The following is a 57,671-nucleotide window of genomic DNA, read 5'->3' as shown; positions in this document are numbered from 1 at the left end:
GCTTTTTTGTTTTTTTTATTAGGAAAATGATATGTATACAATTGGGTTGGTGTGGGGCGAGGAGTTCGTTTTGCGTCTCGTCAAGATAACTCCGGGTTGTTCAAGTCGATTCGGGGTTACAGATGTTATAGAGAGTGTTGGGGATAAAGGTATAAGGTATAAGGTATAAGGTATAAGGTATAAGGTATAAGGTATAAGGTATAAGGTATAAGGTATCAGTTACAACTGTGTTAACTTTTTCTTCACGATATATTACTTGCTGTAGTATCCTGTACAGATAATTTGTAGGAATTGTTCAGTTCATTGAGATAAAGCCTATCTAGACTCCGCGGGTTCATATTACTTTATTGTTACTTTCATTTTTCATCCTTAGAGCTAAACGTTAAACAATTGTAAGTTCCCTTTCCTCCCTTGCAATTTCCTTTCCACGATCTCACTTCTAAACATCGTTTTTATCTCCTTTTTCAGTCGGAAGCTTTTACTTGAAAACTTTCAAACGATAAGAAATAAAACATTACTATGAATTAGTTTGGTAAAATTCAAGTAATAAATCTAGCAGAAAATTCGTAGGGTTATTAATGAAACCCGTCTTTAATCACCCATGGGACTTATCTGAGGAAGAAGCCATAGAGCTACAAAATACTTTGGCAAAAAGATCATACAAAATGACCAATTTAGGAATTAATTATTTTGTAGGAATTGACGTTACGTACAGTCAGCGTAATGATACCCTCGTCGCAGCGTTGTTATTATGGAAGATTGTTCTCTGATAATCGTTGAAACGGTTGTGGTAGAGGATATCATACATTTTCCGATATTCCCGTTTATTTTCCGCCTGTAGTGAAAGAATGTAGGAAATTAACCATTACTTCAGATTTAATGGTATGTGATGGACAAGGACATGCACATTCTAGGCGTGCTTTGAATAGAATTAGGATAGAAACTACGTACTAAATACTCGTGAGAATATGTATCTATTTGTGATTATAAATGGATTGGTCTATGGTTCTACTTAGCCTTTTATTTTGCAAAAAATCTCGCTTGTCCTCAATTACTGTCTCAAAAGGCAAAGATGTCAATTCAAAAATTCCATTTAATTTTAAACCATCTCGAGCACTTTTTTTGATACTATCTTGTGTTATCTCATTCGATTCTTTATATCCCAGGACAATCGCATATCCGATAACCTTTAACTGCTGAAGTCCTTCGTTTATATTCATATTAAATATATAATCAAGATCTTCATCAGTTATATATTCTATATCTAAATTTTATGAAACTTAATATAGAATCGGTTTTATATCACTAGTTCTCATTTCATCATTCTTTTCAGGTTTCACCTAATATTTTAGCCCTTAGTCACTAATTATCAATTGTCTATCCCCTTAACTTGTCGCTCTTCATTAATATCCTTTGCTAATAACAAACCCCTTTCGATCTGTCACGTCGTCTAACTGGTATGGAAGACGAGCTTATCGTTCTTCTTGCTCTAGTAACTTATTGATTAGATAATCTGCTAAAAAAGTGCACCTGTCAGTCCTGACTATTTCAGTGTATCTACTTGTTTAAACACTAGCTATTTGTAATTACCTCTACTCTGCTTGAGCTAGTAATTAAGCCCCTTTTTTTGCTTCCTATACCCTCTTTCTGCCATTATTTCTTTTTCCTTTTGGATATGACAAAAAAGCTCATTCCTAACTCATGGCTTGAGTTGGAATAAGCTTTTGGAGGTTACATAGCATTTGTTTCATTGTGTATCGCTGAGTTTGTTGGTCTTATTGTAGAATCTAAATGTTAGATCTCCTAGTATCCCCTATTCATCTTCAACATTCACAACTTCCAAATTAATACCACTAACGATATTATGAATTGCCTGACAAAAATTATCTCCCAAACGGATAAGAAAATCATCGTTTCCACCATAAAAAGTTCCTGATGAAGAAATATACCAGGTCATATCCATAAGTGAAATTTCTCCAACTATAACAAATGGCTCGTTACAATATCTTTCATATCTTCTTGATACTTCTCGGAATATTGAGCTTGCTGCATCAATTGGATTAATAGTCAAGGTTATATAGCTATCTGATCTTTTAGGATTTTTAAATTGGATTATCAAACCACCATATTCTTTTAGAAATTCAGCTGCATTCTTAAAAACGTAATATTCTTCTTCATTCAAAAAATCCAAGTATTGACTAATGTCCACTTCTCGTCCCTTAAACCAGCCTGCTTTCTGAAGTAACTCTCGCACCTTATCTTCCATGATTCCGCTCCTTGTTATTTAATAACCGTAACTAATTTACTGTACATCGAATCACAGTTCAAACACATTTCTTTAAATTCACCAGATTTAATGTTGATCGTATACATATTCAGATCAGTAATTTTGTTTCCATTGAATAGAGCGTGGTTAATGGCATTGAACTCTCCGCAGTTATCTAATGGATAGTTCGTTTCAGAAACCCCTTTACGATCAATAATCTTTTGTAAATCTGTATGTGTTTCATTTAATCTAGTCGGGTTATTTTTTGATCCACTTATTCCATAAAACATCTCGCCTGTCTTTTTATCTACTGCAACGCTCAAAACTTTTGCGTCAATCTTTCCACCAGTTGTCTTCCTAATTGTTCCATTAAGGATACCATCTCTCAAACTAGAGGCATACTGTTTTGCAGCATCATCTACATTTTTTAGATTTAAGACTTGTGCACTAGCTTTTGAATTTGGATTAGGTTCGGGTTTACCCGTCCCCTCAGCCTTGCCCTTCTTACACTGCCCAGTCCCAAGCCCTGCCAACCCCAGCGGATCAATAAACCCTACTGGATCGCCATTCACATAGGCAAATCGGTTAAAGGTCTGCCCTTCAGTCACGTCCCCGGGTAAAATATCTCGGTTCAGGAACCGCTTCAGTCCGGGGTGATAGTATCTCGCCCTCATGTAATACAAGCCATTCGGGTCGGTCATGACACCGTCTCTACCATTATAACAAAACGGTTGGGAGGTTGTACCATCGTGTTGTTCTAATTCGCCATACACGCCATAGCTATAGCGGTCGGTGATGCGTCCGCTCCAATCACTCAGCATTGTGGTGCTACCGCGCATATCCATATGATAGGACAGATAATTCCCTTGCGCATCCTCTCGACCGATCAAGCCCTGCCCATACACATAATAAGCTTTCGGACTGCCATCTTCCCCTAGCTCCATCAGAACACGGCTAAATACTTCCTCTTGATCGACTACATAGCGTGTCGTCTTTCCCTTCCACGTCATCGAGGTACGTACAAACTCGGCATCATAGGTGTAGTGTGCTTGACCTGTACGCACTAAGCGATTGCGGGCATCATATGTATAGGTATGGGTTTGCTCATTCTCTGTCCATGTGAGTAGATTGCCGTCTGCATCCATCTCTACTGGCTGTTCATTTACATGGGAAAGTCGGTTGTCCTTTCCATACCCCATAGCCTTCTTGGATACGGCCTCTACCGTCCCGATTCCTGTGACGTTTCCACCTTTATCGTAGCTGTACCAGACGCGACCGCCGGGCCATTCACCGCTTACCAGTCGTTTTAAAGCGTCATAGGTGTACTGCTTTTCCTCTTCCTGTACAATCTGGCCTAGCTCATTGTACACGTAGCGATATTTCTGGAGCATGACGCCTTGGCGGTTCTGATCCCACAGACGCACCATTTGTCCAGCGATGTCATAGCTACGTTGCTCGATAGTTCCATTTGGTCGAACGGTCTTGATTAATCGCCCATTTTCGTCGTAGGTGTAGGTTGTACGACGTCCTGCCCAGTCTTTTACCTCCGTGAGCTGTCCGGCTACATCGTAGGTATACTGCACAACCTTTCCATCTGGATAGATAAGATGCGTTAGCTGGCTATTTTCATCATAACGGTATCGGATGGTATTTCCGTAGCTATCTGTACAAGCAGTGACACGTCCTAACAGGTCATACTCCCGATGCTTCGCGCCTGCTCCTTCTTCCTGTATCGTAACGAGATTGCCGTCTGTATCGTATTCTCTACGAACGGTGCTAACCTCATCCTTTTGCTCGATAAGCTGACCTGCGGCATCGTAGCGATAGTTGGTTTCCTGTCCTTTAGCATTGGTACGCTTGTGCATCCAGCCTCGTTCATCGTAGGCAAAATGAGTAGCTTCCCCGCTGGCGTTTTGTTCCACCACCACTAGCCCACTTTGATCGTATTGAAGCGTCGTTTCGTTTTCATTGGCATCGGTATAGCTGATGAGACGACCTTCCTTGTCATATTGCTGACGATAGATCGCGGCATCGCTTTCCATAACCTCGGTTAGACGAGCAACAGCATCATAGGCGTAGGTTGTGGTTTGTCCGAGGGCATTTGTCTTTTTCGTGCATTGGTATATTTTATTAAAGCCGTACAGCGTTGTATGACCTAAGGCATCTGTAGCGGAAACGAGATTGCCTCCTGCATCATAGCTGACGTCCTGTACCTTATTCCCCAGTGCATCCCAGATTTGAATGAGTCGTCCATTTTCATCATAGGAGGCTTTCTCGGTTCGGCCTAATGGATCTGTAATAGAAATAATGCGCCCCATTTGATCCCGCTCATAGTGAATTTCTGCTTCATTTGGCTGGATGACAGTAATCAATTGGCCCTCAGCATCATACTGATAGGTGGTTGTCTGTCCTAGCGGGTCCGTTACGCTTTCCATTGGTCCTAGCACATGATAGCGATAGCGGGTGGTTGCTCCTGAAGGCATCGTTTCTTCTATTCGTTGATCAAAGGCATCATAGGCAAAGGAATACTTGCGTCCGAGCGGGTCGATTACTTGTACGATGTTATCGTTAGCATCATAGGTGCGTCGTACTTTTCCACCCCGTCCATCTTGGAACGAAGCAATACGACCAACCTCGTCGTAGCCTACCTGTATAACACGGCCTTCTCCGTCACAAACTGCGGTGAGTAAGCCTTTGTCATCGTATTGATAACGGCTTGTCACACCATTCAAATCCGTATAGCTTACGCGTTGTCCGTGCTCGTTGAAGCCAATCTCTGAGCGACTTTCGTCAGGACGAGCAATCCTTACCAGACGTCCACGCTCATCATACGTGTAGCTTGTGATGCCACCCTCTGCATTGGTTTCGGACAGTAGCAAATCATCCTCGCTGTATACATAGCTGGTTGGATTCCCTAGTGGATCGACTACCTGAATCAGATTGCCGCGTGGATCGTACTCATAAGTAGTCGTCTCATTTCCTACTGTTTCGGCAATCATTTGGCCTCGGTCATTATATTCATACGTAAAGCGACTGCCGTCTCTTTCTTGTTTTTCGACTAGTAGCATCCGTTCGTCGTGAATCATGACCTCCGTTGCACCCAGACGATCTGTGAAAGTTGTAATCGTTGACCCAGGTATGCTTTCTGTGTCATAGGTGAACGTAGAGGCTAGTCCTAAGGCATTGGTCTGCGCAATAACTCGCCCCTCATAGTCATAGGTGTTGCGATATTGCAAAATTCCATCCACAGTAAGCGACTCGATCTGTCCTTGCTCGGTATACGTTAACTCGCTGATGGTTCCATTCGGATCGACGAATTGACTGAGGCGACGCGATTCATTGTAATCAAATTGCACACTGCGTGAAGCATCGTAGACACTGTATAATAGCCCTTCTTGTCCATATGTTAAGGATAGAGATCGACCAGTAATAGCGTCTGTCATTTTAACAAGGCGATTTGAGGAATCATGAACAAAGGTTAACGCTTGTCCCAAGGCATTCGTTTGTTTACTTACTTGTCCATTGCGTTTAAAGTAGTAGGTTTCTCGCGTATTTCGGTTGAACAGCTCAAAACCATTCTCGAACTGACGAAGCTCATAAAACATCATGTCGACATCTGCTGAACGGAATACTAGATTCTCTGCTCCCGTCTGCTTAAACACATTTCTTCTGCCTGTGTTCCACCAGATGGTAATCTCACCTTGGTCTATAAGCTCCATGTCGGCATGCATTTCATAATTATGCGTCCAGGCTTTACCAAGTACGCCCTGCTGAAGAAGCATTGAATTGTAGTGTAGCTCGAATACCCATGTCTCAGCCCCGTACAGCTTCAGAGTAGGATGAATAATAAATTGCGAGCCAGAGCCGGCATGGATCGGATCGTCTACACAGCTTTTTTCATTTGCTTTTTTCGGATTCTTTTGTTTGGCCTTTTCTGCATTTTTTGCCTTTTGAGCGGCTTTTTTGCGTTCTTTCTTCGATTGCTTTTTCTTACCTTTGTGTCGGTTCCTTTTTCCACCCATTAAGCCCGCAACAGTGGCAATCTCACTGCCCGCCACTTCTTCTAGTACTTGGTATCCTGCTTCTGTTGCGACTTCTTTTGAAATTGCCTTTCCAACCTTGCCAACCCGACTGTTTGCAATTGCCTTGAGCTTCATACTGCTTTTGATTTTCTGAACCGCTTCCAGTTGATTGACAGTGCTCTTTAGCTTACGCGAGGCGGTGTATACTTTTCCAACTACTGCATCTGCTATCTTTGTCGTTACTTTGGCTACATCGGCCACTTTATCGGCTACCTTGGCTACTGTTTTTCCCATTTTTAACGCCTTCGCGGCTTTCATTCCGAGCTTAGCACCGGTCGCGGCAGCTCCAGCAAAAGGAACGCATGCCGCTAACGAAAGAGCCGCTCCTGCATAATCTCCGCGAGCTACCGAGATGCCCGCATTAGCAACATCGGCAACGATTCCAACTACCGGAATCATCCCCACCACATCAAGTGCTAACTGCACACCATCCAGTAAGCTTCCCCAGAAGCCCTTTTCTTCCTCCGGTGGCGGTGGTGGCGGTGCTGGGTCCTCAGGCTCTGGTTCCGGTTCTAGGTCAGCCACTGAGACAGGCGATTTAATTAAGCCATCTACCTGTAGCACCGTTCCCTGAATATCCGTCTCTCCATCCAGCACAATACTGCTTTCCTTACACAGCAGATAAATGGCTTCCTGCGCTTTAATCTCGAATTTGGTATCTGTCTCAATCTCCAAATCCTTTTCCGCGGAAAACATAATCACCTTATCGCTGTGAATCTCGATGCCGTCTTCTACATCCAGCTTAATAAACATCTTGCCTTCTTTCGTGTCCTTGGCAGTGAGCACAAAATCAGAGCCGCCTAGCTTCATCTCCTTGCCAAAGTTGGTCCCCCAATACTTCACGCTTGGATCGCCCATCTTCGGAGAATCCTGCCCTGTTTTGCGAACAGAGCTCATCGCTACCGCTCCATCCTCCTGGCTGGTTGCGAAATAAACCTGGATAGCGTCTCCCTCCTGCGGCATGCAGTGAAAGCCGTCAGCTCCTTCTGTTGAATAGACGGAGGAATACGGAAACCACCAGGCCTTGCCCTTGTCTTGGGTTTGATCGATATCGAGATGCACCTTGACGGTATCTCTGCGAATCTCAATAATCCTTCCTTCGAGTGAGACACCTGTTAGCTGTTCATTTCGAATCAGATTCTGCAAAACGCCTTCCTCTTGGCAAAGGGTATAGGTATAGAGCAAGCCGCCTTCGATAAAGCGCGCTATAGATGCCGCTACGGTCAGCTCCTTCTCCTGAAATAACACCTTATCCCCTAATGCAAAATACTGTCCGCTTTCTGCCGTATAGTGAGTGAACGCTGTCTCGTCTAGCTTGCTACCATGTCCCGTGGTGGCTTCCGTGTACCTGTCTAGTGATCTTGCTACACCGTATTGATAGTCTTGTAGCTGTCCTAATTTTCCATCTGGCACTCCAAGTGAGAACTTCGGCGTTTTAGAGCTTGTTTCTGGTAATAAAACCGCACCAAAACGAGACGCCATTCGCTTAATGAACGCCCAATCTGTCTCCTTATATTGCAGCGTAAAGCCTTCTAATGTAGCATTGTTTGTAGCGTAATCGAGATAGTCTGATCCTGGATAATCCTTTAAAATGAAATCTAGTAGAGCTGTGTACGTCATGTTTTTATCTTGAAAGGATCTGGTCTTCTCTTTTATATCGAGCTGGCTCGTCAGCGAGATGCCCTCTAGCTCGATATAGTAGATGCCACGAACAGCTCGAACTCCGATATTTTCTACGAGTCCTGTAAATAGATTCCTGACCACTCGTCCATCCTCTACCTCGTTGACCTCGATGATATCGCTACTTGTGGCCATGGCGATGTAGCTATCCTTCTTCTCTTCCGGAATGATTCCGGTCAGATATAGCTTGGCGTGGTCGTTTGCTTCTTTGACTAGCTGTAAATCCTGCAGCGTTTGTATATCGTAGGGAGATACTACTTGAATATTTCCATATCCCGCTACTTTAGCTGTCGTTTTCACACACAATCCCCCCTCCCGATGGGTGGTATGGTCTCTTCTAGATTTAGTCCAATTCCTGTCCGTCATCGATGATGTTTATTTGCCCGCCACAATGTAGACACATGTTGGTACAATCGTTGAGTAGAACGGGCGCACCTTCGATCAGCTTGTCCTCCTTGCCCCCAATCCACGGCATCGTTACGATCGGCATGCATGGCATACGCTTTAAATAACCGCCATTTGCTTCCGTCGCAGCTGCTACCTCTGGATTGGCTAGATTACCGCATCTGCCAAAGGGCATAATGTTTACATTTGGCATAAAATCATTAATGTTCATTTGCGCCTTGTCTTTAATAAATACCCCGTGGCTTAGGGGAGTTTTCAAGCGACTTTTTTGAGTGCCAAATGTGCAGGTAAGGATGGCTCCTGCTACCACATAGCTTTTCTTGGCTCCTTCTCCACCTTCTATTTCCACGTCTTCTATGGCCATTTACATCTCATCCTCCCTATGAGCCTCCAGCTCAACTTTTTGAAGCTGGATACCTGTAAAATCCCGGCGCAGAATACTTTCCGCCAGCCCTACATTCACTACAAGATGTTCTTCACGAATCCCATCTATCTGAAAAAATGTTCGTCTGCCAATCTTGTTCTGATCTACTATGAGGCGTTTTATTGTATTGTCCTGATTAAACTCAGCCCTATCTGATAAGCAGTTGACACGTGGGGGCACAAACACCCAGTATAAATCCTGCCTCATCTGCTCCCGATCTGCGAGTACAACAGCCTTGCACAGCATTTTGGGCACATATTTGACCACTAGCTGTTTTAGGTGATCAGATAGCAACGGAATAGGACGTTGAATAAAGTCTACGTAAGTGACATGCTCTCTTCGCTGAATGGGAACCTGTAAGACCAATTCATCTAAAAGATGCATCTTCTCCTCGGTTCGCATCTCTTTGGTTATCAGCTCGGTAAGTCCCGTAGGCTCCACAGCGTCTAGTAGGCGATTATCTTGAGACAGGATAAAATAGCTCATGTAGATATGCCTCCTCCCTCTCTGCCTCTATCCATAAAACAGCGGCTTGTTGTCGCTCATCTAAGTTGAGCTTGTCTCGATCTTTTACCGAAAAGGAGGCCCCATCTATATCTGCTCCAGTAAAATCAGCAGATGCTATGCTAGCCCCAACAAACACCGCTTCACGTAAATGAGCATCTGTGAAGTTGGCGTTCGTCAAATCGGCTCCAGCAAAATTCACGCCCGCAAGATTCGCTTTACGAAATTGAGCTTCTGCTAATTGGGCATCGATGAAGCTAGCCTTTGACAAGTTGGATTCAGCAAAGGAAATTTCCCAAAAGCCTGGCATTTCCCAACTATCTGGCTCCAGCAATCCTTTAGAAGCTTGGATTCCTCCAAAGTCTGCCCCCGACAGATCGCTATGGTCAAAATTAGCTCCAAATAGCAGGCTGTAAGAGAAATCTGCCCTGACTAGTCGCGAATGATTCCACCTTGTGCCTAGGAGTACACAACCATTCAACCGAGCGTCGGATAGATCACTATGCTCAAAACGTGAATAGCGAAAATCCAGCTCGGAATATTCTCCCCTAGACAAATCCAACCGGTCGAAAACCTCATAGGCATATTCTTGTTCACTGCCTTCATCGATCCACTCCCTGACCGATTGGGCATCCCGTACTCGCCGATCTATTTTATACACGACCTCGCTAACATCCATATATTCTCCAACGCGTATTTCAACAACATCCTCTGTGGATAACGCTGCAAATTCCGGAGATTGAATCGCTGTAGGCAAGGCATATCTAGCCAATTGAATGACGTACTGATGAAAATGAACCGCTTCTCTTAAGACTATTTGCTCCACATCAGGAAGCGTAATAGCGCCCATATATGCCTTTCTACCGCTGTCGATCTCGTCCTTCATTTGGTTTAAATACCGTAATGCCCAGCTAGCATCATATTCTGTTTGGCAAGGATTCCGATCGAAAAACCAGGAGCTATCGGTCGCCTCCACTACATAAATCGCCCGCCCTACTGCCAATTCAGTTCGCAACAACGAAAAGGTAAGATGCCCAAGTAACGGTTTGTTTTTTCGAATCTGCTCGCGGCCTAACTGGTTGCAAATCCGTTGAAAATCGTTTGTCCAGTTTGTAGCTAATGTATTTTTATGTGTCTGAAAATCCTTCTCTAGACGCATCAATGCTAGCACTCGTGCAGGCTTTACTACATGGGTCATAAAATGCGGCATCGCTTCTGTCCTGTCCATTCTCCCCCTCCTCTTTTCATTTCATAAAAGCTAGGGCCACTAGTTTGTCTTAGTCTCATTACCCATGATCATGGTATTGCCATCCATCTTGATATTGCTTTCCTTGCAGGTTATGTTGATCTCTTCCTTAGCCGAGATAATCACCTTTTTCTCGGAGTCCATCATGATGTCTTCCTGAGAGATGATCTTGATTTTTTTCTTACTCATGATCTGAATACCATCCTGATCATTTAACTTGATAAAAATCTCACCGTCCTTAGCAGTGATTACGATTTCGCTAGGGCTCATCATGAGCTCCTTGCCATTAGGTGTACGGAAATATTTAATATCCGGATTGCCTAGCTTATTATGCTGTGCCTCTCCCGCATCCTGACGAACAGAGCTGCTAGCGACCCCATCGCTTTCTTTATTGCTGGGAAAATAGACGCGTACATGGTCATGAAGCTCTGGCATACAATACCAGCCACTGTTTCCTTCTGCGGTATAAACGGAGGAATAGGGGAACCAATGCGCTTCGCCTTTATTCTGGCTTTCGTCGATCGAGAGGTGCACCTTCACCGTGTCCTTGGCAACCTCAATGACCTTTCCTTGCACAGAGGCACCGACGATTTTCGTGTTAAACAGCTTGTTTTGGCTCATTCCTTTTTTGGTGCAAAGCGTGTAAACATGCTTTAATAATCCCTTTTTCATCTCGGTATAGGCTTGGGCAACAAACAGCGTTTTGCCTAGGAACTGTACCCCATGTCCTACCTCCAGCACTCTGTCCGATTCCACTTCATAATAGATAAAATCATTCTCCTCAATACCTGGGATATGATTCTCTGAGGAATGACGGAAAGCAGACATGCGTTTTTTAACACTATAGTGAAAATCCTCCAATTTTCCCTTCGAACCACCCTCTGGCATTCCGAAATAAAACTTAGGCTTATCAAAAATCGAAGCGGGAGCAAGACCTGCGTTAAATCGAGAAGCCATTCGCTTGAGGAATTGCCAATCCGTCTCGTCATATTGCATGGTAAATTCTCCGAGCTTACCGCCTTTAGATACACTGTCCATCACGTCAAGTCCAGGGTAGTCGGCAGCAATCTGCTTGATCAGAGCAGAGTAAGTCATATTTTTATTCTGAAAGGAACGTTTTTTACGTTTTATATCCAGCTTGTAGGAATGCGAGACCGCTTCGACTTGCATATAATAGATGCCCCGCACTGCTTTGATTTCAATATGCAGTACGAGTCCGTTAAAAATAGGCGTACTTCCGCCCTTTTCGTCAATCTGGCTGATCGTTATCGGCGTATCAGCCTGCGTCATTTCCACGTAGCTATCCTTTAGCTCCTCTGGCACAATACCTGTTAAGGTAACTTTGGCATGCTCGTTGATGGTTTTGATCATGACTAGTTCTTGCAGATTGACTAATTGATAAGGGGAAACCTGAAGATTGTGATAAGCAATTACCGTTGAACTCACTCTTCCTCTCCTCCTCTGTGGTCACTATGGATAACTACCGCTTCCATCATGCCTCGGGCTACAAGCCGCCAGTCGTCCATCTCATCCTCTGTGCAGTTGAACGTACATAGCAAAGCCCTGCCAGCTAGCTCAGTAAAAAACATAAAATTATAAAGATTAACATTGTAGGCTGGGGTCAAGAATTCACAGTAGCCGATCGGCTTTCCATTCACTTCCACTACATCATCTCCGTGCCATTGAAGAAGCTTTTGTGTCTTCCGCAACAAATGCACCATCGCAGCTGTAAACTCTTTCATTTCAGCATCAGTCAATCTGGTTTGGGTGTGGTTAATCGCTACATTAATGGAACCGGTGCTATTGGTAAAAATCAGGGTAGGTCTGCGTTCTGAAGGGTATTTTAATGCCACCGCCTCAGGCGACATTGGGGTAAATGCTTTCGGCATCGGGATGCGTAGTTTATCCTCTAATAAACTCCGCTCTGCAAAAGAAATCATCTCACCGTCAATCTTGACTAACGATTTTTGCAGATCGTATGCCCATTTGGGATCGAGTTCCTGCGCCTTTTTTGACTGTGTATCTGGTCCTGATTCGTCCTTTTTCTCATCCTGCTCCTGTAACATCGCAATAATCTTCTCGTCCATATGCTCCATAACAGTCACCTTCCTTTCTTTGTCCCTGCATGCTTCGGTATGCCTTTCTACCTGTTAGTCGCTTTTTTGTCAGTCCACAATCATTCGCTGAAAACCACCCTGACGCAAATCGGCTCTTGCTTTGCCTCCCCCTCTCCCTTCATCTAAAATGCGCCCTAAATATTTATGAATCTGTTCATTGCTATACTCCCTATATCCCGTTCCCAATCGGTTAGCGAGATAGGTAAGAATGACCTCGCGATTGACTGTTCCTTCGTTAAGGCATAATAGAGCAAAGCTACTATCAAACGCTGTCAGATTCGTTCCTTGAACTAGCTCTCTAGCAAAATAGCGCATGATGCTTGGAGCAAGCGTGCTTTGCGACTCACTTGCATAGGGAACATGAATGGTGATAAACGTGTTGTATTCCGTAGCCAAATCAATAAAGCTCTGATATTGCGAGCGTAGCTTGGCCCCTTCCTTTAGCTTAAAACGCCCTAACTCTAGTTCGTTCTGACCAAGCTCCACCTGCTCATCCAGTACAATTTCAGAATTGTTGATCGTAAAATCACTGTCTGTCATCTGTTCATGAAATCTGATTTTGACCACAGTTTCTCGATTGGTGGCGTGATACATAAGCTCATGCTCTTCCTTTAATACATACAAACGCCCAGAATGCTTCACGATTCCGGGTGTAATCGTGATACTTTGCTCTCCAATACGTATGTCTGATCCAGTAATGATCCCGTCTGAATACTCTTTGTATTGAATATCGAGAAAATCGCGAGGATAATCCCGAAGATTGGCAAGCATGTCCGTTTTTAAAATGCGTCCTTTATTAAAATTAGGATACAGATGGGTAAACAAGTGATGACCTCCTATATGCATGCCGTGGTTGCTGCTTCAAGCTGTCTGACAGGGACAAGAGATTGCGTCTTGTCCGATTCCTCATTCACTTACTTTAGGCCATCAAAGAAATCCAGCTCAGACAGGTCGTTTTCAAACGCAAAGAACTGTTTCTTACCGAGATAAAGCTGTTCATTTTGCCTTGCAACGGGAACTACGTAAAAGCCCCAGCTCTTTTCGTCTGTAAAAACAAAGAATTTCACTTCCCCATTCACGATCGAATCTGTATCGTCCTGCGGGATTTTCCCAGGATAAATGCTGGCGATCTGCTCGTAGATCATCTGTTTATAACTCTCAGGCTGATTGATAAACACGTAATGATGCCGCGGATTGCCTTTCGCATCCTTTAAATAGAATTGAATCTCCCTAACAGCAATCGGACGTGAAATGAAGCCTTGTACCTGATTGGCTCGCTCTAAGCTGTTGATTAATGTTTTTTCATGCTGATTATGGGTAAATGCACGTACCGAATAAGGAATGATTGGAGCATGGTTGGTTATGCTCGCCTCAATGAATCCTGATTTTTTAGCACTCAAATAACGAAGAGAGCCTCTTAAGCATGCCAGCTTAAGATCAGATACCCTGCCCGTTTCCTCTACTTTTTGTTTAAATTCAATACTGCGTCCCGGCACAAATTCTTTTAGAGCTTCACGGAACACATCGATACGGCAGGATTGGCCTGTTAATTTAATAATGGAGAAATCCTGTAAACGACCATCCTGATAGTATTCATCCAAAAACTTACGCACAATCTCGTAAATGTCTGCGCGAATGAGCTGACTAATTTCCCTGATGGTAAATACCACGTTAGGGAATTCGTACTCCTCGCGAAACGCTCCCTGATGAAGTGTGGACAAAAACCATCGATCCATTTTGGTGATTTTTAAATCATTGTCTGAATCCTCGCTGCTATTCGGCTGGAATCTATTTCGGAGGATACCAGTTTTGCGGAAGAACTCTTTTTTCATGTTTTCAGCGAGTTCCCATAGGAAGTAAAAGTTGTTGCGCACGCGGTGGTATTCTTCACGTGAGCGATTTTCGTAGAGCCTACATTGTGTCGGAATGATTCGATCTGCCTCTCGATAGCTAGCCTCAAAAGTTTCGTAGACAGCTCCTACACCATATTCGTCCACATAGCGATATAAATCGGTAGCAGGGATAGGAATCAGCTCATCAATATCTGTATTTGTTCGCCTTTTTGTATAGTAATTGGCAAAAGCAATCTTCATAAATTGCATAATGCGATAGGTGATGTTATTGCCGCCAAAGTTGGTGTCACCATTCTCATAGGTCGTATGTATATCAATCTTGTAGGAGATATGTCCATCTAAAATGGAAAACCGGCAGGAGGACAGATCAGTCGTACCTCCTCCACAATCAATGACCAATGCTTTATATTCCTCGCCATCCAGAAATCGATTCTTCTCAATCTGATCAGCTATCGTATTGTACAGTACCGCCATGCCCTCATCCAATGCATCCTTTTCTTCAATCTGGTACTGAGGTAAAATCTCGTGAAACATTTCAATAAATTGCGTTTTTAATTTAACGGGGCTTGAAATATGCAAGTGAGTGAAGCGGCATTTGAACTGATGCTCCGCCATCTCCACAATATAGGTCAGGAAACCGCGTAGGATGTCGCTCCGTTTGACATAAGCAGTGTTGCCTTCCATATCCACTATTTCTTCTGTCTTTGTGTAAGCATTTACCCATCGTTTTAGACCTTGGAATTGAGAGGATTGACTGCTAAAGCCATTCTTTTTGCGATGAGAAAGCGCTTCATAACCGAAATGATACTGGATATTCTCTTGATCTCGGCAGTCTGCTACGCTCACGATGGTTGGCACAACCGCGACCCAATCAGTCGTCTGCTCTGTTTCATCAGGAAATTTTACATAATTAATCTCATTCAGACGGATTCGTCCATTTAACAAATCATGACTTGGCGGGGTGGAAATATACCCCCTATCCAGATAGGCTCCAGCAGTTGTGTTAGATGTCCCGAAATCAATCGCCAGCACAGCATTCGTTTCCTCTACCTCGCAAATTTCCAAGTCGGTCACAGGAACCTTACAATAGTGCAGATTGGCTGGCAACAAAGGACCATCCTGATAGTAGGCTCTATACAGATATTCCGAATCCTGCTTTCTAAAAAACAGCAGGCTGTAATTTTGATTAGCCGTTCTCCGTAGCTCAGCATTGCGATCCATTGCTAAGTAAAAAAGCCCTGGTTGCGACTCGTCCTTTTTCAGATGCAGAATTCCACACAATTCCATGCTGTCATTAATCAGTAGCACATTAGACTCCTGAAAGCCGATCGCTTCTATTAAATATTGATCTAGCTTGTCTACCTTGAGTCCACGATACAAAGCGATTTTGGCTGGAACCTTGATGCTTACCTGATCAGATAAAGCGGTTTTTAAATAAGTATGGATCGCCTCCTCAATCCGCTGAAAGCCCCCCTTGTGAAAGCTCCGAATCAATAGGCTATCCGCTGCTCCACGGAATTTTAGGATGGTATCAATTAAAGCCTCCCGATCGAGCTTACTGGCAATCCCTTCTACTAATCGCTCCGTATAACAAATGTTACGCAACTGGAAGGTGGTCATGTCCTCCAGCTCTTCTCGTGAAAATCTGATCAGTAAGCGACTTCTATCTCGCCCTTTGTCCGTATGCAATCTATACGAATATCCGTTCATTGTTTTCTGTCCTCCTTGCTTGTCGGTCAGTAAAGAGCGATGTAGTCCACTTGCATCGTTTCTTCCACTTCCATAATGCCAAAATGATAGCTCCAGTATAGTTCCGTGGAAAAACGAACTGGCAAAAACAAATCCTTAATCAATTCAATCTTAGCTCGGGCGATCGGTGTTTCAGCTTGACCGATATAAAACAGCAGCTCATCCTTTTCCTCGCAATTTGCGTATATCGTGGATCGAGTAAATACCTTTTTAGTTGTGTCCTTTAATAAATACACGGCCTCACCCGTCTCATACAGACGCAATAGATTGCTAGCAATCATTTCCCGTTCCTCTTTCGTAAACAGGTAAATGTTATCCTTCACACTGCTTCCAAACACACCCGCCTCCAAATCCTGTTGCAGAAACCGGATGTAATATTCCCGTTTGTTCATGCCCTGCATAAGATCAATTTCTGCTAAAAAATGAATCAAAACATCAAACAAGCTATTGCGAAGCTCTACATCCGTCTCAATATTTGGGTCAAATAAATCCCGAAAAATTTCGTAGAAACGATAGTAGGGATTGATTTCAATAATTTGGTCAACCTCTTTTGCGTTCAGATTTTCCAGACTAAGCTCCATGTAGGGTGAAAAGACCTTGGCCAGAGTAAACTGGACACGTTTTTTCTCTATACCGGATCGCTCCGCCTTTATTAGCAAATCCCAAATGTAATTCAAGCCCATTCTCCTTCACACTTGTATTCAGGAAAGCTCATCTGTACTTCTGAAACGAGAAAGCTCATAAGATCATGTAAAATAAAGGAGGTATGACCTAAGGTAGAGCGATGCTGGAACCGCAGACGCATCATTTTTTTATCTTGTTCCACCCTAACATTGTCGCTGATAAAAGGATTCATCTCATAGGTATGCCCCCTTCCCCTTTGAGCCTCTAAAATATCAACCTCTACCAGCTCCAGCATATCCGCCACTTCAAACGAATGAACAATTCGAATGATTTCTCCCTTTGCCCGTACAATCATCGCCTGTTTTCGAGCATATCGAGCCAGGAAACTATCGATACGCTTATTCGAAACAAGCGGATATTCCAGTTTGCCAATTTTAGATTCCACCGGCTGCATGATTTTCAATACATCCCATATTCCTGCCTTTTCCTGAGGTGAAACAATGGTCAGCTCGTCATGAGTTCGTTTGATGTAGCGGATATTCTCCTCTTCTCCGTCCACCAAATATCCATGTTCGGTGCCTGTTTTCCGCAATGACAAGACATGCTCAAAATTAACCCGGTCCATAGCCGGGGTCGGAAATCCACTATTTTTAAGCTGAAGACGCTGAATATTCCATAGTGGAATTTTGTCTAGCTGTTTATAGCTCTCCCATTCCCCTAGATCGACCGTAATCTCAAGAATCTCTTCTGTTTCATCCAATTCCTCATCACAGCCTGTTAAGATAACATCAAAAAATTTATAAGCATAAGGATTGTTTACAGTCTTCCACGGTATACCATTCTTTTGAAAAACCGTGTAGAGCTGTTCGATTTGTTGCATATAAGTACGATTTTGCTCTAGCCGTACATGAATTGATCTGGTCTTAGAAGCTGTAGTCAGTTTGCCTAAAAAAACATGTTTCGTATCTAAAAGTGGTTTGATCGTCGGATAATCACATTGTAGGAAAAGGGTAAACAGCCTTGCTTCTTCCTTGTTTTTCAGTTGGGTAAGCAGACCATTCATATCACATGTTTTGTTCAATGTATCTTCAGGTAGCATCGGGTACAAAAAATCATGGATGGGGTCCCAGTCATCCTTGGAGCAAATGGTGACGTACACATCATGCTTCTCCTGTTGATCCTCCAGCTCGCCAAACACCCGTTTTTCCAATTTCTTGTTCATCTCTTCCTGATATTCAACGAGATTGACGAAGACGCCAGTCATGAGTTGCTTCAGCAGGCGGCGTTGCTCTAAGTCCTCCAGCTTGTTTAAGCGATCCAGAATAATATCTTTCATGTTGATGTTAAGCCTCCTTTCCGTCAGAAATTACTGGTGCGGATTAGTCACAGATGACGTTGGTTTTTGTTCATCGCTTGGTGGCGTGCGCGGTGCTTGAGCCTGCTTGTTACCTTGCTCTAGTTCAACTGTTTTAGAGCTTTCCTTCTGGGAATGCTGAGATGATTCTTTTGTTTGGTGATCCATCTGAGTTGGAACAGACGCTGGTGATGACTCGGCTGTTTTTGGTGCTGCCTGCTGTGGAGGCTGTACCGATTGTGTCTGCTGTGTAGCTGTTGCAGGTGGAGGCGTTGTTGTTGCTTGTCCCGACTGTTGCCCAGTTGCTGGTATAGAAACTACCCCTGAGCCTTGCTTCACAGGTGCTACCGGTGTCTGTCCAGATGCTTGTCCTGTAGCTGGCGCAAGAATATTGCCGTTAGCATGTTGATCTCCCCCATTTATTGCAGGCACGGGCAACGGATTTAATAAACCATCCACCTTGGTAATTTTGCGCTCTATGCCTAGAGCTTTTTCCATCATTCCAGCTTCCTGATAGATGGACTGGGCCTGTAAGTAAGCGCCTAGCGCACCTTCCAAATCCTTCTCCGCCAGAAAACGATCTCCATCCTTCTCCATTTTCTCGCCTTCTAGTTGTTGTGTACCTTTTTCCACCCCGATATGTTTGAGCTGCGTTTCATCTATTTTCGACTTGATCTCTTTTTGGCCCTCAGTATAGGAAGCATTGATTGCCGCCAGTTTGGCCTGTTGGTACATCTCCATGGCGCCTGAATAATCCTCGCTGCTAGCGCGTAAATCGCCTTCCTTAACCAAAAGCTGCACCTGAGCTATTTTCTCTGCTTGATCCAGCTTTTCTTGAATCTCTTTCTTATCAAATTCCTTATGATTCTTCGCTTCTTCCAAAGCTTTTTTATAGCTCTCCTGCGCTTGCTTTACTTTCCCGTCTTTTACAAACTTATCTCCATTTACGATTAACTCAGTAATTTTTAGTTTTTTGCTCAACAATTGTCTGTATATCTTGTCATCTATCCGTTTGGCAGCATTTCGCGCCTCACTATATTCTAGGAGCGCTTTATCGTAGTCCTTTTCTGAAACATAGGCATCCGCATTTTTCTCATGTTCATAAATGCTAGCAACATTTTCTGCAAAGCGTTCTGCTGCACGGACCTTCATGTACACTAATCCGCCTACAAGCAAAAGAACCGGTATGCCGATAAATAAGGCTGTTTTAATCCTTTTCCAACGTTTTTTGGGATCTTCCTTAAACACTTTATTTGCATAAATAGCCGCTATCGTATAATTATGAATCACTTGCTTTTGTTTGCTTAATAGCACTTCCTCCAGTTGATCGGTCAACTCTTCTGGACTTTTTGCTTCTTCTAGGGCTTCCAGCATTTCTTGGTAGCTAACCTCTTCCCAAGCTCCAGGCGTACAAAGCATCATCACATCTCCATCAGAGAGTACTATCTTTTTGGATACATATGGTTCAAAAAAATCAGGCTTCCCTAAATAAGAAAGAAGATTATGACGTTCCTCATGTCTGTCTATTGCTGCGAAAGAGATTTGCTCCTCATCAGCCATCTGCTGAGCAAGTGACTGATCATGGCTCCTTGTTTGCAAGCGGCCATGTCGAAAATGATACAATCTAGCATTACCCGCCACTGCCCAAATGATTTTGCTATAATCGGTAACGACGATCATAATGCTAGCTTTTAATCGGACTCTTGTACTTTCTTCTTTTAGCCAGTGATGGGCATTGAGTATGTATTTTTTTAGTCTGCGCCGAGACATTGTGGGCTTATCTAAAAAGCTTTGTAAAATACTTTGCACTGCCATCTCCGCACTTTTTACTTCTTTATCCGTGTCAATCCCATCAGCAATGACCCAACAAGCAACATCATCTAGTTCTACAAAAGCAAAATAATCGCGATTCTCTATAAAAGTGCCTGCTTCGGAAACGAAACTGGTCTGAAAATTGCTGTTTTCCTTCCTCATCCGTACCTCCGCTTCTCCTTCGCTACCAAAGGCCTAACCAGTCGTTTCGTTTTACCAGCCTTTCTCTAAAATAATGACCGTAGCGTTATCTTGATTGCGTAATTGCTTGCGTTCAATCTCTGCCACCATCTCTTCTGCGGCATCATTTGGAGAGGCGGCATTCATTAAAATCTGCTCCATTTCCACTTCGGAGAGCGTGTTGTACACACCGTCACTTAACAAAATAACCTTGTCTTTCTTTTTTAACAGAAACGGCTCGTTGCAAATCTCCATATTTTGAAACTGCTCATAGCCTAAATAATTGATCAGTCGCTTGCCCATCGGGTTATTTGTTGCTTGTTCCTTGCTAATCTCCCCTGACAGATAGCGTTCCTCTAGCACAGATTCCAAGATGTGCTTATGGTTCATTTTGATAAATCCCCCATTGCGAAACACCATGATGCTGCTATCACCTACAGCGCCCCAATAGAGCTTATCCTCGGTTACCACGGCTGCTACAAGCGTGGTACCACCATTTGATCCCCCGATTTGTTGCAGGATTTCAGCATTGCTTTTACGAGCAGCTTTTGTAAAAAAAGAAGTAATACCTTGTGCATCATCCAGATTCAAAAACTCTCGCATAAAGAGAGTAACCGCCAGAGTGCTAGACATCCGTCCATGCGAAAGCCCACTAATCCCATCCGCCAAAACAGCTAGTGTGCCAATAGGAGTTGTTGCTGTCGAAAAATAGTCGTCTTGTTCATCTCGATTGCCGATCGTTTGACCGTTACCAATCTGAATGCCCGGTTCTTTAACAGGAGCCACCAGATTCTGGCGTATCATAAAAAGCAATAGCATAAACGTAAACCCAGCTAGCACAAAACAATATGTCGCGAGTTCCTGTCCCTCCAGCATGTTCATCAACCTACCCTCATTTGGTTTCCCATTCAAAATGGACGCCGCACAACGGGATAAAGATAAATTTGCTTTGACCAAGCTGAATGACATCATATGCTGTTAGCTCCACTGGGGAAAAAACAGCTTCATTATTGTGATAAGCAAGTCCAGACGCATCTCCAGGCAGTAGAAAAAAGTTGCGTTTTTTCGGATCATAGACAATGACCGCATGATTGCGTCTTGAGATGGCATTATCACCAATAATGCGAATATGCATCTCCTCCGAGCGTCCAATGAAATTCTTTTCTGCCATAATTCGGTAGTCCTGTCCCTGCTGAGGTCCTTCGATACAGACTAACCAGCCTGTTACAGGCTCAATCCCCGTTGTCTCACCCAAATAAGGCATAGTTTTTTCTTCATCGACTGGGCGCACCTGACTCTTGCTTTCTCCCCGTGCTGCTTGCTCTACAACAATGTTGCAATAGGGGCATGTATTACCGTGCTTTCTTGTGCTAAACATATGGCCATTCGTACATCTCGTTAAACTCATGTCTGGTCATCCTCCAAGTGATTAGTAGCAACCCTTTATTTCACTAAGATACGTGTATTTGCTATGTAAATGAGATCATTTATATCAATCTGTTGTCTTGCTTCGATTTCAATCTTATTCGTTCGATTGCTATTCGCTTTTTTAATGCCGACCCCATTATGAGAATCGTTGTCCTCAATGAACCAAGTCCCTCCAACGTGGTTAAGCACTGCATGGTGGGTACTGATAAGCGATGCGTATTCCGTATCTGACAGATCTATATCAACCTCGCCATTGCGGGAGTTCTTTCCGATCACCAAAGAGGTTTCCCCCTGTATCAACCACTCTTTAACTCTTTCGCCGTCCTCATCTAGTAGGACTAATTTTGTAATACCTGCTTGCTGCTTGTTTGATTGCTTAGGCAGTTGCTTCTGATTTTTTTGTGAAGTAATACCAAAAATGATGAAAGAAATTCCTAACAGACTAACCATCCATTTCATTACTGGGTCTGATTGAATGAAAAACGCAAAATATAAGATATTAATTGCAATGACAAAGAGCAACACATCAATGATTATGACCCAAATGGAACGGTATTTTTTCGTTTGATCCTGCATATTTCTATCCCCCATAGACTGGTGTTTTTCCTTTCCATTCCGATCGTTATTTGCAAAGAAAAAAGGCTCCATACCTTGAAAGTTGTATGTCCACTGACATCAAATCACCTACAAAGAGAGGAGCAAGCACTTCCACCTTATTTTTTTCGCGGTCCAAAATAGTTCTGAAAGATCGCTGAGGCATCCAGAGGATTTTTAGAAGCTGATCCGTTTTTATGAAGATTCCCCTTTGTATCTTTTGGATTAAAACCAAAGAATTGTGAGAAATTACGCTCCATATCTTTGGGATCAAACCCCTGATATCCTTGTGTTGTTCTACGTTGGGTCGATTGCTGGCCTGTCCCTTGGGTGGATGATGTAGCCCTCTTTTGTGTCCGCTGATCTAATTTTGCATCGTATGCTCTCCGTGACTCTTCGGTTTTTAGCTCCGTATAAGCTTCATGTACTTCCTTGAAGCGTTGTTCCGCCTCACTGCTCCCGGGATTCACATCCGGGTGATATTTTTTGGCTAATTGTCGGTACGCTTTTTTCAATTCCGCTTCAGAGGCATGTTTGGAAACACCAAGTATGTCATAGTAATTTTTCATTATCTCTTTCCCCCTAACGGATGAGACAAAATTTTAAGAGGCTTTGAACCTCTTAAAATTTTATCCTCCTCCGATAGCCTACAAGACTATCTACTAAACGGCATAGCCGCCTTCAATTTTGGTAAATTCGGTTTTGTCTTTTTTCTGTTTGATGTATAGAGTGAATTCTCCAACACCTTCTGTATCGCCAAAACGTTCTGTGTAATCAACCACGAAAGCATTTGGCATGTGGATTTTGCGCACTACTTGATCAGCCGCGATTACTTCTAATGTAACTTTTCTGTAGCAATCCGCTTTTTCAGCAGGAACTAAAGACCACAAAGCTAGTTTCATCGTATCGTCAGCGCTGTCACCATCAGTAGACGTAATGATTTTACCAGTCATGCGTAGTGTAGTTCCTACATCTGTTGATCTAGCATTGGAATCATCTGGAGTGTCAGTTTCATACCTAACTGTTTGGATGTTATCCATACCTAGTTCAATTGTTTCTGCACCTTCAACTTTTAGTCGAAAACCCATAAATAAAACCTCCTTAGGATTAGAAAAAATGGCTCTCACGCCCAATTTAGGACGAGAAGATTTATGTATAGAGGAAATCTTTTGGAAGACAGCCTCTACCATACGTTTTAGAAAGGACATCACGATTTCACAGGAGTTGTGCCCTTGGTAATCATCACTTCAAGGTTCTTCACGTTTCCGTTAAAGACCAAATCAATGTGGCACAAATTGCTCTTATCATCGATGATGTAGCTAATATCATCTCCATCCTGAACGATGGAATTGACGTACCCGCGTCCACTCATCCATTTGCTCTTCTGGCTGCTCGGATTGTTACTGAAGAATTTCACGATATTTTCGTGTTTGAAATCTCCAGTTTGGAAACGAAGAATACGTTCGATATACGTACTCACGAGAGTTTTATAAATAGGATCGAAACCATCCTCGGCCAAAGCAAGGCTTCTTGCTTTGTAAACCGTAATGCGTTTAATATCCTTTTCTTGAAGCTGTGCATTCTCTGATGAGAAGACAAAGCCGAAATTTTTACGGTTAATCGAATCTTTAATGTTGTTAGTAAAACCTGAAATTTCTTTCGCCATTGTAGTGACTGCGCGTAAGCTGTTATCTCCAGCTTCAATATCAAAGCGTACGCCTGGATACTCTTTATTAATATTTTTAAATAGCTCACGTATATAATCAGGGCATTGATAAGCAGCTACCACACCTGCTGCCACATAAGAAGAACCAATATAAACTCCTTCAATCCAGAGCTTTAAGATGTCTTCTTTTTCCTTCGAAAGCTCCGCACCTGAATCGGTTTGCAGCATTCGACTGTCAATTACTACGCCAGACTTATCCTTTGGAATGACTGTGAAGTTAGGTACACAAGGGATCGCAAATTCACTATAATCCTTGCGAATAAGCGGATTACACTTGTCGATATATCTATCAATACCAGCTGTAGCCATGCTATTAAAGGTGGTCTCCTCACCTGTTTCAAAGCTAAAGAAGACTTGTAGCTTGTATTCTTTCACTACGTTTAGAAGCATTGATAGTGATTCCAAGGTATTTCCGTCCTGCTTAACAACCTTCTCGTTTCCTTTGAAACGCTCACGGCTTACTTTTACTCGGCCAGCGGTCTCTAATTCAACGGACGGTACAATACCGAACCAGATCGTATCTGTGAAATCATTTTTGGAGTTCACAGTGTTAAGGTACGTTTCCAAACGTGGAATATTGCTGCTCTTAACTAACATATCTAGCTTTGTGTTTGTAATAAGGAGAGTCGGCATCATCCCTTTATTCTTGGTAGCATATTGATCAAAGAACATTTTCACACCAAGAATTTTCTCCACAAGCGGTTTTACCGTTTTGACAAAATCGTCCTTTGCGTTTTTGTAGAATTCAAGATATGTATTATAGTTTTGAATCTCTGTCTCCATATCCACTTCCGACTGAACCGCTGGTAGCGGGCAGAAAGTGCGAACTACTAAGTCTCTTACGTAAGAAGAAGGCGTTTCTGTAATCGATTCATAATCCTCTTCAAAAACCGTTACCAAGCCAGTACCAGTATTATCATCCAATAACATAAGCTCATTGCTATCGTTTTTAGGTGCTTCGATGATCTTTAATTCACCGCTCTCCCCAATGGTCAGCATTCCGATTTGGATCGCCTCAGATTTGTTTTCCTCAGCAGAACCGCCTAGTAAGAGCCTTGTTTTAATATCCTCGATCGCTAGAGGAAGCATTGCCATGACATTGTTATAGTTCTGACTTGCCTCTTCAAACATGCTATTGAGCTTGTCACCCATATCAAGCTTCTTCGGATCGCCATCATCCAATTTTTCGTACTCGTTATACATGTAATGAATCTCTTTGCGAACCTGTCTAATATCGTCCATGACCTTTTTCGGAGAGATCATATCTAACAAATTTTCGAACTTAAAGTCTACATTGGTAATTCCTTGACTGCGCTTCGTATCAATCAAGGTAAATAGCATTTTCAGAAAATCATTATGCTGATTAACCTTAATTTCCGTGATGCAGTCCTCTGAGATTGATTCTGGTTTTTTGAGGGTGTACATCACTTTTTGGTTTGCTGCATTGTAAAACGAATAAACAGTCGGTTCGAACTTGTCCAAAAATTCGTCAAAATTTTTAACAAGAAGATGCTGATTGATTTCTTTTACCTTCTCGTCACTTAGGCTATCTATGCCTTTGACATCGCCTACAATGGTGACTAAATCCAGCTTTTCTGGATTTATTTCTTCAAAAAGCATCGTTCGGTTGGTTTGATAAATAATGTCCATAATCTGCCCCTTTCTATGTTTCACTGAGGTATATACAAAAAGTAGACCTACTTGTGAATAATGGTACGTGCATAAAAAGTCTTACTCATAAGGGATAATCGGCCCTACCTAAATAAGATTAATTTAACTTAATTGTAAAATTAACCCAAATGATACCGGATTAATCTATCCAATTTCCCAGATTAATCTATTTTTTTACCATAATTCCCCTATCACCTTTCGCAATTTATATTAATCAACTCTTTTCGTCACTGTCAATCATTTAAAAAAATCAGGACTTTATGCCTTTATTTTCCGTTTTCTAAAAATTTAAATTGGTACTTATTGCCTTCATCCCCTTTTTTTCGTTGTGAAAATCAATTATTTCCACCTTTTTTTGGTTCTATTTTCCTGTTTTCCATTTTTTCTCTTCACTTTTAGGACAATGTGACCGATTCTTATTTTGAGATCATATCTTGTAAAAGGATGTGTAAAAAGTCAAGATGAGGAAATCCATGCGTAATTCCACCATGTATCTTGCCATATGCGCTTTGCTTTTAGGGATCGCCTTCTCTTGCCTGCTAGAAGCTCCCCAAGCCTTAGCCAAGGCTGATCCTAATCGGGGTAATGATGCCATGTTTGTATTGGATGCCAGTTATTCCATGAGGGATACGGATAAAGAAGGTATAGCAGCAGAAGTAGTCAGGCTATTTATGGATATGAGCAATGCGGATCGTACAAGGGTAGGTTTTGTTGCCTATAATCACAAAATTGTCAAAACAAAGGCTTTAACCGCAATCTCCGTGAAAGATAAAAAGAATGAGATCAAAAAAGCCTTGTCTTCTTTGCCACGCTCAGGTTACACAGACCTCGGACTTGGTCTCTTTACAGGTACAGAGCTCTTAGCCAAACGTACGGAGAGTGGAAATCGCCCGTTCTTACTTTTGCTCTCAGATGGGGGCACAGATTTCGGCCCTATGTCCAAAGGAAGAAGTGTAGCCGATTCAAAGCGAGATGTTGAAAAAGCTATTCAACTAGCAAAAGCAAAAGGTTTACCCATTTATACAATTGGGCTCAACCAGGACGGATCGGTTAATCAAGCAGAATTAAAACGAATTGCGGCTGAAACAGGCGGTACTTCATTCATTACCGATAGCGCCGAGGATTTACCTGAAATTTTTAATAAAATTTTTGCAAAACAAATTCAATCCACATTGATCTCTGTTGCTGCCGTTACTGCGACTGGGGCCCTTCAGGATGTAAACCTGTCCATTCCGAACGGGAGCATAAACGAGGCCAACATTATTCTGTTATCTGAACACCCCGTCAAAGAAGCGCAATTATTCTCTCAAGCAAAAAATATCCAATTTACAGAATCAAATAAGTACTCCCTCTTAAAAGTTGCACAGCCGCCAAAAGGGAACGTACATGTAAAATTCCGCGGTACACCCGGTACCCTAGTAAAAATTAATCTATTAGGCACCTATAATCTCGATATACAGGCTTCTACGTTACCAAATCAAACGCAAAAAGGGCAGGCTATCAGCATGGTTGCCCACCTTATTGATTCTCAAGGTAAAAAATTTACTGACCAGGATGTCAATCAAACCTTACAGGCTGAGTTCATTACTGTCCATACAGCAACGAAGCAAGAACAACGGACTCCGATGAATGTAGCTGGGGATGAGTGGAAATTGGAGCATGTCTTCAAGAAATCTGGGGACTATACGTGGAAAATGAGAATCGAAGGGCCAGACTTTTATCGAGAAACCTCAGCAGAAAAGCTGCATGTAGGAAATCTTGCTCCTCAAGCTACAGCAGAGCGATCGATTTCGATTTCAAAAGAATCAGGGGAATCAGGCATTGATCTAGGCAAATATTTTACGGATGCCAATCAGGATACACTCACGTATAACATCATAAATGCACCTGATGAAGCCCTGTCAAACATACGTATTCAAGGCCAAACGTTACATATTACTCCATCTACAACGGGAACAACCACATTGACAATCACGGCTACTGATCCCGATGGCGAACAGGCTACCTCGGAATTATCCTTGATCATTACGTCTGTCTGGGACAAATATCTTTTAATCGGTGGCATTTTGTTGGCTGTTGCTCTTCTTGGTGGCCTTATTTATCTGATCGTTCGTCCAAAACCTATGCTATCTGGAAAATTGGAGGGCTATTTTTTACAAACTGCTAGTGGAAATGATATTCCTGTTACCTACTGGCCTCTCAGCTCTTTTCCTCAACGCAGGATAACGCTTCAGGAGCTGTTTAGAAGCCTCAATGTAAATGAGCCATTACCGGAAGCAGCTTTCATTGTGTTTGAAGCAGGTAAAAACGAAACGCTATTGGTTAAAAACAGTTCCAATTGCACCTTAGTTCGTGGCACTACATTGCTTCGTGCCAACAAAAAGGAAATCCTCACCTATAATGACAAATTGTACATTACATTTGAGGATGGAATCACAGAAATCGAGATCAGGTACAAAGCCGTTAAAGTAAACTCCCATCTTTATTCGGACGTACCTGCCCACCATTAATGCCGTTTATGAGAAGATGAAGGAGAAGCGGTTGTTTTTTGCTTAGATGCAGGAAACAGCCTCTCTCTACTTTTCCAAATCAACGCTTCTGCATATAGAGCGTGCTTGAACCATTTTAACGTGGGGCATCTCTTTTCAGCATGAACCGCTAACCCCCAGCGAATGATACGTGCCAATATAGGAGTCACGATAGAAGCAGACAGCTTCATTCCCTCAAAGCGATGCTCAAACAATCGCTGGGTAACATCCGTAGGAGCGCTTCTATTAATATAGAAGAAAAACGTCGCAGCAAAGCTATATAGATCAGAGCGATCATCTTGTTTTGACTTCTCTGAATAAAATTCCAAAGGAGAGTAGCCGGTTGTGGTTACAATTGTTTGTTTATTTCCATTTCCCTGTTGGTTTATTTGAATAGCTGAGCCAAAATCAATCAGAATCGGAGCCCCTGATGGACTAATGATAATATTACTAGGTTTAATATCACGATGAATAATGCCTTGCTTATGTAAGTATTCGAGGGCATCCACCAACGGCAGCCATGTTTTTTCTATCACTTCCGCCGTATATAGCTGCTCGGTCTGCTGTATATAATGATCCAGTGTCACGCCTTGGCAATCATTCATTACTAAGTAAGCCGTACCATTCTCTTCAAAGGAATCTACATATGACACAAAATTAGGATGATTCAGTCCTTTTATGATTTCTGCTTCTCGTATAAATGCCTGTAATAGATCGTTATATTTCTCCTGCAAAGAAGGTATCCGACAGAAAACTGTCTTATGATCAAGATCACGTAAGGCAAGTGCTCTCGGAAAAAACTCTTTCACAACACGCGTATGCTTACTGCCAAGCTGACGTGCAGTATACACAATCGACAGCTCGCTTTGCGAAATCATTTTTTTAATCTGGTAACGTCCGCAAAGGCGTATTCTTTTCGGCAATCCCTTCTCTTCGGTACCTGATTTCACTTTTTCTTACCTCTCTCTTCATGTTTAACCTTCTCTTATTCTATCATAACTTTAGCTTGCTTGAGCGCCTCGGTTAGCTCTTGCATGTGAATAAATCTCGCTTGTCGATATATTTCTTTCCCATAGGCAAATATAAGTATGGTGGGTCCAGAAAATGCCAAAAACCTTCCAGACAGCTCAGGAAGCTTATCAATAGAAGCTTTGCTTACATGAAAGCCTTCAAGTATATGAGGTTGCTGTTCTTCAGGATGTAAGGGCTGATCCTTTGACAGCCAGGTATGTAGCTTTTGTTCCACAGCCTCGCAAACACCGCAATTCTTAGAGGTAAGGAGAATTAGACAGAGCGGAAATGCTTGTAGCGCCTGTTCCAATTCTTCTAGGGTCACGTATTCTTTCATCGTCAGTTTTCCTCCTAAGCATTTTTATTCATAATCCTCTCTTCCTCTTTATCGGCGTTTCATCTTACTTATATTGTAACATTCTTTACAATGAACCACTTCCTGCATTGACGTGTGAAAATAATCACCTAGAATAAAAGAAGAAGGTTCTTTTAGAAGGAGGATTCCTATGAAATGGAAAATCATAATTCCTATTGCCATTTTACTTATAGTTGCTGTAGGCTTTCTTGTTTTTAATCAACAACGTAGTGCTGTGTACAAAAATCCAGAAACAGTCGTGAAGCTGTTTAAACAGGCGGTAGAGCAGAAGCAAGCAGATGTCTTCTTACAAGTGACTACTGTTCCAACTGGTGTCAAAGCTGTATTGACTGATAAAAATGCAGTTGGCATTATTGAGAATTTATCACAGCATACTGAAACCTGGAAAACATACATAGGCTCCCTTGCTGATCAAGCTGTGAGCTATCAAACGAATCCCTCATATAAGCCAGAGGCCCTAGACGATGCTGAAGAAGCAAATTCTTTACTAGTATTAAAAAAGGAAGGTAGCTTATACAAGGTACAGGTACGTCCCATCTACATGAAATTAATGGGACCAAAAGGAACCAAACTAGCAACAGGAGAGCAAGGTGTAGAGATTGTTCCTGAGACTCAATCAGAACCGTCTGATCAAAAACAAGCGAAAAAACAGACATCTGAACAGGATGACGAAGAAGACCAAGTTACTTTCAAGGTAGGCCCCTTCTTCCCGGGAGAGCATTTTATGAATGGTAGTTTACCTACCCTGCTCGGCACAGTGACTACCGAAATCAAATTTGATGTTAATTATGGTCGTTCTAAACGATTCAAAGTGAATTTCCCTGTTCGTGACATTAAGGTGTACACCAATGTTAAAAACGCTGCCCTATTCCATAACGGTCAAGCTATTCCCGTTACCTTTGAAAAGAGCTTTACCGGCTACGATGCTTTAATCAAAAACGCTCCCAAAAAAGCTCTCGAATTTACGGTCAAAGCATCTACACCACTCGGCGAGGTAACAAAGACGGGTACCTTGGGCGAACAAGATACATTTATTGATTTACCGCTCCAAATTTCTCAAGCAGGTAATATTGAAGGCGATGTCTCCGCTTTCTTTACAAATTATAATAAAGCATGGCTGCAATATGCCAAGACGAAAACGACCGTTGACCCTCTCTTACCTTATCTCTCCCCAAACGGCGATGAGAAACAGAGTTATGAGCGTGAGGTTGAGCAATTTGAAACTACACCAGACATTCTAAAACAAGTCTTTGTAGGTGAATTGCTTCATTTAGAAATTGACTTTGGCTCTTTAGAAATAGTAGATAACACCCATTTAAAAGTAATGGTTAGAGAAGTTTATCAAGATAAATGGAAAAATCTTAGCACGAATCAAATAGATGATCACGGGCAGGATGAGCAATGCTGGGAATATGAGCTACACAAAATAAAAGATAAGTGGCAGCTAGCCTCTACTCGTGCTGCATCAGTGTCCCGCTTTGGTCTTAATCCTAATCAGGTGAAGAAATTAAAGTAGGCAAAACGTGATAGAAATGAGAAAAGGCACTCACCGTAAACAATACAGTGAATGCCTTTTTCTATATAGAAAGAAACCTTTTCTCTTGCTAATCGTCATTTGATAGAGAATGTCTCCTACTTCTTCATAAAGCGTCCCGCTATCTTGCCGACAATATCTTTTACAAGCGGTTCGCGCAAAATAAACAACACTGTAAAGTAAATGACTGTAGACACGGTACCGCCTACCAGTAAATCGAGAAGCCTACCCGATTCCAGCAGCAGAACTCGGAGAATGAATGCAACAACAGACATGACTGCGCAGGCAATCAAAACCTTTGCTACTGTCAAAAGGAAGTCCCAGGTAAGAAGCTGACCAATGGAGCGCCAGAGTAACAAAAACAATAGGATGGACTGCACCATTGCGGATACAGAAGCACTTAATGCTACACCGCCGTGCTCTAAAAGCGGGGTGAACAATTTGGCAGTCAACACGTAAACTCCGATGCCTATCACACCCACAATCACGGGTGTACGGGTGTTTTCTAAGGCATAAAACGCACGTGTAATCAAATCGCGGGCCGCTAGGAAATAAAGACCCATGCCATAGAAAATAAGACCAAAGGCAGTCCAAGATAATGCTTCTTCATTAAAAGCACCCGATTGGCGAACAAATAGAAGACTAATCAAATTTTCGCCATATAAAATGAAGCCAATTGTCACTGGAAACAACAAAATCAATAAATAAGACAACCCTTTTTCCAGTGTAGCTTTCATTAAATGCATTTCTTTACGCTTTACGTAATTGGCTAGCAGTGGAAACAATGGTAATGTAAAAGCCCCAACAAAGATAGCCATTGGTAGCTGAGCAATCTGATTAGCATAAGAAAGTGCCGCAACCTTTCCATCTCCAAGCCCCGTAGTTAATCCACGTTCCAGAAAGGTGGTGGTTTGCGAGATAACGGAACCAATGAGGATTGGCACAACCCGTTCACCCATGCTTCGCAATTCAGCATCCTGACGATATTGCAAGTTAAACCGTTGACTATAGCCATATTTACGCATGGCTGGCCACATCACGACTAAAGCAGCTACATAACCAAGAGTGGTAGCTATTGATAAACCATCTACTCCAACAATTGGTACTAAAGCAACCATGGCAAGGATAACAATAACACTGTTCGCTACCGTACCTAATGTAGATGTAAAAAAATGATGATGTGCATTTAAGACGCTTGCCCATAATCCAGCTAGACCAATAAAGAAAACAGACGGCCACATCAACTGTAATTGCCGGATGGTAAGTGCCGCTTTCTCACCGCTTACTCCATACATCAGAGCAATCTGAGGAGAAAGGAAATAACCGGCCACAGTCAGAGCAAAAAAGCTAAAGGTTATGAGCGCAAGCATTTTATGGTAGAGAACAGAAGCCTTCTGTGTCTGATTCTCTTCTAGTATTCCTCGCATAGTGGGGATCATCACTGCATTGATCGCTCCTGGAATGATCATGAACAAGGTCATGGGAATCGTTAGGGCAAGAAAGTAGGCATCCGCCTCCATTCCTGTTCCATACAAATGTGAAACATAGAGTGTGCGAACAAAGCCTAGCAAGCGTCCTATCAATGTTATTACTACTATCATGGATGCAGTTTTTAGTAAATTCACAGCTTGTAATCTCCTAATTCTTGCGCGCTACTTATCTGTTAGTTAACAACGCTAGATTTCTTTTCCTTGCTACCCTATCTTATGATTCATTATAATGGTAGGGTCGAACATATGTGTAGGGGGACTTCGCTTGAAAACGAATCTAAAAAAGTTGGTTATGAATCCTACCAACTGGATTTACTTATTACTCACCTATCCTATCATTGATTACGCAATGCGTAAATTTATCCCGATTGGATTTATTGTTTCTTTGTGGGATGAAGGCGTACTTACTGTCCTCCTTCTGTTTACCTTTATTGCGTATGCAAAAGGCCACCGTACCATGCCTGGCATTAAGCATGCGTTCCTTGCCTTTTTGATATTTGGCCTGGGACTTATGTTTATGGATATGACTAATTTTAATGCTAGCGTAGAAGGTTTTCGAGCTATATTCCAATATATGGTTGCATTATTAATCGGCTTCTATCTCATTGAGTCGAAAGAACAAATGCAGAGTTTCTTGAAAGCCTTCACCTTAGTTGGTCTATTCGTAGCCTTGATTGGCGTAATGCAGGTTGTGCTTGGGGTGGAAGTAAACAGCTCCTGGACAGGAGAAAACGAATCAATGAAGAGACGTGCATTCTCCATTGTTACAAGCCCGAACGTATTGGGTAGCTACATGATCCTTACCATCCCAATTGCAGTCGGCCTATTTTTGCAAGGGATAACGAAAAAGCAAAAGCTTCTTTGGGGGCTGACATCCCTGATCATGCTGGTTTGTCTTATTGCAACAGGCTCGCGCGGAGCTTGGTTCGCTCTCTTAGCTGTATTAGTTATTGGCTCTGTTTTTGTGAACCGGAAAGTTTTCTTATCCATTGTAGCTGTAGCCATAATTGGCGGTGTTGTTTTATTGGCTGTACCAGAGACAACTCCTGTCATCGGTAAGGTACAAAACCGCATTACTACTCTGTTTACAGAGGACTATTGGGAAAAGAGTAGCCAAAGCGGTCGCGTCGCGCGTTGGACGAATGCTTACCACCGGATGCGACTAGAACCATTATTTGGCGCTGGCCCTGGTCATTGGGGCGGAGCCGTGGGTTCCCGTTATTTTGGAACCATCTATACTGACAGCTATATGTTTAAAACGTTGGCTGAAACAGGGATCATTGGCTTGACTCTATTGGTTTCCATGATGCTTGCCATTGTTAAATATGCGGCTCAGGCGACCCTGCGCTGGAAAAACACGCCGTATTTCTATACTGGCTTAGGGTTATTCTGCGGTTTTCTGGCAGTGTTCTTCCATAATTTTGTGGAAAACATCTTTGAAGTGCCGTTTATGTCTACCTTCTTCTGGCTCTTAGGCGGAATGGTAGCGGCGTTAGCCACTCTTGACTTCCGGTACGCCAACCGCAAAATTGGCTCCAGATCTTAAACGAGAAAAAGGTGAATTGTATGCGACAGCTGTTTAGGCTGCAAACCTTATACTGGGCAGTTTATGCCTTTGCCCTGTTTATCGCTTATAACTTGGTGGTCAAGGTCGCTTTTATTGATCTGTCATGGATTGCACTCGTGATCTTTGTGCCACTGCTTATTGGGACGTACTTCCTTATTCATAAGAAGGAACGGCGTCAGGTGATTATTTTTACCATTGGTTTTTTGCTGTTAGACAAAGCATTGACCACATTAGATGATCGTATCATGGTCAAATATGTAATAGGCGCGATTGGAGCGATTATTGCCATTGCTTTACTGGTTAAGTTTTACGGGAAAGTGAAATGGAACGCTGTTTTTGCACTTGTTGCAGTAGCTTGCTTGACTAATTTCACCTATGCGCGTGATAATCTGGCAGCGATTAATCATTTTGTATTAAAAGCAGAGACAGACCGTCTGTATAAAGGGGAATGGGTCGACTACTTCCCAATCACCCTGTATGACATTGACGGTGATGGAACAAAGGAAATTCTAACATTTGGTAACGCAGATGAAGTTGCAGATGTAGAAGAAGATAAAATTCCAGAAACACCGGAAGAAAAAAAGGCAACTGCCGAAAAGCTTCTCTATTTAAAAGATGAGCCTCTTTCGCTTTATGTTTTAAAATGGAAAGACGGCAAGCTTGTACGGTTAAAGCAAGATCAGTTTACGCCACAGCAGTGGAAAAATGCTTTGGCACAAATGCCGACGGACTACCCTGGTTTCCCATACTACGCACAAACGGAGAAGCAATTAGTTCCTACCGTACAGCGTCAAAGCTACACAGAAGCAATGATGCAGTCCGGTACAGCGCCATTCCGTGCCTTATTGCTCGATCTGGCACAGGTGGATAAAAAGCTGACTGACCAAGATGGTTATACGTATAAAACCAATCAATTTAATAAGCTAACCAAATTCCATGACGTGGAAATTAAAAATGGATTTTTAACTGGCTCCTATGGTCAAATCTCCTTCCAGTACAAGACTCGTGGTACCAAGATTTTAGACACGATGCGCCTTCCTGATGGACAAGAAGGACTTCTGGTATTGGACGAAGACCTAGCTGTTATTACCGTTAAACCTGATGCGACTGTGGAAGAAAGCTACCGCTTAAATCGCAAATCCCTCAAGGGTGGACTTGCAATGAGCGATATTATGGTAGCGGACATCGACCATGATAATAAGGACGAGCTGTTGATTGGCGGCGTTCCTTCGTATATCCTACGCCCAACCGCGGACGGTAAATGGGAGATGCTATTTGCAAGCAGCGAAAAAGATACAAGCTTCCGCTTAACCAATTATGCAAGCATTGGTAAAAACGAACATGCAGAGCTGATTGCCCAAGCAAAAAGCTGGGTGAGTAGCTTTGATCGTCGTTATCTCTCCGGCTTTGACTATACACAGGATGGTCTGAAGCAGAATTGGAAGATTTATTTACCATTAATTAAAATGCAAGTTGGAGACATTGACGGAGATCAGGAGAACGAGCTGGTTGCTACGATGTACGATAATCATCGTATTCTAGTATTCAAACGCCATCAGATCCCTGTCTTCCCAATTGCTGTTGGCATCACCATAGCACTGTTTGCTTTTGGTATCGTGAGGAGGGTTCGTTATGCTTCAAAATAAGGGAAAATGGTTGCTGGCGAGCATAACTGCGCTCACTCTCCTCTCCGGTTGTACGTATGAATCTGCTCCAAAGGAGTTCGTAAAGCTTGAAGATACTGCTCCTGCCGGCATTACCCCTGCTGAAAATCCTGCTGCCGTTTTGCGTGCTGCTTTGGAAAAGGGGAAATCTTCCTTTGAGATGATGAAAAATGGTGTCAAAACAGAGGTCGATCCTAGTAAATACTGGTTTAGCGGCTACGTGAAAAATCGGATGATGTCACGTGAGACCACAAGTATGTTTGATGGTATCGTGGAAGGCCCAGATGCTTATCAGGTGACTGGTCGCATCGCTCGTCAGGAATTTGTTTACTACCGTAAGGGTGACGAACGCTATATTTTCAAAGGCGGCAATTGGATAACTGCACGAGAGGAACCACTTCCTGTTGATGTATTTCGTGGTTATGAAGCCTGGTTACCTTTCTTAGACAAAGCAGTGCAGATGCCTGATGAAAAGGTGATTAGCACAGAGACTATTCCGTATCAGATCAAAATTACGGGTAAGGAATGGGTAGAGAAGGCTGATAGCGATCTTTTTGCGGCCTTTAAGGAGCAATTACAGGATCGTCCTGATATCAATGAGATTCTGGCTAACACCACCATTAAGATGACTGTGGGTATTGGAAAGGACGATGGATTGATTCATAGCTATCAAACCTGGATCATCCTGCCGATCCCAGGTGGTGGCTACATGGATCAGGAGGTTAAGTTCACTTTCTTTAAATATGGGGAAAACATTAAAATGAAAGATCCAGAAGAAGTGAAGAAATATTTACTTGATTAATTTATAAGATCAGCATTACAAATAAAAAACTCTCTATTGCTTGTCAGTTACTGACCGATAGAGAGTTTTTTGTATTTGTACTGATCCATTACAAAAAGCGTGCGAGTGTGTGACACTCCAACACGCTTTTGCTGTTCGTTTATTGTTGCACAGGACCTGCTTTCTTAGCTTCCCTAGTACCGTCTACTAGCTCATTCATAACCTGTGCTAGCTGGCCTGCTTGTTCACGGCGTTCGTACAGCTTAACACGATCATAGAAGCTCTCATCGCGTTGCGGACTAGCCCCGTTCTCCTTTTGCTGTTTCCAATTCTGATACAGATGTAGATACGCTCGCTTCATCGCTTCCTTATCAGTGGGATTGGCTACCTCCCCTAAACCAAAGCGTTGGATGATCTCCGTCGCCTCACCTGGCATATTTAACGCTAAAATAGGCTTACCAACCCCCATGTATTCATAAAGCTTACCAGGGATATAGGCTCCTGCATCAGGAGTCACGTCTCCGATCATCAATAGAGCATCTGCACCGCTCATCAGGCCTAGTGCTTCTTTATGAGGTAGATTGCCTAGCACTCTGACTACTTTCTGCAAACCAAGCTGCTCTACGCAATCTCGATTTTCTGTATAGCCCGGATAGTCAAAGACCCCTGCAAATGAAAGGCATATCTCCTGTTGATCAACTAGACCTTCATCAATCAGTTCCTTGATCGCACCCAGCAATAATCGTGGATTGCGTTTCTGATATAAAATACCTGCATAAGCGGCATGAAACCGATCGGGTGCCATATGTGCAGGAGTCAGCTTTGCAAAATCGGCTTTGTCAAAGCCATTATAAATGAGCTCCAATCGGTTTGCGGTAGCTGGATATTTCGTTTGGAAATTTTCAGCAAATGTAGCCGTCACTGTTGTAATAACATCAGCTTGCTTCATGACCTTTGCTTCCATTCGCTCTTCCAGACGCTCACGCCAAGCAATGCCTGATCGATGCATATTTTGAGTCCAAGGATCTCGGAAGTCTGCAATCCATTTACAGCCGAACTCTGCTGCTAGCTTACGAGCGACAAGATGGTTTGTTACGGGACCAGATGTAGAGAAGATCACATCAATGCGGTGCTTGCGCATGATCTCACGCCCCACCTTCAATGCCTCAGGATACCACAATATTTGATCATCCGGGATAAGCAGGTACGGCTTTATTTTTTTGGCTGTTTGAAATAATGTGCTCGTAAGCCGTGCCACCAAGGAAGGCTGAACGCTTCCCTCAGTCTGTTGTCTTGAAGCTAATGCGACATTTTCTGCTTTTGAGACAGCCATCTTGCTGTCGTCTTCCCCTTGTTCTTTTGCACGATCAGAATTCGAATCGGATACATTATTTCTTGCCGCAGGATTACTGGAGGCCTGCTTACCAGCAGCTTGCTTACCAGACGATGCTTGCGTATTGTTTGCTGGTTTACGGAATTTCGCAGTCAGCTCCTTTGCTCGATGGATGTGCACATCTGTAGGAACATCTGCCAGTAAAGTAGGATCAAGGGTAGCATGATAGCTCGGGTCCGCAGTAAGCACATGTACACCCCAGCCGAATTCCCCTAGATATTTAGCCATTTTAAGCGGACGTGGAACACCACCGCCTCCAATTGGTGGAAATATATACGAGAGTATTAATACATTATGTCGCTTGTCCATATCTATTTTCCTCATCCTTATTCACGTTTCTAACCCAATATTCACTTGCTAAAGCGAAAACAAGTCTATAAAAAAATGTCACGTTTACCATACCATAAGTACGGTCATATTGCGAATCACCGCTTCATCTGGTATATTTGAAATGGTCTGTTGGAAAGGTTCGGGTGGATTACATGACAAGCAAACTACGTGTCCTCCACGTAATCGGCGGTGGAGAATTTGGTGGAGCTGAACAGCATATTCTCAATCTGCTTACTTCTTTTTCTAAGAAGCAAGTAGAGGCAGCCGTCGTATGCTTTTACGATGCGTTATTTGCGAGAAAATTGCGTGAAGCTGGTATCAAAGTGACAACATTACATACATATGGACGCTTCGATTTCCGTATTTTGCAGGGATTAAAGCAGGAAATTATCGCTATGAATCCAGACATTGTGCATACGCACGGAGTTAAAGCTAACTTTTTGGGAAGATTGGCGACTCGTTCATTGGACTGCACAACATTTACCACAGTCCATAGTAATTTAAAATATGATTATGTGAGTCCACTAGCTTCTTTTGGCGCAACTCTTATGGAAAAACAAACACGTCGCTGGACGGATCACTTTATAACGGTAAGTAAGGCACTCCAAACCGTTTTAATAGAAGATGGCATCCCACAAGAAAAAACAAGTGTCATTTTTAATGGAATGGATATTACCCCGTTCCGTATCGAAAATAAAGCAGAAGTGCGTGCCACACTACGCGAAGAGTGGGAAATCCCCGCTGATGCTTTTGTATTTGGAAACGTCGGGCGTATCGTTCAAATCAAGGGACTTCCTTATTTACTTGAAGCTTTCGCTCAGGTGTTAGCTAGCACGCAAAACCATTCTAACCTTTATCTAGCCATAATCGGGGATGGTGTAGACCGCCCAGCTCTTGAAGATCAAGCACGTCAGCTTGGAATTGCTGAGCGAGTTCGCTTCGTTGGATTCCGTACCGATGTCCCTCGTTGTCTTCAAGCATTAGATATGTATGTGCACGCAGCGTTGTACGAAGGACTAGGTTATACGATCGCTGAAGGAATGGCTGCATCTCTACCTGTAATAGCTACAGATGTTGGAGGTGTAGGTGAATTTGTCATTTCAGAAGAAACGGGGCTGTTAGTTCCACCAGCTCAAGCGGGCGTTTTAGCACAGGCCATGCTCAGACTTTGGCAGGATCATGAGCTTCAGCTACGCTTGGTTAACAACAGCACTGAAATGATCGACCGTGAATTTACAATCGAGCAAATGGCGGAACAAACGATTCACCTTTACAAGCAAAAACGAAAGCCATAATCGACAAAAAATCGATCATGACATGAAATAACGTAAGCATCCATGCTTATCCCCATCATTCATTTGCAAAAACGACTTCTTCCCGTCCAGCTAAGGGAATAAAGTCGTTTTTTCTTTGTTTCATTATCTGAATCCTTGTACAATAGAAATGGAACTACATAGAAAGGTTGTGCGTAATCGTGAAAGTATTTATATCCTGCGATATGGAAGGAATCTCGGGCATTACCGATCCTACTTATATTAACCCCGAAACAGGCAGTAATTATCAAAGAGGCCGTGCTTATATGACTCACGATGTGAATGCTGTCATTGAAGGTGCCATAGCCGCTGGCGCTACTGAAATTTTGGTAGCAGATAGCCATGAAAATCTTAATAACATTCATTTGGAGGATTTGCATCCACAAGCTCGCCTGCTACGCGGAACCCCACGCGATCACTCTATGATGCATGGCCTAGATGAAACCTATGATGCCGTTTTTTTAATTGGCTACCACACCCGTCACGGCGTTCCAGGGGTTCTTAGCCATACGATGTCACGCGTAATTAAAAACATGTATATAAACGGTCAAGTTGTAGGCGAATTTGGCTTTAATGCCATCTATGCCGGTTTATACGGCGTACCAGTCTGCCTGGTATCTGGAGACAACCTCATCGCGGAGGAAGCTCTAGGGCTCATTCCTGACATCCAGACCGCTATCGTTAAATATGCAACATCTCGCACTTCCGCAATCTGCCTTTCGCTACAAGAAAGCCGTGAAATTCTGCAAGAGCAAGCAAGCCTAGCTTTACAGCGTTGTAAGGAAATAGTCCCGCTTACTACAGAGCTGCCACTTGAATTAAAAATAGAATTCTCTCATTACGGCCAAGCTGAAATGGCCGCAATTGTTCCAGAAACAGTAATCATTCCGAACACCACGGAAGTTACCTACTACGCAAAAAATCAGTCTGATATGTATAAAACCATGCGTGCGATGATGAACTTAGCTAGTTCAGTTCCTTTCTGTTAACATCGCTCTTTGCTCCTAGCTCCTAAAGATACAAAAACGTCCTGCCCCCTTCATCAGCTATGACTGGGACAGGACGTTTTTTATATGCTTTTCCTTGGCAAAACTTTATCTACATTCTAAATTCGCTTCACTTTCACTTGCTCATCAAGCGTACGCGGAATTCGGTTTTTTAAATCTAAGACCACAGGGGATGACGCCATTTTTCCAGTTACCGCAGCCCAATCAAGCCCAGTGAACTCTTGCTGCATCGCGGCTAGCACCAAAGCATCAGCTCCAGATACAGCACCTTCTAGGCTGTCTTTTTTATGAGCATATGGCGTATGGACAGCAGGATCGTAAGAGGTAACCTCTACCCCTTTCGCTAGCAATAGCTCAATAAAATCGTGCACAGGACTAATGCGATCATCATTGGAAAAATCCTTCATAGCTAAGCCAAACACAGCTACCTTGCTGTCAGCCAAACGTTTACCAACAGATTGTAGTGATTGCTCCAGCATGTCAACCAGCACAGAAGGAATGCCATCGTTAATTTTACGTGCAGTAGTCAAAAGCGGTAGGTCAACATGCAGCTCCTTTGCTTTTGGAGCCAAATAATAAAGGGCATTCGGCAAACAGTAACCACCTACACCAGGACCTGGCGTTAATAAATTGACGCGAGTATGGGTATTGGCAACCTTAATTAATTCAAAAACATCAATATCTGCTGCTTCCGCAAATCTTGCAAATTCTTGAACCATCGCAATATTAACGTCACGCTGAATGTTCTCAATAACCTTGGAAGCTTCTACTACACGAATATCTGTAATAGTAATCTCTGTCTCACTAATAAAGGAAAGCAATTCTTTACCTTTGGCAGCACTCGCTTCATTAATACCGCCTAATGCTAGAGGCATATGAATAAACTCCTCAAAAGCCCGTCCTTCTGCAATACGTTCAGAGCAATAGCTAAGATAGAACTCCTCGCCTGCCTTCATGCCGCTTGCTTCTTCAAGTATTGGCTTCACAACCTCTTCCGTTGTTCCAGGAATCACAGTACTGCGAATCATGACATGATCGCCCTTTTTGAGTTGGCTTCCTAATGTTAGAGCAGCACTTTTTAAATATTGCAACTCAGGGTCGCCATTTTTAACCGGGATACCTACTGTTACGATATAGTGGTCAACCTGTTGTTGTGCTTCCTCATAGGAAGTGGTGGCATGAAAACGACCTGCCTCCACCTGTTCTTGTAAAATTTCTGGCAATGTCTTGCCTTTATATGCTTCCAGATGGTGAGATTTTCCTTCGTTTGTTTCCTTTACAAGCTGTTTGGAAACATCGATTCCGACTACCTTTGCACCTTTCATCGCGTAGGTTAGCGCAAGTGGCAAACCTACAAAACCAAGGCCTACAACCGCGACACGAATAGGATGTGTCATAATAATCTCCTCTTTCCTTTGTTTCTCCACGTATATATGCTACGTATGTAGTAACTACGATAGATAGTAAATTCCTAACCCCAGAAAAACAAGGCCGCAAATAAACAACGCTTTGTACAGTTTATCCAAATTGCTGCCCCCTCACTATGAGAGATTCTTTCTACCCTTCTCAAAGCCATATTATACCCTGCCTAACGTAAAAAGGACAGCCATTCACAAAAATTGCCGTCCTGATCACGCTTTGAATTAATTTCATGAATTCTTACATGTAAAGTCTTACCAGCAAGAATTACACCTACACCACCAAGCTAGCTCCGATGATGTATGAAAAACCGATGGATAGAAACATGGAAATCAGCCCGATTGCGCGGTTATCTCGCTCGATTTCATGATCGATTTTTAGACTTGGCGTCATGAATTCAAAGATAAAGTAGGCAAGTAACATCAATAAAAATCCGTAGCTAGCATGTAAAAGGGATGCCCCTAGCTTCTCATGCTGCTGAATGGAAAACCTGAAAATATTGGCAATCCCAAATATCTTCCCACCTGTTGCCATGGCTACAGCAAGATTTCCCTTTTTTAATTCGATCCAGACCCGATACTTTGTAACCAATTCAAAAATAGAGATAAACAGGATCATTGCAAGACCTGTCACAGCAAAATAGGTAGCTGTGGCCAGATACGTATTTTGAAATAAGATCGCCATAAAAGGCTCTCCTCCCCGCTATTTCAATTCTACAATGGTAGCGCCCACGCCGCCTTCACCTTGGCCACCTAAGCGGAACGATTTCACACTGCGATGACGGCGCAAAAATTCATGAACACCTTTGCGCAAAACTCCTGTACCATTCCCATGAATAATGGATACCTTGTGGAAACCTGACAATACCGCATCATCCAGATAACGATCTATTTCTTGAATACTATCCTCTACATTGTAACCGCGTAGATCCAGATCTAATTTAACGCTATTAGCTTCTCTCTTAATGGTCGTGTACTGTACCGGTTTCTTCGGCTGTACTGATTCCTTCACCACATGCATATCATCTTTTTTGACTTTCATTTTAATGATGCCAAGCTGAACTAAATATTCAGTGCTAGATACCTTATCCAAAACGGTTCCCTTTTGTCCAAAGCTATCTACCATCACCTCGTCACCAATCTTGATTTGAGTGGCGCGAACTGCTTTGGCTGGTTTTTTCACCTTTTCTTTTTCCAGCTCCAGCACTGCATTTCCTAACCGCTTTTTAGCATCAATGAGACGGTGTTCTTTAAAATCAACGCCTTCTTTGCGCATCTGACGCAACTCACGAATAATTACTTCCGCTTCCTCACTGGCTAGTTGCACGGCGACACGCGCTTCTTCCTCCGCTTTTTCTAGCAAGCGATTTTTTGCCTCAGCGAAATGACGACGCTCCTCTTCTAATTGCTGACGTAACTCTTCTGCTTGCTTGCGAATATTTTCAGCGTCTTCACGTTCTTTTTCTGCCGTTTTCTTATTAGATTCCAGAGAGGCAATCATTTTCTCAACCTGATTTTCCTCTTTAGACACAGAGCGGCGAGCTTTATCGATGATTTGCTCATTTAGACCAAGACGTGATGCAATCGCAAATGCATTCGAACGCCCTGGAACCCCAACCAGTAATCGGTAGGTTGGACGTAGCGTCTGTACATCGAACTCTACACTGGCATTCACTACCTCTGGAGTATCATATGCATAGGCTTTTAACTCACTATAATGCGTTGTAGCTACTAGCCTAGCCCCTTTGGCTAACACATGATCCAAAATGGACATTGCAAGCGCTGCGCCCTCCGTAGGGTCTGTTCCTGCTCCTAATTCGTCAAACAGCACAAGGCTTTTTTCATCCATTTGATCTAATATGCGGATGATGTTAGTTAAATGACTAGAAAATGTAGATAAACTCTGCTCAATGGACTGCTCATCGCCTATGTCTGCAAAAATAGATGAGAAGACTGCCATCTCGGTTTCTTCTTGTGCTGGTATATGAAGACCTGCCATTGTCATTAAGGACAATAAGCCCAATGTTTTGATGGATACAGTCTTACCCCCAGTATTGGGACCTGTGACTACAATACCTGTATACCCTTTACCCAATTCTACATCTAGAGGAACGACTACCTTTGGATCAATCAGCGGATGACGTCCCTTTTTAAGCAAAATATAGCCTTCTTCATTTAATTTTGGACTAATGGCTTTCATGCTGTATGCTAACTGCGCCTTTGCAAAAATAAAATCAAGCTCAGCTAACACGGAAAGATTCTCCAATAACATCTCCACATGATCTGCTACTAGTACGGTTAACGTATAAAGAATGCGTTCCACTTCATGTTCTTCTTTTAATCTAGCCTCGCGCAGCTTGTTGTTCATCGACACAATCACTTCAGGTTCAATGAATAATGTAGCCCCTGATGCAGATTGATCGTGTACAATACCGCCAAAATGCGAACGATACTCCTGTTTAACTGGAATAACAAAACGATCTCCACGTATGGTGACAATGTTTTCCATCAGCATTTTTTGTGTAGATGAGGAACGAGTCATTTGGTCAAGTTTTTCGCGAATCCGTGCTTCAGAGCTTCTAATCTCCTGACGAATCTGACGCAATTCAAGACTGGCGCTATCGACTACTTCACCGTTATCATCAATACAGCGTTTTATTTCCGTTTCTAGGTCGCGAAGACCTTCAATTCTATCTACCAGGCTTTGCAAAATGGATAGCTCATGCTCCTCGGAAATATCAGTAATAAACTGTTTAAGACGACGTCCCGCATGCAAAGTAGTAGCAATATCAAGAAGTTCCAGAGGTGCTAAGATCGAGTTCAACCGAGCACGCTGGATTGGCCCACGGATATTGCGAATACCGCCCAAAGGCACGCTTCCTTTAACACGTAATACCGTGCTTGCTTCCTCTGTTTGTCTTTGTGCATGACGAACAGCATCTATATGATTAAAAGGCTCAAGTGACTCAGCCAGTTCTCGTCCGAGCTCTGATGTGGTTTTCTCCATCAGCATGGCGATGATTTTGTTAAATTCCAGCGTTCGTAAAATCCTTCGCTCCACGTATGCTGCCCCCTTCTTATCTAATCATTTTATTATACCATGTCGTGCTATTAAATTTACAAAAAACCATTTCATGAAAAATCCAATTCTATTTGGATAGGTTGCCCATTGAAATAATTACATGCTATTTGTTGTACATACTTTATTTCCTAGTAAGCCAAAATGAAAACGTACACCTATCCTACTACAAGGAGGACTCGTTAATGAGTTTTATGCGTCACGTTATTCGCTTTATCGTTGCTGCAATTGTTCTGATGTTCGTTGGCTTCCTGGTACCGGGCTTTGCCGTAAATGGTTTCTGGACTGCCTTGCTTGCAGCAGTTGTTATTGCCCTTATTGGTTGGGGTGTCGAAAGCATTTTTGGTGATAAAATCTCTCCCTATAATCGTGGGATTGTCGGTTTCATCGTAAGTGCTATCGTCATTTACCTAACACAATTTTTGGTACCGGGTTTCCGCGTTACTGTGCTTGGCGCCTTGCTTGCTGCTTTGGTCATCGGTATTATTGACTTGTTTATCCCAATTAAAAATAAGATGGATATGCGCAACGGTGACTAATGAAGCCTACTGTAAAGCAATACCTGCTTGGAAAACAACACATACTCGCATGTTTAGCAAAAGAGACTGCCCATGGCGGTCTTTTTGCATGCTGATGCTCATCTCGCCTGCGGTATATGAAAGGGCTGTTGAGAAATTATCTCAACAGCCCTGTAACTTCATACGGTCTATGTTGTATGTTTATCATTTGAAGGCATTTTACTGGCATCTTCCTGGAGCAGTCTGAGCAACTCCTCATACTCCTGTCGCAACCGGAAATATTCGTCAGCAATGTTTACTGAGCTTAATACAGCAATTTTAGCCGTATCTAGCCGAAAGTTCCCCTGTGCGATTTCTTTCATTTTATCGTCAACATATCTGGCTACCATCCGCATGTGGCTACTACTAGCCTTCCCGCTCAGGCGATACTGCTGACCATAGATTTCGACTGATAAACGATTTTTCCCATCTTCCTGCACGGAGTCTTCCTCCTTGAATAGCCCGACTATACGCTCATTACTACTAGGTTACTGAAAATGACTGTATTCGTCAAGGAATTTGATGGAGGTATTTACTAGGAACGTAATTCTGCTCCTACCTTGGTCAATGCTTCAATCACTTTTCCGGTGATCTCTTGCACTTCTTCATCCAGCAAGGTTCTCTCTGAATGGCGATACACAATAGAGTAAGCTACACTCTTTTTGTCAGAAGCAATACGCTCTCCTGTATAAATATCAAACAAGGTAACTGACTCAAGCAATTCCCCTGACTCTTCACGAATGATTGCTTCTAATTGTGCTACCGGCAAGCTACGTTCTACCACTAACGCTAAATCACGAGTAATAGCAGGGAATTTCGGAAGTGGTTTGTAATCAGTAAGATCTGCCGCGAAGCTGAACAGTTTTTGTAAATCAAATTGGAATACATAAGTTTCATCCAAATCATGATCCTTCTCTGTCTTAGGATGAAGCTGTCCCATATAACCGATCACTTCACCTTCAACGATGACATCGGCTGTACGTCCAGGATGCATTCCTTTGCGATTTTTATTCGCGGAATATGTTACAGCAAGAGGTTTTACTCCTAAACGGCTAAACAAGGATTCAACCAGCCCTTTCACCGTGTAAAAATCAACAGGAGCTTTTACACCCATCCAATTTACTGGCATCCACTGACCTGTTACAAGGCCACCCAGATACAAACGTTGCTCAGGTTGTTCTGTTAATTGTTCTTGTTCGGATAAGAAGACATGGCCTAATTCAAAGAAAGCTAAATCTTGGTTTTGTCTATTCTTGTTATACGTAGCCGTTTCTACAAGGCTTGCTAGCAAATTGGTACGTAATACGCTATGCTCTTCACTAATTGGCATAGCTAGTGGCACAGGGTGTAGATTACGTTCGTCTTGCAATCCGCTAAATTGTGCCAGTTTATCAGGATGCAATAATGCATAAGAAATTGTCTCAGACAGTCCAGCACCAATTAAGTGATGACGTGTAATGCGACGTAATTGCTGTTCTTTGGTTAACCTGCCTTGGATTGATTCTCCAGTTGGCAATGTTACCGGAATTTGATCATATCCATAAAGGCGTGCAACTTCTTCAATTAAGTCCTCAGGTAGCGTAATGTCGCCACGGCGAGTAGGAACCGTTACAGTGAATAATGTTTCCTCTGCTTGCTCTGTCTGGTCAAATGTAAACTGTAAACGAGTAAAGATTTCTGCCACTTGTTCCTTTGCAATACTTGTACCTAGATGTTGATTAATTTTTGCAAGGGAGACAGAAACCACAGCAGGTTGGTTTACCGTGATGGTTTGTTTAGCTGCCCCTTTCGATACCTTAGCATGGGCTAGCTTTTGAATTAAGTGTGCAGCGCGATCGGATGCAACAGAAACACGTGATTGATCCACGCCCTTCTCCCAACGAACACAGCCTTCTGTACGCAGATTCAGCATTTTAGATGTACGGCGGATAGAAGCTGGCGTGTAGTAAGCTGATTCCAAAATAATCTCCTTCGTATTGTCGACGATCTCGGAGTTCGCTCCTCCCATTACGCCGGCGATACTCAAGCCTTTTTCTTTGTCAGCAATAACTAATGCTTCTGGATCAAGAGTACGTTTTTGATCATCTAGCGTGGTTAGCTTTTCATTTTCTTGTGCCATGCGAACAATAATTTGTTGATCGGATACTTCTTTGGCATCGAACGCATGCAATGGCTGTCCGTATTCTAATAATACGTAGTTGGTAATATCCACTACATTATTGATTGGACGAGTCCCTGCTGCCATCAGACGATTCTTCATCCATTGTGGTGCGCTTGTAATCACTGCGTCAGTGAAGTGTCTACCTACAAATTCATAGCATTGCTCGCTAGCTTCAATTGCAACCGTAACAGGATTTGCTTCTCCATCCTCTGTTACTGATGCATCTGGCAATATAACCTCACGTCCATAAAGCGCTGCTACCTCGTAAGCAACTCCTAGCATGCTTAAACAGTCAGAGCGATTCGGGGTCAAGCCCAATTCCAACACGTAATCATTCAATCCTAAATACTCAATCGCATCTGCACCTAGCTCAGCATCTTCTGGTAAAACGAGAATCCCTTCCTGTTGGTCCTTCGGAAGCAATTTATCGTTTAATCCTAGTTCTTTTGCTGAGCAAATCATCCCTTGGGATTCCACACCACGAAGCTTAGATTTTTTAATTTTAAAGTTCTCAGGTAACATTGCACCGATCATCGCTACCGGAACTTTTTGTCCTTGTGCCACATTTTGTGCCCCACAGACAATTTGTAATAGCTCCTCTTGACCTACATCTACCTTTAGAACGCTTAGACGGTCTGCATCAGGATGCTTTTCACGTTCCTGAACATAACCGATAACAACACCTGTTACACCTTTATTAAGGGATTCAACACCCTCAACCTCAATTCCACTGCGAGTCATTTTTTCCGCTAATTCCTGCGGTGTTATATCTGTTAGATCGACATATTCTTTTAACCATTGATATGATACTTTCATTGCTTACATAATCCCCTTTCTTTGGCGTACCGACTAGGAACGGTTAAATTGACGTAGGAAACGCACATCATTTGTATAGAAATTACGAATATCCTCAATACCATACTTCAGCATTGCAATGCGCTCTACTCCCATACCAAATGCAAAACCGCTAACTTCCTGCGGATTATAGCCTGCCATTTCAAGAACGCGAGGATGAACCATTCCAGCACCCAAAATCTCAATCCATCCCGTTTGTTTACAAATACGGCAACCCTCTCCATGACAGATTACGCACTGAATATCTACCTCAACGCTTGGCTCTGTGAATGGGAAAAAGCTAGGACGAAGACGAATTTGCTGGTCTTCTCCAAACATTTGTTTAGCAAATGTGAGCAAGGTTCCTTTCAAATCACTCATGCTGATGTCTTTTCCAACCACAAGTCCCTCAATTTGAGTAAATTGGTGGGAATGTGTCGCGTCATCATCATCGCGGCGATACACTTTTCCAGGGCAAATGATTTTAAGTGGCGTTTTTCCTTCTTTTTTTAGCATGGTACGAGCCTGTACAGGCGAAGTATGCGTACGCAATAACAGCTCTTCTGTGATGTAGAAGGAATCCTGCATATCGCGTGCTGGATGTCCTTTTGGCAAATTGAGCATTTCAAAGTTGAAATGATCCAGTTCCACTTCAGGTCCCTCTGCTACTTCATAGCCTAGTCCAATAAAGATGTCTTCCAATTCTTCAATAATACGGGACAAAGGATGCATGGTTCCTGTCGGTACAGGACGACCTGGCAGTGTCACATCAATGGTTTGCTTATTTAGCTTCGCTTCTAGTACACGTGCTTCAAATTCCTGCTGTTTGGAAAGAATCGCTTCTTCAATCACTTGACGAACTTCATTCACTAGCTGGCCAATTTTTGGTCGCTCTTCAGCAGACAATCCACCCATACCACGTAAGATTTCTGTTAATTCGCCTTTTTTACCTAAGTATTTAACACGAAGATCCTGAAGCTCCTGTCCCTCGCCCACTTGCTTCAATAAAGCAAGTGCATTTTCTTTTAACTGTTGTAAACGCGTTTGCACAACAATCTCTCCTTTGTTTACAAATAAAAATACAACAAAAAAACTTCCTCCCTAAAAAAGGGACGAAGTTTAATTTCCGCGGTACCACCCTAGTTAGACATCTCATTATGTCTCACCTTCGCATCCGTAACGTGGATAAACCGGTTCCTCCTACTTGAAAATTCGATTGTTACTTTGATCGTAGCCAGTTAAACCACAAGCATTTGATCACAGTTTTTCAATCTTGAGTTCAGAGGTCTGCTCATGAGGGAATTCCATAGAGATCACGTAAAAGTGCTTCCAGTCGCTTTTATGCGGCACCTTTTCCCTGAACACGTCATCTGTTCTATGTACTAGTCTCAATCCTAGCATTTATGACAATTATTTTAGAATTTGCGATTAATTATACCTCACAATGGGGGTCACTTGCAAAAGAAAACCAGATAATACCCAAAAATTAGTCGCAACCACAATCTGCTTTGCGCTGACGTACCGCCTCATATAACATTACACCGGTGGCAACAGCGGCATTTAACGATTCTGTACGTCCATAGATTGGAATGTGAATCAGCTCGTCTGCTTGGGAAAGCACAGAATCAGACACGCCTCGTGCTTCATTCCCAATCACTATGGCAACTTTTCCGCTATATACCGGTTCGTCATACTCTCGGCTTTGTTGTCCAAGAGCTGTCACTAGTATACGTCCGCCTGCCATTTTTATTTCCTCCGATACAGCTTTTACATCACAAGTGAATACAGGCATACGGAAGAATGAGCCCATCGTTGAACGCAATACCTTACCATTATAAAGGTCGACACTGCCTCGTCCCATTAAAACAGCATCTACACCAGCCGCCTCTGCTGTCCGCATAATCGTGCCAACGTTACCAGGGTCTTGTAATTCATCAAGAATAAGTATGAGAAAATCATACTTTACCACTTTTTTCCATTCCGTATCCCAATCATTAGACCGCATTTTCACTTCTGCTACGATTCCTTGCGGTGTCTTCGTTTCAGATAATTTACTTAACACGACATCCGTTGTAGATATGCATTTGACAGGGTCAGAGAATGCTTCAAGCGCTCTCATCACTGTAGCAGGCAAACCTTTGCCCTCGTCAAATAAGAGCGTCACCACTTCCATATTTGACAATAGAGCTTCCTCCACCAAATGCTCTCCCTCTATGAGGAAACGCCCTGCCGCTTCTCGACCTTTTTTAGTTTGCAATTCCTTCAATCGCTTTACGAAAGGATTTTGCAAGGATTGTATATGTTCTACTTTCATGTATTTATGCCTTCTCCTCGAATTCTTTCAAATCCATATTATGACCAATAACCACCAATACATCGTCATGCTGCAAAACAATGTCTGGACCCGGGGAAATGTTAAACGATTGGTTACTCTTAATAGCAATAACGTTTACCCCATACTTGGCACGAACGTCAATGTCGCGTAGAGACTGTCCAACCATCGAATGAGATACGACGACCTCAGCCACGCTATAATCTTCAGCAAGCTCGATAAAATCCAGTACATTAGCTGATATTAAATTATGAGCCACACGTATTCCCATATCACGCTCAGGGAAAACCACTCGATCAGCTCCGACCTTATATAGAACCTGCCCATGACGCTCGTTTTGGGCTTTTGCTACAATTTTTTTAACGCCCATTTCTTTTAGAATCAGTACAGTCAAGATACTGGCTTGAATATCAGCGCCAATGGATACAACGACAACGTCAAAGTTACGAATCCCAATTTCTCGCAATGCCATTTCATCAGTAGAATCGGCAGCAACCGAATGTGTTACATTTTGGATATTTTCATTAATACGCTCTTCGTCTTCATCGATTCCCATCACTTCATAACCCATTTCGTATAAAGCATGAGCCACACTGGAACCAAAGCGTCCCATTCCGATAACGGCAAATTGTTTTGACATGATTCAACCTCCCATTTGTCCTACTAGATTATAACATAGCGCTGAAACAGTACAAAAGGAATGTAAATGTAGCGTTCAACGAATACTAATAAAAGAGATCATCTATATTTTTGATGTAAAAAGGAGTGTTATACAGGTGAATATTAATGCGTTAAATCTTCGTCAAGCTATCATGTATAAAATGCAAGGTTCCAGTCCTGCATCCGTAGAAGAAACAATCAATGATGCGATTCAAAGTCGTATGGAAAAAACCTTACCAGGACTTGGTGTATTATTTGAGGTGCTATGGCAAAACAGCGGTTCCGATCTGCAACAACAAATGGTCACTACCATTTCCGAGCATATTCCAGCGAATACAGACTCTCCTGTATAAAGTAAGAACTTAACGCTACTTTGCTACTTCTTTTTTACCAAAAGACAATGGAAACTTGCAAGTTAAGTTACCGTTGTCTTTTTTGCATAGAAAAAAGCGAGCCTTGGTTTACAACCAAAGCCCACCTTGTTTTTCCTTATTCAAAAGAAGTCAATTCGGCTACTTTTTCTTTATCTAAGCGCTTCACCAAAGCAACCAATAATTTTACCAGATTCTCATAATCATCATAATGAAGCACAGAAGCATGACTATGGATGTAACGCGTTGCTACAGAAAGCGCAATGGATGGTACCCCACTACCCGTAAGAGTAAACGCCGCCGCGTCTGTAGCCCCACCTGGAATAGAAGTTAATTGATACGGTATATTTTCCATTTCAGCCGTCTCAATAACAAAATCACGTAATTTTTGCGGTGCAATCATGCGAGCGTCATATAGCCCAATTTCAACCCCGGCACCTGCTTTGGATGGTGCATCATTTTTGCTGACGCCTGGCGTATCACCAGCGATCCCCACATCTACTGCAATACCAATATCCGGTTTTACCATATTAGCTACGGTGAAAGCTCCGCGAGTACCAACTTCCTCCATTACAGTTCCTGCTGCATACAAGGTATTAGGGTGTTCCACACCTTGAAGCCCCTTCATTAAGTCAATAGCAGCAGCACAACCCATGCGATTATCCCATGCTTTCGCCATTAGCATTTTTGGATTTTTTAATATGGTAAATGGACACACCGGAATAATCGGATCACCCAAACGAACCCCGAATTCCTCTGCTTCTTTTATACTGGAAGCTCCAATATCCACAAACATATCTTTGATTTCAACCATTTTACGGCGCTTTTCCATTGGCATAACATGAGGCGGAATAGAGCCAATTACTCCATCTAGGAAGCCATCTTTGGTTTGAATATGTACGCGCTGTGCCAGCATAACTTGCGGCCACCATCCACCCAGCGGTTGAAATTTCAGAAAACCTTCATCTGTAATCCGCGTTACCATAAAGCCAACTTCGTCCAAATGTCCCGCGATTAGCACTTTAGGCCCGTTAGCATCGCCTGTTTTTTTAGCGATTAGGCTCCCTAAATTATCATAAGTAATTTCATCTGCGTACGGTTCTATGTATGATTTCATAACCTGACGAGCTTCTTGTTCAAAACCGGGTACACCATGAGCCTCTGTTAGATCACGTAGCATTTGTTCAGTCTTTTGATCCATATCTTTCATTCCTTTCTGCGTTACGTGTTGTATCATACGAAATATGGTATCACATAATACCACATCACATACAAAGCCCCACCATTCCATAATAAACAAAGTGGTATCAGAACACAAAAAGACGGATGCTTGGTTTTATGACGCCATAAGAGCATCCCTAAACCTACGCCCACAGCACCTCCAAGCGCAGCTAGCAAAAAAAACGTAGCCTCGGGTATTCTCCAAGAGTTATGCTTGCGAGCAAGACGTTTGTCCCATCCCATTGCACACAGCGCATAAAGATTGATGAATCCAATCGCTATTGAAATAAGCAGAAGCTGATGTAATACAACTCCAATTAACAGCATAACCAATGTTATTAGAAAAATACTATTTCTCTGGCGCTTATGAGCCTGTAATTTTTTCGGGATCACTTTTGATCCCCCTCTGGTGTTTTATTCGAACGTTTTTTAAAGCAGCAAAAGCGATAAAGAATCAAGCCTATAATTAGGGCTAGTATCACCCACAATGTGATAAACCCATAATGACGGCTCACAGCGATAATATGATCGACATGGTTACCAAAAAAATAACCTAAAAAATAGAACGCCAACGCCCAAATCAGACCAGTGGAGTAGGAATATAGCGCATATTTACGAAAAGTCATACCTCCGACTGCAACAACATATGGCACTAAATGACGTACAACTGGCAGCAAATAGCTGATAAACAGTGAAAACGTACCATATTTTTGAATGAGTGCGGTCGATCGATCTATATAAGGTCCAAATTTCTTTTTCTTAGCTAACCGAGTAAGTATAGGTGGACCTACCCAACGTCCTAAAAAAAAGCCGATAGACAGACCCGAAACCACTCCCAAATAGCCAGCAAAAAAGGCATAGTACGGATTCAAGTAACCCAGAGCAGCCACTAGTCCACCTGTTGCTACTACCAGTTCATCAGGAACAGGCAAACCCACAATGCCCAGCCACAGGAGGAAAAAGATGGCCAGATATCCATATTGTTCAATAAAATGAAGTAACACATCCACACTCATGTCCAAAGAAGCTCCCCTTTTGTCTTATCTGAGATCCAAACGTCTTTATCGTTGGTATTACGATTTACTTATCATTTTCGTTACATTCCTCATCGAATTCGCAGGAAAAGTTTAGGCAATAAAGGTTTTCGTCATGTGTAAGAACTACTTTGGGCATGGTGCAAAAATAGCAGTGTGGATCGCGTACCTAGGTCACTTTATACTACTGTCTGTTTCCTTCTGGGTACTGTCTAGGCAACTGTTTGTGGTACCGGTACACAGACGAATGTATTGGAAGCCCCCTCCACAAATGGATAATACATCACCAAAACAAAATTACCTTCAACCATTTCACCCGTTTTTATATAGTGTTCTACATTAAATGAGACATGCGCTACTGTAGTATGTTTCGCATATTCCTTTTCTGTTTCAGCGTGTAGGGCAAAATCTGCACGTAAATCTTTACGTTTACTTGCTACATTTTGATAAATCGCTTGTAATTCTGATTTGTTGATCGTATCTTCCCACCAGATTTTACGCGGCCGATATTTCTGACTTAATAAGTAATCAAACTTTAACATACTTAATGAATGACTTGTTTGATTAGGAGCTTTCCTTTCAAGAAAACGTTGGAGACGAATAAACAAATCTTCTAGCTGGTGCCCAAAGCGTCCCCAGCCTTGCTCTTCCCAATAATCGCCAAACTCTTGAAAGAAATCAAATGGCGTCGCAAAATGATGAGCCATAATCCATTCAAACGCCTTGTCCATTCTATGAGCATTCCAATATTTCTCTAAAATATCTTCCGTACGCTTAATGCGCTGCATGTCATTAAAGGAAAGTACGTTATTCCCAAGGATTTCATAGGGTGACTGATCCATAAATATATACCCATGTTCTGCAGCACGAGCCCTCACACCTGTACCTCGTAGCATTTTTAAAAAGCCTAATTGCAACTCTTCCGGACGCAAAGCAAATACTTCGTTAAACGTCTTGCGGAAGGATGCATAATCTTCCTCTGGTAATCCTGCGATTAAGTCTAAGTGCTGATCAATTTTACCAGATTCTTTGATTTTCAGCACGGTATAACTTAATTTTTCAAAATTTTGTCGGCGCTGTACAAGACGATTTGTTTCGTCATTGGTTGATTGAACCCCAATTTCAAAGCGGAAAATACCTGGCGGCGCATTCTCAGCTAAAAAGTCCACTACATCTGGCTTCAGAATGTCAGCTGTTATCTCAAATTGAAAAATGGTTCCATTATGGTTATCAATTAAAAATTGAAAGATCTCCATAGCATACTGCTTATTAATATTAAATGTCCGATCCACAAATTTAACGGTTTTCACTCCATGATCTATTAAACGCTTCAAATCGCGCTTCACCCGATCTAGATCAAAATAGCGAACTCCATTTTCAATGGAGGACAAACAGTACTGACAGCGAAAAGGGCAACCGCGAGATGCTTCAAAATAAACGACACGGTTATTTAATTCATCTAAATCCTCTTCATAAGGAGATGGTAAATGGTTTAAATCCTTCGTTTGTATACGTTGCATCGAAAAACGGACACGTTCCCCATCCCGATAAGCAATACCTGGTACTTCTTTTAATAGCGGAGCGTCACCGGTTTGTTTTGCCCGGTCATAAGCCTGACATAATTCCAGAAATGTCTCTTCACCCTCACCCATTACAATTACATCAATGGCAGGATAATTTTTCATCCATTCGTCTGTATCGTACGAGACTTCTGGACCTCCTAATATAATCGGCACATTTGGACAAATCTTTTTTACATTATTAATTACGTCCAGCGTCTCACGAATATTCCAGATATAACAGGAAAATGCAATGATATCAGGCTGACGCTTATGAATATCCCCAACAATATTAATCAAAACATCATTAATGGTATATTCGACCAGTTCGATATTTGGATAATGAGGCTTTGCATAGCTACGCAAATACCGTAAAGCCAAAGAAGAATGAATATATTTGGCGTTAAGGGTTGCAAGTAAAATTTTCATTAGATATGGTCACTCCTTTTTCTACGCCCTTCATTATACTGTTCTGCGCAATTCTCTGACAACATGTCCTAGTTCGGGCAGGATTAATTTGACCATTGCTAGTTTAACCGCTCCTGTGGAACCTGGTGTGGAAAAAATCGCTTTTCCCTTATAGGTGCCCGCTATCGCTCTAGATAGTATGGATGCGGAACCAATATCCTCGGTATAACTTAGCATGCGGAAAATCTCGCCAAACCCGGGCATCTCTTTATCAAGCAATCCTTTTACCGACTCATATGTATGATCACGAGGAGCAATACCAGTTCCTCCGTTAAGCAAAATTACATCTACCTCTGGGTGCTCTATACCTTGCTCAATTACAGCCTGTATCTGCGCTGGTTCATCTTTTACAATATAATAAAGAAGAGTGGTATGACCCGCTTCTTTCAAAAGATTTTTCATTAGCTTTCCACTTTTATCTGTTTCTTCGTCCCTTGTATCAGATACGGTGACAACCATTACCCCCACACTTTTAGGTGCAGTTGCTTTATGTTCGGTTGTGCTCATTTCATTATTCCTCCTCGGATACCTCTTTTTCAAAACGCTACAGTTCCATTGTACTCGATCATAAGCCAGATTATAGAGACAAGCAACGAAAAAACTAGATTGTAATTCCTATCATACCCTTCTTTTTCCAAGCGCAAAAGCCCGACACTTCTGTGGCACTCTAGACCACAAAGTTCGGGCTAATGGATGATAACTTACTTACATATCTCTTGCTTTGTATTCATACATAAATGAAAAGCACTTATGGCAAATCAATCAGCATAAAATAGGAGTCTTGTCCTGCTACTAGCTCCAGCTTATCCAAATCGGTAATTCGCGCTGAATCACGTCGTTCTAATACTTGTCCGTTGACCTCTACTTGTCCCTCCATGATAAATAGGAACGTTCGTCTATTCGTCTGCTGTGGGAACAAGATGTTCTTACCTGCTTCTAAACGAGACAAATAAATAGTCATATCTTGATGGATATGTGCAACACGATGCTCTTGTTGATTAGCCGATACAACAGGCAATAAGGCATTTAGCATCGCCTTTTGATCATAAGCAAACTGTTCGTATGACGGCGTTAAGCCATACTCCTTCGGTTCAAACCATAATTGAAGCAGCTTCGCTTCCTCCGTAGTGGAGCCATTATACTCAGAGTGCAAAATACCTGTACCAGCAGACATACGTTGAATTTCGCCCGGCTTAAGCTCCTCTTCATTTCCTGTATTGTCTTTATGGCGCAGAACACCTTCTAGCATGATCGTAACAATCTCCATC

45 protein-coding genes (1 of these 45 only partly in view) are annotated in these 57,671 nt (G+C 42.5%); 9 read left to right on the top strand and 36 right to left on the bottom strand.

The genetic code is table 11. From position 1 onward, the window contains the following. Positions 1 to 1,813: 1,813 nt before the first annotated feature. The 18 genes from BRLA_RS05610 to BRLA_RS05525 all read right to left on the bottom strand — a co-directional run bounded on the left by BRLA_RS05610 (position 1,814) and on the right by BRLA_RS05525 (position 25,694). Positions 1,814 to 2,266: an SUKH-3 domain-containing protein gene (locus BRLA_RS05610; protein ID WP_003334975.1), complete on the bottom strand. Its 453-nt coding sequence runs from the start codon at positions 2,264 to 2,266 to the stop codon at positions 1,814 to 1,816. Between the two features lie 14 nt (positions 2,267 to 2,280). Beyond that, positions 2,281 to 8,328, bottom strand: coding sequence for an RHS repeat-associated core domain-containing protein (locus tag BRLA_RS05605; protein ID WP_003334976.1), 6,048 nt, complete (start codon positions 8,326 to 8,328; stop codon positions 2,281 to 2,283). Between the two features lie 43 nt (positions 8,329 to 8,371). Then, a complete protein-coding gene (locus BRLA_RS05600; RefSeq protein ID WP_003334978.1) occupies positions 8,372 to 8,797 on the bottom strand; it encodes a DUF4280 domain-containing protein in 426 nt (141 codons plus the stop codon). Then, on the bottom strand, positions 8,798 to 9,343 hold the full coding sequence (locus tag BRLA_RS05595; protein ID WP_003334979.1) for a hypothetical protein: 546 nt from the start codon (positions 9,341 to 9,343) through the stop codon (positions 8,798 to 8,800). Beyond that, entirely contained in the window at positions 9,315 to 10,589 is a 1,275-nt protein-coding gene (locus tag BRLA_RS05590; RefSeq protein WP_003334980.1) for a pentapeptide repeat-containing protein, read from the bottom strand. Before BRLA_RS05590 ends, BRLA_RS05595 begins: the two co-directional genes overlap by 29 nt. A gap of 39 nt (positions 10,590 to 10,628) precedes the next feature. Next, positions 10,629 to 12,053, bottom strand: a complete 1,425-nt coding sequence (locus BRLA_RS05585; RefSeq protein ID WP_003334981.1) for a contractile injection system protein, VgrG/Pvc8 family — start codon at positions 12,051 to 12,053, stop codon at positions 10,629 to 10,631. Continuing rightward, positions 12,050 to 12,703, bottom strand: a complete 654-nt coding sequence (locus BRLA_RS05580) for a hypothetical protein (RefSeq protein WP_003334982.1) — start codon at positions 12,701 to 12,703, stop codon at positions 12,050 to 12,052. The genes BRLA_RS05585 and BRLA_RS05580 overlap by 4 nt, the downstream gene beginning before the upstream one ends. 69 nt (positions 12,704 to 12,772) lie before the next feature. After that, the gene (locus BRLA_RS05575) at positions 12,773 to 13,549 is read right to left on the bottom strand and encodes a hypothetical protein (RefSeq protein ID WP_003334983.1); all 777 of its coding nucleotides are present in this window, start codon (positions 13,547 to 13,549) and stop codon (positions 12,773 to 12,775) included. 89 nt (positions 13,550 to 13,638) lie between these two features. Then, the gene (locus BRLA_RS05570) at positions 13,639 to 16,287 is read right to left on the bottom strand and encodes an acetate and sugar kinases/Hsc70/actin family protein (RefSeq protein ID WP_003334984.1); all 2,649 of its coding nucleotides are present in this window, start codon (positions 16,285 to 16,287) and stop codon (positions 13,639 to 13,641) included. Between the two features lie 26 nt (positions 16,288 to 16,313). Beyond that, on the bottom strand, positions 16,314 to 17,009 hold the full coding sequence (locus BRLA_RS05565; protein ID WP_003334985.1) for a hypothetical protein: 696 nt from the start codon (positions 17,007 to 17,009) through the stop codon (positions 16,314 to 16,316). Next, positions 17,000 to 18,286, bottom strand: a complete 1,287-nt coding sequence (locus BRLA_RS05560) for a hypothetical protein (protein ID WP_003334986.1) — start codon at positions 18,284 to 18,286, stop codon at positions 17,000 to 17,002. Before BRLA_RS05560 ends, BRLA_RS05565 begins: the two co-directional genes overlap by 10 nt. Before the next feature lie 30 nt (positions 18,287 to 18,316). Continuing rightward, positions 18,317 to 20,278 (bottom strand): PP2C family serine/threonine-protein phosphatase, encoded by a 1,962-nt coding sequence (locus tag BRLA_RS05555; RefSeq protein ID WP_003334988.1) that lies wholly within the window; start codon positions 20,276 to 20,278, stop codon positions 18,317 to 18,319. A 51-nt stretch (positions 20,279 to 20,329) separates the two neighbouring features. After that, entirely contained in the window at positions 20,330 to 21,178 is an 849-nt protein-coding gene (locus tag BRLA_RS05550) for a PP2C family protein-serine/threonine phosphatase (protein WP_041751971.1), read from the bottom strand. Positions 21,179 to 21,188: 10 nt separating this feature from the next. Further along, positions 21,189 to 21,704, bottom strand: a complete 516-nt coding sequence (locus BRLA_RS05545; RefSeq protein WP_003334990.1) for an FHA domain-containing protein — start codon at positions 21,702 to 21,704, stop codon at positions 21,189 to 21,191. Positions 21,705 to 21,739: 35 nt separating this feature from the next. Further along, complete coding sequence (locus tag BRLA_RS05540; protein WP_003334991.1) at positions 21,740 to 22,300, bottom strand: FHA domain-containing protein; 561 nt, start codon at positions 22,298 to 22,300, stop codon at positions 21,740 to 21,742. A gap of 137 nt (positions 22,301 to 22,437) precedes the next feature. Continuing rightward, positions 22,438 to 22,887, bottom strand: coding sequence for a DnaJ domain-containing protein (locus BRLA_RS24940; protein WP_003334992.1), 450 nt, complete (start codon positions 22,885 to 22,887; stop codon positions 22,438 to 22,440). A gap of 93 nt (positions 22,888 to 22,980) precedes the next feature. Continuing rightward, complete coding sequence (locus tag BRLA_RS05530) at positions 22,981 to 23,406, bottom strand: hypothetical protein (protein WP_041751970.1); 426 nt, start codon at positions 23,404 to 23,406, stop codon at positions 22,981 to 22,983. A 119-nt stretch (positions 23,407 to 23,525) separates the two neighbouring features. Beyond that, on the bottom strand, positions 23,526 to 25,694 hold the full coding sequence (locus BRLA_RS05525; RefSeq protein WP_003334994.1) for a hypothetical protein: 2,169 nt from the start codon (positions 25,692 to 25,694) through the stop codon (positions 23,526 to 23,528). A gap of 494 nt (positions 25,695 to 26,188) precedes the next feature. Here BRLA_RS05525 and BRLA_RS05520 point away from each other — a divergent pair, with 494 nt between their 5' ends. Continuing rightward, positions 26,189 to 28,225 (top strand): vWA domain-containing protein, encoded by a 2,037-nt coding sequence (locus BRLA_RS05520; protein ID WP_003334995.1) that lies wholly within the window; start codon positions 26,189 to 26,191, stop codon positions 28,223 to 28,225. On the opposite strand, the gene BRLA_RS05515 is transcribed toward BRLA_RS05520, so the two are convergent. Then, the gene (locus BRLA_RS05515) at positions 28,222 to 29,193 is read right to left on the bottom strand and encodes a serine/threonine protein kinase (protein WP_003334996.1); all 972 of its coding nucleotides are present in this window, start codon (positions 29,191 to 29,193) and stop codon (positions 28,222 to 28,224) included. The two genes, BRLA_RS05520 and BRLA_RS05515, sit on opposite strands and share 4 nt — an antisense overlap. A gap of 35 nt (positions 29,194 to 29,228) precedes the next feature. Next, positions 29,229 to 29,591, bottom strand: coding sequence for a thioredoxin family protein (locus BRLA_RS05510; protein WP_003334997.1), 363 nt, complete (start codon positions 29,589 to 29,591; stop codon positions 29,229 to 29,231). A 169-nt stretch (positions 29,592 to 29,760) separates the two neighbouring features. Here BRLA_RS05510 and BRLA_RS05505 point away from each other — a divergent pair, with 169 nt between their 5' ends. After that, on the top strand, positions 29,761 to 31,146 hold the full coding sequence (locus BRLA_RS05505; RefSeq protein WP_003334998.1) for a zinc ribbon domain-containing protein: 1,386 nt from the start codon (positions 29,761 to 29,763) through the stop codon (positions 31,144 to 31,146). Between the two features lie 116 nt (positions 31,147 to 31,262). On the opposite strand, the gene murJ is transcribed toward BRLA_RS05505, so the two are convergent. Then, the gene (gene murJ / locus BRLA_RS05500) at positions 31,263 to 32,789 is read right to left on the bottom strand and encodes a murein biosynthesis integral membrane protein MurJ (RefSeq protein WP_003335000.1); all 1,527 of its coding nucleotides are present in this window, start codon (positions 32,787 to 32,789) and stop codon (positions 31,263 to 31,265) included. 130 nt (positions 32,790 to 32,919) lie between these two features. Here murJ and BRLA_RS05495 point away from each other — a divergent pair, with 130 nt between their 5' ends. From BRLA_RS05495 to BRLA_RS05485, 3 genes are read left to right on the top strand one after another with little or no spacing between them, the layout of a single operon-like run. Further along, entirely contained in the window at positions 32,920 to 34,200 is a 1,281-nt protein-coding gene (locus BRLA_RS05495; RefSeq protein ID WP_022584118.1) for an O-antigen ligase family protein, read from the top strand. 20 nt (positions 34,201 to 34,220) lie between these two features. Then, the gene (locus tag BRLA_RS05490) at positions 34,221 to 35,867 is read left to right on the top strand and encodes a hypothetical protein (protein ID WP_003335002.1); all 1,647 of its coding nucleotides are present in this window, start codon (positions 34,221 to 34,223) and stop codon (positions 35,865 to 35,867) included. Then, a complete protein-coding gene (locus BRLA_RS05485; protein WP_003335003.1) occupies positions 35,854 to 36,687 on the top strand; it encodes a hypothetical protein in 834 nt (277 codons plus the stop codon). The genes BRLA_RS05490 and BRLA_RS05485 overlap by 14 nt, the downstream gene beginning before the upstream one ends. A 139-nt stretch (positions 36,688 to 36,826) precedes the next feature. On the opposite strand, the gene BRLA_RS05480 is transcribed toward BRLA_RS05485, so the two are convergent. Continuing rightward, the gene (locus BRLA_RS05480; protein ID WP_003335004.1) at positions 36,827 to 38,368 is read right to left on the bottom strand and encodes a glycosyltransferase family 4 protein; all 1,542 of its coding nucleotides are present in this window, start codon (positions 38,366 to 38,368) and stop codon (positions 36,827 to 36,829) included. Between the two features lie 173 nt (positions 38,369 to 38,541). Here BRLA_RS05480 and BRLA_RS05475 point away from each other — a divergent pair, with 173 nt between their 5' ends. Both BRLA_RS05475 and BRLA_RS05470 read left to right on the top strand, forming a co-directional pair. Next, on the top strand, positions 38,542 to 39,684 hold the full coding sequence (locus BRLA_RS05475) for a glycosyltransferase (protein WP_003335005.1): 1,143 nt from the start codon (positions 38,542 to 38,544) through the stop codon (positions 39,682 to 39,684). A gap of 179 nt (positions 39,685 to 39,863) precedes the next feature. Then, the gene (locus BRLA_RS05470; RefSeq protein WP_003335006.1) at positions 39,864 to 40,691 is read left to right on the top strand and encodes a M55 family metallopeptidase; all 828 of its coding nucleotides are present in this window, start codon (positions 39,864 to 39,866) and stop codon (positions 40,689 to 40,691) included. A gap of 116 nt (positions 40,692 to 40,807) precedes the next feature. On the opposite strand, the gene BRLA_RS05465 is transcribed toward BRLA_RS05470, so the two are convergent. From BRLA_RS05465 to BRLA_RS05455, 3 genes are all read right to left on the bottom strand, one after another. Next, entirely contained in the window at positions 40,808 to 42,106 is a 1,299-nt protein-coding gene (locus BRLA_RS05465; RefSeq protein ID WP_003335007.1) for a nucleotide sugar dehydrogenase, read from the bottom strand. A 295-nt stretch (positions 42,107 to 42,401) separates the two neighbouring features. Then, entirely contained in the window at positions 42,402 to 42,812 is a 411-nt protein-coding gene (locus BRLA_RS05460; protein ID WP_003335008.1) for a DUF350 domain-containing protein, read from the bottom strand. 18 nt (positions 42,813 to 42,830) lie between these two features. Beyond that, positions 42,831 to 45,188 (bottom strand): endonuclease MutS2, encoded by a 2,358-nt coding sequence (locus tag BRLA_RS05455; RefSeq protein WP_003335010.1) that lies wholly within the window; start codon positions 45,186 to 45,188, stop codon positions 42,831 to 42,833. A 203-nt stretch (positions 45,189 to 45,391) separates the two neighbouring features. Between BRLA_RS05455 and BRLA_RS05450 the strand changes: the two genes are divergently transcribed. After that, on the top strand, positions 45,392 to 45,745 hold the full coding sequence (locus tag BRLA_RS05450; protein ID WP_003335011.1) for a phage holin family protein: 354 nt from the start codon (positions 45,392 to 45,394) through the stop codon (positions 45,743 to 45,745). A gap of 167 nt (positions 45,746 to 45,912) precedes the next feature. Here BRLA_RS05450 and zapA read toward each other — a convergent pair whose 3' ends face one another. The 5 genes from zapA to BRLA_RS05425 form a co-directional block, all read right to left on the bottom strand. Next, positions 45,913 to 46,203: a cell division protein ZapA gene (gene zapA / locus BRLA_RS05445; protein WP_003335012.1), complete on the bottom strand. Its 291-nt coding sequence runs from the start codon at positions 46,201 to 46,203 to the stop codon at positions 45,913 to 45,915. A gap of 95 nt (positions 46,204 to 46,298) precedes the next feature. Continuing rightward, positions 46,299 to 48,740 (bottom strand): phenylalanine--tRNA ligase subunit beta, encoded by a 2,442-nt coding sequence (gene pheT / locus BRLA_RS05440; RefSeq protein WP_003335013.1) that lies wholly within the window; start codon positions 48,738 to 48,740, stop codon positions 46,299 to 46,301. A 33-nt stretch (positions 48,741 to 48,773) separates the two neighbouring features. Next, positions 48,774 to 49,808 (bottom strand): phenylalanine--tRNA ligase subunit alpha, encoded by a 1,035-nt coding sequence (gene pheS, locus BRLA_RS05435; protein WP_003335014.1) that lies wholly within the window; start codon positions 49,806 to 49,808, stop codon positions 48,774 to 48,776. A 436-nt stretch (positions 49,809 to 50,244) separates the two neighbouring features. Then, positions 50,245 to 51,072 carry a TrmH family RNA methyltransferase gene (locus BRLA_RS05430; protein WP_003335015.1) on the bottom strand — a complete coding sequence of 276 codons (828 nt, stop codon included), beginning with the start codon at positions 51,070 to 51,072 and terminating at the stop codon, positions 50,245 to 50,247. A gap of 4 nt (positions 51,073 to 51,076) precedes the next feature. Then, on the bottom strand, positions 51,077 to 51,730 hold the full coding sequence (locus BRLA_RS05425; RefSeq protein WP_003335016.1) for a potassium channel family protein: 654 nt from the start codon (positions 51,728 to 51,730) through the stop codon (positions 51,077 to 51,079). 136 nt (positions 51,731 to 51,866) lie between these two features. Between BRLA_RS05425 and sspI the strand changes: the two genes are divergently transcribed. Then, positions 51,867 to 52,103, top strand: a complete 237-nt coding sequence (sspI, locus tag BRLA_RS05420) for a small acid-soluble spore protein SspI (protein WP_003335017.1) — start codon at positions 51,867 to 51,869, stop codon at positions 52,101 to 52,103. Positions 52,104 to 52,239: 136 nt separating this feature from the next. On the opposite strand, the gene BRLA_RS05415 is transcribed toward sspI, so the two are convergent. The 6 genes from BRLA_RS05415 to BRLA_RS05390 form a co-directional block, all read right to left on the bottom strand. Then, the gene (locus BRLA_RS05415) at positions 52,240 to 53,322 is read right to left on the bottom strand and encodes a M42 family metallopeptidase (protein WP_003335019.1); all 1,083 of its coding nucleotides are present in this window, start codon (positions 53,320 to 53,322) and stop codon (positions 52,240 to 52,242) included. A 32-nt stretch (positions 53,323 to 53,354) separates the two neighbouring features. Further along, positions 53,355 to 53,735 (bottom strand): DUF1294 domain-containing protein, encoded by a 381-nt coding sequence (locus tag BRLA_RS05410; protein WP_041751968.1) that lies wholly within the window; start codon positions 53,733 to 53,735, stop codon positions 53,355 to 53,357. Further along, positions 53,732 to 54,358 carry a DedA family protein gene (locus BRLA_RS05405; RefSeq protein ID WP_003335021.1) on the bottom strand — a complete coding sequence of 209 codons (627 nt, stop codon included), beginning with the start codon at positions 54,356 to 54,358 and terminating at the stop codon, positions 53,732 to 53,734. Before BRLA_RS05405 ends, BRLA_RS05410 begins: the two co-directional genes overlap by 4 nt. Before the next feature lie 230 nt (positions 54,359 to 54,588). Then, entirely contained in the window at positions 54,589 to 56,364 is a 1,776-nt protein-coding gene (locus BRLA_RS05400) for a B12-binding domain-containing radical SAM protein (protein ID WP_003335022.1), read from the bottom strand. A gap of 33 nt (positions 56,365 to 56,397) precedes the next feature. Beyond that, entirely contained in the window at positions 56,398 to 56,910 is a 513-nt protein-coding gene (locus tag BRLA_RS05395) for a MogA/MoaB family molybdenum cofactor biosynthesis protein (protein ID WP_003335023.1), read from the bottom strand. Positions 56,911 to 57,151: 241 nt separating this feature from the next. Next, on the bottom strand, positions 57,152 to 57,671 hold the 3' portion of the coding sequence (locus tag BRLA_RS05390; RefSeq protein WP_003335025.1) for a pirin family protein. It continues 182 nt past the right edge of the window; the window shows 520 of its 702 coding nt (coding positions 183-702); the start codon falls outside the window, past its right edge; its stop codon occupies positions 57,152 to 57,154.

The sequence above is a fragment of the Brevibacillus laterosporus LMG 15441 genome (assembly GCF_000219535.2).
Taxonomy (GTDB): Bacteria; Bacillota; Bacilli; order Brevibacillales; family Brevibacillaceae; genus Brevibacillus_B; species Brevibacillus_B halotolerans.
Note: the sequence above shows the minus strand (reverse complement) of the source record. Positions and strands in the feature narration are given on the sequence as shown.

Coding starts and splice junctions, on each gene's coding strand:
- pheT (WP_003335013.1), bottom strand. CDS start 48,740: ATGAAAGTATCATATCAATGGTTAAAAGAATATGTCGATCTAACAGAT.
- BRLA_RS05590 (WP_003334980.1), bottom strand. CDS start 10,589: ATGGACAGGACAGAAGCGATGCCGCATTTTATGACCCATGTAGTAAAG.
- BRLA_RS05560 (WP_003334986.1), bottom strand. CDS start 18,286: ATGAAAGATATTATTCTGGATCGCTTAAACAAGCTGGAGGACTTAGAG.
- BRLA_RS05450 (WP_003335011.1), top strand. CDS start 45,392: ATGAGTTTTATGCGTCACGTTATTCGCTTTATCGTTGCTGCAATTGTT.
- BRLA_RS05610 (WP_003334975.1), bottom strand. CDS start 2,266: ATGGAAGATAAGGTGCGAGAGTTACTTCAGAAAGCAGGCTGGTTTAAG.
- BRLA_RS05505 (WP_003334998.1), top strand. CDS start 29,761: ATGAAATGGAAAATCATAATTCCTATTGCCATTTTACTTATAGTTGCT.
- BRLA_RS05540 (WP_003334991.1), bottom strand. CDS start 22,300: ATGCAGGATCAAACGAAAAAATACCGTTCCATTTGGGTCATAATCATT.
- BRLA_RS05490 (WP_003335002.1), top strand. CDS start 34,221: ATGCGACAGCTGTTTAGGCTGCAAACCTTATACTGGGCAGTTTATGCC.
- BRLA_RS05400 (WP_003335022.1), bottom strand. CDS start 56,364: ATGAAAATTTTACTTGCAACCCTTAACGCCAAATATATTCATTCTTCT.
- BRLA_RS05395 (WP_003335023.1), bottom strand. CDS start 56,910: ATGAGCACAACCGAACATAAAGCAACTGCACCTAAAAGTGTGGGGGTA.
- BRLA_RS05595 (WP_003334979.1), bottom strand. CDS start 9,343: ATGAGCTATTTTATCCTGTCTCAAGATAATCGCCTACTAGACGCTGTG.
- BRLA_RS05555 (WP_003334988.1), bottom strand. CDS start 20,278: ATGAGGAAGGAAAACAGCAATTTTCAGACCAGTTTCGTTTCCGAAGCA.
- BRLA_RS24940 (WP_003334992.1), bottom strand. CDS start 22,887: ATGAAAAATTACTATGACATACTTGGTGTTTCCAAACATGCCTCTGAA.
- BRLA_RS05530 (WP_041751970.1), bottom strand. CDS start 23,406: ATGGGTTTTCGACTAAAAGTTGAAGGTGCAGAAACAATTGAACTAGGT.
- BRLA_RS05405 (WP_003335021.1), bottom strand. CDS start 54,358: ATGAGTGTGGATGTGTTACTTCATTTTATTGAACAATATGGATATCTG.
- BRLA_RS05545 (WP_003334990.1), bottom strand. CDS start 21,704: ATGAGTTTAACGAGATGTACGAATGGCCATATGTTTAGCACAAGAAAG.
- BRLA_RS05485 (WP_003335003.1), top strand. CDS start 35,854: ATGCTTCAAAATAAGGGAAAATGGTTGCTGGCGAGCATAACTGCGCTC.
- BRLA_RS05570 (WP_003334984.1), bottom strand. CDS start 16,287: ATGAACGGATATTCGTATAGATTGCATACGGACAAAGGGCGAGATAGA.
- BRLA_RS05480 (WP_003335004.1), bottom strand. CDS start 38,368: ATGGACAAGCGACATAATGTATTAATACTCTCGTATATATTTCCACCA.
- BRLA_RS05460 (WP_003335008.1), bottom strand. CDS start 42,812: ATGGCGATCTTATTTCAAAATACGTATCTGGCCACAGCTACCTATTTT.
- BRLA_RS05465 (WP_003335007.1), bottom strand. CDS start 42,106: ATGACACATCCTATTCGTGTCGCGGTTGTAGGCCTTGGTTTTGTAGGT.
- BRLA_RS05430 (WP_003335015.1), bottom strand. CDS start 51,072: ATGAAAGTAGAACATATACAATCCTTGCAAAATCCTTTCGTAAAGCGA.
- BRLA_RS05550 (WP_041751971.1), bottom strand. CDS start 21,178: ATGAACATGCTGGAGGGACAGGAACTCGCGACATATTGTTTTGTGCTA.
- BRLA_RS05415 (WP_003335019.1), bottom strand. CDS start 53,322: ATGGATCAAAAGACTGAACAAATGCTACGTGATCTAACAGAGGCTCAT.
- BRLA_RS05510 (WP_003334997.1), bottom strand. CDS start 29,591: ATGAAAGAATACGTGACCCTAGAAGAATTGGAACAGGCGCTACAAGCA.
- BRLA_RS05525 (WP_003334994.1), bottom strand. CDS start 25,694: ATGGACATTATTTATCAAACCAACCGAACGATGCTTTTTGAAGAAATA.
- BRLA_RS05520 (WP_003334995.1), top strand. CDS start 26,189: ATGCGTAATTCCACCATGTATCTTGCCATATGCGCTTTGCTTTTAGGG.
- BRLA_RS05425 (WP_003335016.1), bottom strand. CDS start 51,730: ATGTCAAAACAATTTGCCGTTATCGGAATGGGACGCTTTGGTTCCAGT.
- BRLA_RS05600 (WP_003334978.1), bottom strand. CDS start 8,797: ATGGCCATAGAAGACGTGGAAATAGAAGGTGGAGAAGGAGCCAAGAAA.
- BRLA_RS05565 (WP_003334985.1), bottom strand. CDS start 17,009: ATGGGCTTGAATTACATTTGGGATTTGCTAATAAAGGCGGAGCGATCC.
- BRLA_RS05580 (WP_003334982.1), bottom strand. CDS start 12,703: ATGGAGCATATGGACGAGAAGATTATTGCGATGTTACAGGAGCAGGAT.
- BRLA_RS05475 (WP_003335005.1), top strand. CDS start 38,542: ATGACAAGCAAACTACGTGTCCTCCACGTAATCGGCGGTGGAGAATTT.